At 69.4% G+C, this 57,671-nt stretch carries 43 protein-coding genes, 1 tRNA gene and 6 pseudogenes (2 of these 50 cut by a window edge); 20 read left to right on the top strand and 30 right to left on the bottom strand.

Features of this window, described 5'->3' with window-relative positions:
* The 9 genes from ACFQE0_RS19920 to ACFQE0_RS19880 form a co-directional block, all read right to left on the bottom strand.
* On the bottom strand, window positions 1-859 hold the 5' portion of the coding sequence (locus ACFQE0_RS19920; RefSeq protein ID WP_378972752.1) for a PhnE/PtxC family ABC transporter permease. It extends 26 nt beyond the left edge of the window; only the first 859 of its 885 coding nucleotides appear in the window; it begins with the start codon at window positions 857-859; the stop codon falls past the left edge of the window.
* Window positions 859-1,524 (bottom strand): ATP-binding cassette domain-containing protein, encoded by a 666-nt coding sequence (locus tag ACFQE0_RS19915; protein WP_378972750.1) that lies wholly within the window; start codon window positions 1,522-1,524, stop codon window positions 859-861. The genes ACFQE0_RS19920 and ACFQE0_RS19915 overlap by 1 nt, the downstream gene beginning before the upstream one ends.
* 11 nt (window positions 1,525-1,535) lie before the next feature.
* Window positions 1,536-2,423 carry a putative selenate ABC transporter substrate-binding protein gene (locus tag ACFQE0_RS19910; protein ID WP_378972747.1) on the bottom strand — a complete coding sequence of 296 codons (888 nt, stop codon included), beginning with the start codon at window positions 2,421-2,423 and terminating at the stop codon, window positions 1,536-1,538.
* Between the two features lie 102 nt (window positions 2,424-2,525).
* Window positions 2,526-2,774, bottom strand: coding sequence for a hypothetical protein (locus ACFQE0_RS19905; RefSeq protein ID WP_378972745.1), 249 nt, complete (start codon window positions 2,772-2,774; stop codon window positions 2,526-2,528).
* Between the two features lie 105 nt (window positions 2,775-2,879).
* Window positions 2,880-4,115: an adenylate/guanylate cyclase domain-containing protein gene (locus ACFQE0_RS19900; protein WP_378972743.1), complete on the bottom strand. Its 1,236-nt coding sequence runs from the start codon at window positions 4,113-4,115 to the stop codon at window positions 2,880-2,882.
* A gap of 11 nt (window positions 4,116-4,126) precedes the next feature.
* Window positions 4,127-5,536, bottom strand: a complete 1,410-nt coding sequence (hflX, locus tag ACFQE0_RS19895) for a GTPase HflX (protein ID WP_378972740.1) — start codon at window positions 5,534-5,536, stop codon at window positions 4,127-4,129.
* Between the two features lie 278 nt (window positions 5,537-5,814).
* The gene (hfq, locus tag ACFQE0_RS19890) at window positions 5,815-6,066 is read right to left on the bottom strand and encodes an RNA chaperone Hfq (RefSeq protein WP_238249876.1); all 252 of its coding nucleotides are present in this window, start codon (window positions 6,064-6,066) and stop codon (window positions 5,815-5,817) included.
* Window positions 6,067-6,252: 186 nt separating this feature from the next.
* Window positions 6,253-7,617, bottom strand: a complete 1,365-nt coding sequence (gene ntrX, locus ACFQE0_RS19885; RefSeq protein WP_378972738.1) for a nitrogen assimilation response regulator NtrX — start codon at window positions 7,615-7,617, stop codon at window positions 6,253-6,255.
* Complete coding sequence (locus ACFQE0_RS19880; protein ID WP_378972735.1) at window positions 7,614-10,022, bottom strand: sensor histidine kinase NtrY-like; 2,409 nt, start codon at window positions 10,020-10,022, stop codon at window positions 7,614-7,616. Before ACFQE0_RS19880 ends, ntrX begins: the two co-directional genes overlap by 4 nt.
* A gap of 165 nt (window positions 10,023-10,187) precedes the next feature.
* Here ACFQE0_RS19880 and ACFQE0_RS19875 point away from each other — a divergent pair.
* Window positions 10,188-10,280 (top strand) — tRNA-Sec (locus tag ACFQE0_RS19875).
* Between the two features lie 9 nt (window positions 10,281-10,289).
* On the opposite strand, the gene ACFQE0_RS19870 is transcribed toward ACFQE0_RS19875, so the two are convergent.
* Window positions 10,290-10,688, bottom strand: coding sequence for a hypothetical protein (locus ACFQE0_RS19870; protein WP_378972733.1), 399 nt, complete (start codon window positions 10,686-10,688; stop codon window positions 10,290-10,292).
* 166 nt (window positions 10,689-10,854) lie between these two features.
* Here ACFQE0_RS19870 and ACFQE0_RS19865 point away from each other — a divergent pair, with 166 nt between their 5' ends.
* The 5 genes and pseudogenes from ACFQE0_RS19865 to ACFQE0_RS19845 all read left to right on the top strand — a co-directional run bounded on the left by ACFQE0_RS19865 (window position 10,855) and on the right by ACFQE0_RS19845 (window position 15,502).
* Complete coding sequence (locus ACFQE0_RS19865; protein WP_378972731.1) at window positions 10,855-11,091, top strand: DUF4170 domain-containing protein; 237 nt, start codon at window positions 10,855-10,857, stop codon at window positions 11,089-11,091.
* Window positions 11,092-11,282: 191 nt separating this feature from the next.
* The gene (locus ACFQE0_RS19860) at window positions 11,283-12,227 is read left to right on the top strand and encodes a ribose-phosphate pyrophosphokinase (protein WP_378972729.1); all 945 of its coding nucleotides are present in this window, start codon (window positions 11,283-11,285) and stop codon (window positions 12,225-12,227) included.
* A 298-nt stretch (window positions 12,228-12,525) separates the two neighbouring features.
* Window positions 12,526-13,158, top strand: coding sequence for a hypothetical protein (locus ACFQE0_RS19855; RefSeq protein WP_417568582.1), 633 nt, complete (start codon window positions 12,526-12,528; stop codon window positions 13,156-13,158).
* 206 nt (window positions 13,159-13,364) lie between these two features.
* Window positions 13,365-14,074, top strand: a pseudogene (locus tag ACFQE0_RS19850) (DUF1013 domain-containing protein).
* Window positions 14,075-14,152: 78 nt separating this feature from the next.
* Window positions 14,153-15,502, top strand: coding sequence for a serine protease (locus tag ACFQE0_RS19845; RefSeq protein WP_378972727.1), 1,350 nt, complete (start codon window positions 14,153-14,155; stop codon window positions 15,500-15,502).
* A 34-nt stretch (window positions 15,503-15,536) separates the two neighbouring features.
* On the opposite strand, the gene ACFQE0_RS19840 is transcribed toward ACFQE0_RS19845, so the two are convergent.
* The 7 genes from ACFQE0_RS19840 to ACFQE0_RS19810 all read right to left on the bottom strand — a co-directional run bounded on the left by ACFQE0_RS19840 (window position 15,537) and on the right by ACFQE0_RS19810 (window position 21,253).
* On the bottom strand, window positions 15,537-15,692 hold the full coding sequence (locus ACFQE0_RS19840; protein WP_007563230.1) for a hypothetical protein: 156 nt from the start codon (window positions 15,690-15,692) through the stop codon (window positions 15,537-15,539).
* A gap of 121 nt (window positions 15,693-15,813) precedes the next feature.
* The gene (locus tag ACFQE0_RS19835) at window positions 15,814-16,851 is read right to left on the bottom strand and encodes a cysteine synthase A (protein WP_378972725.1); all 1,038 of its coding nucleotides are present in this window, start codon (window positions 16,849-16,851) and stop codon (window positions 15,814-15,816) included.
* A gap of 30 nt (window positions 16,852-16,881) precedes the next feature.
* Window positions 16,882-17,907 (bottom strand): sulfate/molybdate ABC transporter ATP-binding protein, encoded by a 1,026-nt coding sequence (locus tag ACFQE0_RS19830; RefSeq protein WP_465264093.1) that lies wholly within the window; start codon window positions 17,905-17,907, stop codon window positions 16,882-16,884.
* Window positions 17,908-17,923: 16 nt separating this feature from the next.
* Window positions 17,924-18,805, bottom strand: coding sequence for a sulfate ABC transporter permease subunit CysW (gene cysW / locus ACFQE0_RS19825; RefSeq protein WP_378972720.1), 882 nt, complete (start codon window positions 18,803-18,805; stop codon window positions 17,924-17,926).
* On the bottom strand, window positions 18,798-19,607 hold the full coding sequence (cysT, locus tag ACFQE0_RS19820) for a sulfate ABC transporter permease subunit CysT (RefSeq protein ID WP_378972718.1): 810 nt from the start codon (window positions 19,605-19,607) through the stop codon (window positions 18,798-18,800). Before cysT ends, cysW begins: the two co-directional genes overlap by 8 nt.
* Window positions 19,608-19,700: 93 nt before the next feature.
* Window positions 19,701-20,750 (bottom strand): sulfate ABC transporter substrate-binding protein, encoded by a 1,050-nt coding sequence (locus tag ACFQE0_RS19815; RefSeq protein ID WP_378972716.1) that lies wholly within the window; start codon window positions 20,748-20,750, stop codon window positions 19,701-19,703.
* Window positions 20,751-21,049: 299 nt separating this feature from the next.
* Complete coding sequence (locus ACFQE0_RS19810; protein ID WP_378972714.1) at window positions 21,050-21,253, bottom strand: hypothetical protein; 204 nt, start codon at window positions 21,251-21,253, stop codon at window positions 21,050-21,052.
* Window positions 21,254-21,422: 169 nt separating this feature from the next.
* Between ACFQE0_RS19810 and ACFQE0_RS19805 the strand changes: the two genes are divergently transcribed.
* The 5 genes from ACFQE0_RS19805 to fdhE all read left to right on the top strand — a co-directional run bounded on the left by ACFQE0_RS19805 (window position 21,423) and on the right by fdhE (window position 27,929).
* Window positions 21,423-21,791 carry a hypothetical protein gene (locus ACFQE0_RS19805; protein ID WP_378972712.1) on the top strand — a complete coding sequence of 123 codons (369 nt, stop codon included), beginning with the start codon at window positions 21,423-21,425 and terminating at the stop codon, window positions 21,789-21,791.
* Window positions 21,792-21,919: 128 nt separating this feature from the next.
* Complete coding sequence (gene fdnG, locus ACFQE0_RS19800) at window positions 21,920-25,000, top strand: formate dehydrogenase-N subunit alpha (protein WP_378972709.1); 3,081 nt, start codon at window positions 21,920-21,922, stop codon at window positions 24,998-25,000.
* A gap of 15 nt (window positions 25,001-25,015) precedes the next feature.
* Complete coding sequence (fdxH, locus tag ACFQE0_RS19795; protein WP_378972707.1) at window positions 25,016-25,942, top strand: formate dehydrogenase subunit beta; 927 nt, start codon at window positions 25,016-25,018, stop codon at window positions 25,940-25,942.
* 108 nt (window positions 25,943-26,050) lie between these two features.
* Entirely contained in the window at window positions 26,051-26,773 is a 723-nt protein-coding gene (locus ACFQE0_RS19790; protein ID WP_378972704.1) for a formate dehydrogenase subunit gamma, read from the top strand.
* Between the two features lie 154 nt (window positions 26,774-26,927).
* On the top strand, window positions 26,928-27,929 hold the full coding sequence (gene fdhE, locus ACFQE0_RS19785; protein ID WP_378972701.1) for a formate dehydrogenase accessory protein FdhE: 1,002 nt from the start codon (window positions 26,928-26,930) through the stop codon (window positions 27,927-27,929).
* A 99-nt stretch (window positions 27,930-28,028) separates the two neighbouring features.
* Here fdhE and ACFQE0_RS19780 read toward each other — a convergent pair.
* Both ACFQE0_RS19780 and ACFQE0_RS19775 read right to left on the bottom strand, forming a co-directional pair.
* Window positions 28,029-28,363, bottom strand: a pseudogene (locus tag ACFQE0_RS19780) (hypothetical protein).
* A 145-nt stretch (window positions 28,364-28,508) separates the two neighbouring features.
* On the bottom strand, window positions 28,509-28,991 hold the full coding sequence (locus ACFQE0_RS19775) for an SRPBCC family protein (RefSeq protein WP_378972699.1): 483 nt from the start codon (window positions 28,989-28,991) through the stop codon (window positions 28,509-28,511).
* 195 nt (window positions 28,992-29,186) lie between these two features.
* Here ACFQE0_RS19775 and ACFQE0_RS19770 point away from each other — a divergent pair, with 195 nt between their 5' ends.
* Window positions 29,187-30,890 carry a lysine--tRNA ligase gene (locus ACFQE0_RS19770; RefSeq protein WP_378972697.1) on the top strand — a complete coding sequence of 568 codons (1,704 nt, stop codon included), beginning with the start codon at window positions 29,187-29,189 and terminating at the stop codon, window positions 30,888-30,890.
* A 75-nt stretch (window positions 30,891-30,965) separates the two neighbouring features.
* On the opposite strand, the gene ACFQE0_RS19765 is transcribed toward ACFQE0_RS19770, so the two are convergent.
* The 3 genes and pseudogenes from ACFQE0_RS19765 to ACFQE0_RS19755 form a co-directional block, all read right to left on the bottom strand.
* Entirely contained in the window at window positions 30,966-31,865 is a 900-nt protein-coding gene (locus ACFQE0_RS19765) for a transglutaminase family protein (protein ID WP_378972695.1), read from the bottom strand.
* A 31-nt stretch (window positions 31,866-31,896) separates the two neighbouring features.
* The gene (locus ACFQE0_RS19760; RefSeq protein WP_378972693.1) at window positions 31,897-34,425 is read right to left on the bottom strand and encodes a circularly permuted type 2 ATP-grasp protein; all 2,529 of its coding nucleotides are present in this window, start codon (window positions 34,423-34,425) and stop codon (window positions 31,897-31,899) included.
* Window positions 34,422-37,756 (bottom strand): annotated as a pseudogene (locus tag ACFQE0_RS19755) (transglutaminase family protein). Before ACFQE0_RS19755 ends, ACFQE0_RS19760 begins: the two are co-directional and overlap by 4 nt.
* 173 nt (window positions 37,757-37,929) lie before the next feature.
* Between ACFQE0_RS19755 and ACFQE0_RS19750 the strand changes: the two are divergent.
* The gene (locus ACFQE0_RS19750) at window positions 37,930-39,126 is read left to right on the top strand and encodes a zinc-binding metallopeptidase family protein (protein WP_378972691.1); all 1,197 of its coding nucleotides are present in this window, start codon (window positions 37,930-37,932) and stop codon (window positions 39,124-39,126) included.
* A gap of 47 nt (window positions 39,127-39,173) precedes the next feature.
* Here the strand turns inward: ACFQE0_RS19750 and mntR are convergent, their stop codons facing one another.
* Window positions 39,174-39,632 (bottom strand): manganese-binding transcriptional regulator MntR, encoded by a 459-nt coding sequence (gene mntR / locus ACFQE0_RS19745; protein ID WP_378972689.1) that lies wholly within the window; start codon window positions 39,630-39,632, stop codon window positions 39,174-39,176.
* A gap of 149 nt (window positions 39,633-39,781) precedes the next feature.
* On the opposite strand from mntR, the pseudogene ACFQE0_RS19740 reads away from it, so the two are divergent.
* Window positions 39,782-41,109, top strand: a pseudogene (locus ACFQE0_RS19740) (Nramp family divalent metal transporter).
* A 96-nt stretch (window positions 41,110-41,205) separates the two neighbouring features.
* On the opposite strand, the gene ACFQE0_RS19735 reads toward ACFQE0_RS19740, so the two are convergent.
* The 5 genes and pseudogenes from ACFQE0_RS19735 to ACFQE0_RS19715 form a co-directional block, all read right to left on the bottom strand.
* Entirely contained in the window at window positions 41,206-42,897 is a 1,692-nt protein-coding gene (locus ACFQE0_RS19735; RefSeq protein WP_378972687.1) for a methyl-accepting chemotaxis protein, read from the bottom strand.
* A gap of 484 nt (window positions 42,898-43,381) precedes the next feature.
* Window positions 43,382-45,364, bottom strand: a complete 1,983-nt coding sequence (locus ACFQE0_RS19730) for an acyl CoA:acetate/3-ketoacid CoA transferase (protein ID WP_378972684.1) — start codon at window positions 45,362-45,364, stop codon at window positions 43,382-43,384.
* A gap of 300 nt (window positions 45,365-45,664) precedes the next feature.
* Window positions 45,665-47,353: a thiamine pyrophosphate-binding protein gene (locus ACFQE0_RS19725; protein WP_378972682.1), complete on the bottom strand. Its 1,689-nt coding sequence runs from the start codon at window positions 47,351-47,353 to the stop codon at window positions 45,665-45,667.
* A gap of 146 nt (window positions 47,354-47,499) precedes the next feature.
* Window positions 47,500-48,384 (bottom strand): LysR substrate-binding domain-containing protein, encoded by an 885-nt coding sequence (locus tag ACFQE0_RS19720; protein ID WP_378972679.1) that lies wholly within the window; start codon window positions 48,382-48,384, stop codon window positions 47,500-47,502.
* A 16-nt stretch (window positions 48,385-48,400) separates the two neighbouring features.
* A pseudogene (locus ACFQE0_RS19715) lies at window positions 48,401-49,208 on the bottom strand (transporter substrate-binding domain-containing protein).
* Window positions 49,209-49,373: 165 nt separating this feature from the next.
* On the opposite strand from ACFQE0_RS19715, the gene ACFQE0_RS19710 reads away from it, so the two are divergent.
* The 3 genes and pseudogenes from ACFQE0_RS19710 to mazG all read left to right on the top strand — a co-directional run bounded on the left by ACFQE0_RS19710 (window position 49,374) and on the right by mazG (window position 52,381).
* On the top strand, window positions 49,374-51,233 hold the full coding sequence (locus tag ACFQE0_RS19710) for a glycosyltransferase family 2 protein (protein WP_378972677.1): 1,860 nt from the start codon (window positions 49,374-49,376) through the stop codon (window positions 51,231-51,233).
* 6 nt (window positions 51,234-51,239) lie between these two features.
* Window positions 51,240-51,497: a hypothetical protein gene (locus ACFQE0_RS19705; RefSeq protein WP_378972674.1), complete on the top strand. Its 258-nt coding sequence runs from the start codon at window positions 51,240-51,242 to the stop codon at window positions 51,495-51,497.
* A 102-nt stretch (window positions 51,498-51,599) separates the two neighbouring features.
* Window positions 51,600-52,381, top strand: a pseudogene (gene mazG, locus ACFQE0_RS19700) (nucleoside triphosphate pyrophosphohydrolase).
* Between the two features lie 22 nt (window positions 52,382-52,403).
* Here mazG and ACFQE0_RS19695 read toward each other — a convergent pair.
* Both ACFQE0_RS19695 and rimO read right to left on the bottom strand, forming a co-directional pair.
* On the bottom strand, window positions 52,404-53,333 hold the full coding sequence (locus tag ACFQE0_RS19695) for an AEC family transporter (RefSeq protein ID WP_378972673.1): 930 nt from the start codon (window positions 53,331-53,333) through the stop codon (window positions 52,404-52,406).
* A 13-nt stretch (window positions 53,334-53,346) separates the two neighbouring features.
* The gene (rimO, locus tag ACFQE0_RS19690; protein ID WP_378972670.1) at window positions 53,347-54,696 is read right to left on the bottom strand and encodes a 30S ribosomal protein S12 methylthiotransferase RimO; all 1,350 of its coding nucleotides are present in this window, start codon (window positions 54,694-54,696) and stop codon (window positions 53,347-53,349) included.
* 206 nt (window positions 54,697-54,902) lie between these two features.
* On the opposite strand from rimO, the gene pabB reads away from it, so the two are divergent.
* The 3 genes in view from pabB to ACFQE0_RS19675 are tightly spaced (each overlapping or abutting the next) and all read left to right on the top strand, a layout consistent with a single transcriptional unit that may run on beyond the window.
* Complete coding sequence (pabB, locus tag ACFQE0_RS19685) at window positions 54,903-56,273, top strand: aminodeoxychorismate synthase component I (RefSeq protein ID WP_378975593.1); 1,371 nt, start codon at window positions 54,903-54,905, stop codon at window positions 56,271-56,273.
* Window positions 56,270-56,875, top strand: a complete 606-nt coding sequence (locus ACFQE0_RS19680; RefSeq protein ID WP_378972668.1) for an anthranilate synthase component II — start codon at window positions 56,270-56,272, stop codon at window positions 56,873-56,875. Before pabB ends, ACFQE0_RS19680 begins: the two co-directional genes overlap by 4 nt.
* Window positions 56,862-57,671 carry the 5' portion of an aminotransferase class IV gene (locus tag ACFQE0_RS19675; RefSeq protein WP_378972665.1) on the top strand. It continues 96 nt past the right edge of the window, so the window shows 810 of its 906 coding nt (coding positions 1-810); it begins with the start codon at window positions 56,862-56,864; its stop codon lies off the right edge, out of view. The genes ACFQE0_RS19680 and ACFQE0_RS19675 overlap by 14 nt, the downstream gene beginning before the upstream one ends.

The raw sequence follows: 57,671 nt of genomic DNA, 5'->3' as shown, positions 1-57,671 counted from the left end.
GGCCGCCGAGACTTGCATCCCCCGCCCGCAGGGGGGCCGGGACGATGTCGCGGGTGAGGAAGCGGACGAGGCTCGGGCCGATCTCGGCGCGGCCGATGGCGGGCGGCAGGGCGAAGAGGGCGCCGACGAGGAGGAGCGGTACGCTCCAGCTCCGCACCCAGAGGCGCCGGGAGCCGATCAGCGCGTAGAAGACGAGGAGCAGCGCCCCGGCCTCGGCGTAGCGACCCTGCCGGAAGGCGGATTCCAGGGTGAAGCCCATGGTCGGCAGGCCGATGAAGCCGAGCACGAGGCTGGAGCGCATCCCGCATTCGAGGCGATAGAGGGTGTAATCGGCAAAGCGCCCGGCGAGATCGGGCAGGCGGGCATAGGCGAAGGCCGAGATCGCCCCCGTCCCCGGCGGCAGGACGCGCAGGGCGGACAGGTCCGCCTCCTCGATGATCTCCGAATAGACCTTGGCGCAGATCCCGGCATAGGGCAGCGCGATCGCGAGCACGCCCGTGGTGGCCGACAGGCCGAAGACCTGCATCAGCAGGAGCGCCCAGAACAACTCGTGGACCGAGCGGAGGGCGGCGCAGGCGATCCTCACGGCCCGCGAGCGGGCGAAGGGGATGGCCAGCAGGAGCCCCGCCCCCGCCCCCACCGCGACCCCGAGCACGGCGAAGGCGACCGTGTAGAGGATGCTCGATCCCTCGACGCTCAGGATGTCCGGCCGGATCAGCCCGCCGAGGAGACGCGATAGTTCCGCGAGGGGATGGAGCGTCGTGACATGCAGGTCTGCGACAAGGAGACAGGCGAGCGCGGCGAGCGCGAACCAGCCGCTGACGGCGCGATAGCCCTGTGGCGCCAGGGAGAGGCGCATCAGGCCGCCTCGTAGAACGGCCTGAGCCGAGCGGGATCGACCTCGGCGGCGGGGGCATCGAGGACGATGCGGCCCGCCTCCAGCACGACGATCCGGCCGCAGGTCGCGAGCGCCAGCCCGGCATCGTGCAGGGCGAGGATCAGGGTCTCGTGGGTGGCGGCGAGTTCGGACAGGATCGCGGCCCCCTGGCGCGGATCGAGAGCCGAGACCGGCTCGTCGCCGATCAGCACCGGGCGGCCGTTGTAGAGGGCACGGGCCACCGAGACCCGCTGCTGCTGGCCGCCCGACAATGCCCCCGCCTTGGCCCAGAGCTTGTCGGACAGGCCGACCCCGGCGAGCACAGCCTCGACCGCCGCGACATCCGCGCGGGAAGGGCGCACCAGCGTACGCAGGTTGTGCAGGGTCGAGCGCCTGTCGAGGCGGCCCATATAGACGTTGTGGAACACCGAGAGGGTCCGCACCAGGGCGGCGGCTTGGGGCACCAGGGCGACCTGTTCGGGGATCCGCTCGCGGATCAGCCCGAGCAGGGTCGATTTGCCCGCCCCGGAGCGGCCCATCAGAGCGACGCGCTCGCCCGCGCGGATCGTCAGGTCGATGCCCGACAGAACCGCGTGGTCACCATAAGCGGCGCGCGCGTTCGCGAGGACGACGAGGGGCTCGGACAAAGCTCGGCCCGTCAGTCGAGCAGGCCGGTCGCCTTGCCGACCTCGATCAGCGGCTCGTAGGCGGCGTTGGTGACGGGGATGAACTTCGAGCGGCCGAACGGCTCGAGGATCGCCGGATCGGTGACGCCGGTCAGGGCTGCCCGGAGCTTGTCCGTGAAGCCCTCGCCGTAGGTCTTGTCCACGTCGCCGCGCACCGTCCACTGGTAATCGGGGAAGGGCGGGCTCTCCCAGATCACCGAGACGGCCTTGGCGTCGACCTTGCCGGCCTTGGTGTCGAGGTCCCAGACCGAGAAGTCGACGGCGCCGACCTCGAAGGCCCCGGATTGCACGAGCTGGATCGTGCGCGAATGATCGCCGGAGAAGCCGACGCGGGAGAAGACCTGCTCGGGCGTCTTGCCGGGGAAGGCCTCGCGGATCCGGTATTCCGGCATCAGCCTGCCCGAGGTCGAGGCGCGGGCGCCGAAGGTGAAGGTCTTGCCGGCGATGGCCTTGGGAAATTCGGCCGCCCGGGACAATCCGGTGGCGGCGTTGGCGATCAGGTAGAAGCGGAAGGCGGCGTCCTCGGCGCCCTGCGCGATGGCCTGCGAGCCCGGCACCGCCTTGCGCGCCTGCACGCCGGTGAAGCCGCCGAACCACGCGAGCTGTACCTGTCCGTTGGTGAAGGCCGTGACCGCGGCCGGATAGCTCTTCACCGGCACGTAGCGCACCGGCACGCCGAGCTTGTCCTCAAGGTATTTCGCGACCTTGCCGAACCGCTCGACGAGACGGCTCTCGTCCTGATCGGGGATGCCGGTGAAGACGAGCGGTGGCGTGTCCGCCGCCCGCGCCGGACCGGCGAAGCCGATGCCCGCCGCCAGCAATCCGCAGGCGAGCCGCGCGATTCGTCCGATCCCGACCATGATTCTCCGACCCCGTCCCGGCGCGCGAAGCGGCACACCCGCCGCTGCCACGTAGAGCACGGGGCAACGGAGGGGAATGCGGCGGGCGCGCCGGTCGCGCGGTCAGCGGTGGTGATGGCGGCGATGATGATGGTGCCGGTGGTGGCGCATCCCATGACCACGCATGCCATGACCGCGCATCATCACGGCCCGCGAGCCCATCCGGGCGCCGCTATGCATGTTGCCGAAACGGCCGTTGCCCTGGGCGGCGGCGTCGCGGTCGAGGCCGTCGCCGGGAGAGGCGAGAGACGGGGCGGCGGTGCCGACGGCAAGCCCGAGCACGAGCATCGCGCCGAGTAGGGTCTTCTTCATGGGATGAACTCTCCACGGCCACGCGCCGTGGCTGGCGAACCGATCGCCCACAAGGGAGTTCCTGCCGCACGGGAAGGTGATCGCGTTCGCGCTTCGTGCGACGGATTAGGATGCCGCGTCGAGCGTGTAGAGCGGGCCGTGCTCCGTCTCGGTGCCGGGGACCGGCCGGGGATGGAACGGCGGCGTTTGAGGGCCGCCGAGGAGACGGACGATCTCCTCCGAGGCGGCGATGGCGAGGTTGGCGGCCTTGGCGCGGACTTCGATGCGGGCCAGCATGTTCATGGCCGGCCCAAGCACCGTGTACTCGGCACGCACTCCGTCATCGAACACGCCGACGAGCAGGTTGCCGGCATGGATCGCCGTGGCGGTGTGGATGACGAACCGGTCCTCCGCCCGGCGTCGCGTGTTCACCTCCGCGAGGCGAGCCTGGATGTCGAGGGCGCAGGCTGCGGCGGCCTGTGCCTGCTCCTGCGGCGTGCCGGTGACGAACTGCGCCAACACCGCGTCGCCGATGTACTTGTCGACGATGCCGCCCTTCGCGGCCACCGCCCCTTGGGCCTGCGCCCGCACGGCCATCAGGGCCGACACCATCTCTTCCGGCGCGTGCCTCTGGCTGAGGGCCGAGAAGCCGCGGATGTCGAGGATCAGCAGGCAGGCGTGGCGCCGGTGGATGCCCAGGGCATCCGAGGAAAGATCGCGGGCGATGGCGTTCGGCACGAAGCGGGCGAGCCGCCCGCGCTCGCTCTCCACCTCCAGAGTCCGGTCCACGGCCCGGCGCAGGCGGGTGACCCCGTCGATGACGATCAAGCCCGTCGCGACGAAGGTCGCGAGCCCGATCACCTGCATCGGCACATCCCCGTTGAAGCCGGGGAACAGGTCCGGGAAGGCAAGCCCGACGAGGAAGGCCACCACCCAGCTCGCCGTGACGATGGCGCAGAACAGCAGCGTGTGGGAGACCTGCATGCTCAGGCCGGTCTGCAACAGGAGCAGGTAGGCGGGCAGGCGGCTCACCGCGTCCGCGCCCTCCCCTGTCCCACCCCCGGCCAGCATGTGCTCCACGATAACATAGACCGCGAGCAGGGCGTTGAGGCTGGTCCCCGCCCAGGAATAGGCCGCCGCTTTCCTGCCCCGTCCCCGTTCCCCGAGGCCGAACCACACCGTCCCGAGGCCGTAGAGGCCCAGGATGAACCAATGGCTCAGGGCATGCAGGGAGCCGTCATAGGCCTGCGCGGCCATCAGCAGCACGAGGAGGATGACGATCCGCAGCGCGGTCAGGCGCGGCTGGCCGCCCTCCTGCATCACCCTCAGGGCCGCATCCTGGGCGGTTTTGGCAGCCACCATCGGAGGTGGTGTCATCCGGCACGGCCGAGGCGGCGGGCGCCGCCGAAGCGGTTGAGGAAGCGCGGTTCCTTCTCCGGCGCGACGCGCACGGCAAGGTGGAGCGTCCCATCGGCCTCCGTGCGGCGGTCGAGGATCTCGGCGTTCTCGTACAGCCAGTGCAGGGCCGCGCCATCCTCGGGCGGCAGCGTCACCGCGAAGCTCGTCCGCGAGCGGGCGATCCGCGCCTCGATCCGGCTCGCAAGGGCGGGGAGCCCCTCCCCCGTCACCGCCGAGACGAGGACCGGCGCATCGCTGTCGCGATCGTTGCGCACCTTGCCCTGCCCGGCGAGGTTGCCGAGCCGCGTGCGCTCGCCCTCGTCCAGAAGATCGGCCTTGTTCCAGACCTCGATCAGCCGCCCGTCCGTGGTGTCGATGCCGAGCTCGTTCAGAACCTGTCCGACATCCTCAGCCTGGGCATGAGTGTCCTCGTGGCTCACATCACGGACATGCAGCAGCACGTCGGCCTCGATCGCGTCCTCCAAAGTGGCGCGGAAGGCGGCGATGAGCGGGGTCGGCAGATCAGAGATGAAGCCCACCGTGTCGGACAGGATCACCGTCTCGCCGTGCGGTAGCTTGGTCGCCCGCGCGGTCGGATCGAGGGTGGCGAACAGCATATCCTTCGCCGTGACCTCGGCGCGGGTCAGAGCGTTGAAAAGGCTCGACTTTCCGGCATTGGTGTAGCCGACCAGGGCCACGATCGGGTACGGCACCCGCGCCCGGCTCTGGCGGTGCAGACCCCGCGTGCGCACCACCGCGTCGAGATCGCGCTCGATGCGGGTCATGCGCTCCTGGATCATCCGCCGGTCGGCCTCGATCTGGGTCTCGCCGGGGCCGCCAAGGAAGCCGAAGCCGCCGCGCTGCCGCTCGAGGTGGGTCCAGGATCGGACGAGGCGCGACTTCTGATAGGCGAGATGCGCGTGCTCGACCTGCAGCGTGCCCTCGCGGGTCGACGCCCGGCGGCCGAAGATTTCCAGGATCAGGCCGGTGCGGTCGATGACCTTGGCACCCCAGGCCTTCTCGAGGTTGCGCTGCTGCACCGGCGAGAGGGCGCAATCCATCACCACGAGGCCGATCTCCTCGGCCTTGACCAGTCCGGCGATCTCATCGACCCGGCCCTTGCCGAGATAGGTCGAAGGCCGGATGCGCGGCAGACTGACGGCCAGGCTCTGGGTGACGTCGAGTTCGATGGCGGCGGCGAGGCCGGTCGCCTCGTCGAGCCGCGCCTCCACGGAGCGGGACGGGGCGGCTATCCGGCCCAGGGTCGCGGCCGTGCGGGCGAGATAGGGGCCGATCACCAGCGTGCGGGTCGAGGCGGCGATCTCGCCCTCGGGCGCCGCATGGGCCCTCAGACGGGCCTCACCCGAGGTTTGAGGTTCGCTCATAAAGGTTGGGCACTCGCCGGTTCGCTCTTGTTCGCTCCTGCCCATATGGGCGCGGGCGGGGCGGATGCCAACGGTATCCCCTCTCCCCGTCTGGCGGGGAGAGGCCCGGTTGCACCTCGTCGTGCAACCGGGAAGCGCAGGAGAAGCCGAAGCGGCGGTGGGGGGCTCGCCGGTGGAGACTCTTTCAGCAGCCCCCTCACCCCCGGCTGCCGCCTCGCTTCGGCGACGACAGGGTCGCCGAAGCCCTCTCCCCAAAGGCGGGGAGAGGGGAAATTACGTCACGCCTTTTCGGGCGTCTCGTCCGGCTCGAACAGTTGCACGGGGTGGCCGGGCATGATGGTCGAGATCGCGTGCTTGTAGACGAGCTGAGAATGACCGTCCCGGCGCAGCAGCACGCAGAAGTTGTCAAACCACGTCACGACGCCTTGTAGTTTAACTCCGTTGACGAGGAAGATCGTCAGCGGAATTTTGTTCTTGCGGACGTGGTTGAGGAACGTGTCCTGAAGGTTCTGCGCGCGTTCGCCGGCCATTTTCTTCGCCTGTTTGTTGTCCCGGCGGGAAAACCCGACCGGGATGGATCGCCGCCTGCGGGATCGTCCGATATCCCGCCGATGGCCCTTTGAGAAGCATTAGCAGTCCAAAGCGACAACCGAAGCAAGGCCCGTTCCGGTCTTCGGTGTGACGGATCGGCTGCGCTCGTCTCGTTCCGCGTCGTCCTACGGGCCGATACCCAGGGACTTGAGCTTCCGGTGCAGCGCCGAGCGCTCCATGCCGATGAATTCGGCGGTGCGCGAGATGTTGCCCGAGAACCGGGCGATCTGCGCCACGAGGTATTCGCGCTCGAAGATCTCGCGGGCCTCGCGGAGCGCCAGGCTCATCAGCTTCTCGCCGCCCGCCCCGGCCGGGGTGGTGGGGACCAGGGCGCCGATCTCGGAGGGCAGCATCTCGGAGGTCACCTCCTGATCCGGGTCGGCCTGGGTCAGGATCATCAGCCGCTCGACGTTGTTCTTGAGCTGGCGGATGTTGCCCGGCCAGTTGTGCGACTGGAGCACCGCCATCGCGTCCTCGGCGATCACGCGCTTGGGCAGGCCGGTCTGCGACGAGATGTTGTCCATGAAGAAGCGGATCAGCTCGGGCACGTCCTCGCGCCGCTCCGACAGGGCCGGCACGCGGATCGGCACCACCGAGAGGCGGTGGAACAGATCCTCGCGGAAGCGGCCCGCCGCGATCTCCTCCTGCAGGTCGCGCGAGGAGGAGGAGATGATGCGCACGTCGACATGCACCCGTGTGGTGCCGCCGACGCGCTGGAAGTTCTGGTCCACGAGGACGCGCAGGATCCTGCCTTGCGTCTCGCGGGGCATGTCGGCCACCTCATCGAGGTAGAGGGTGCCGCCATGGGCCTCCTCCAAGGCGCCGACCCGGCGGCCGTTCTCGCCCTCGACGCCGAACAGTTCGGCCTCCATCGTCTCGGGCAGGATGGTGGCGGCGTTGAGCAGCACGAAGGGCCCGTTCGCCCGCGCCGAGGCCCGGTGAAGGGTCCGCGCGGCCAGCTCCTTGCCCGCGCCGAGCGCGCCCGTGATCATCACGCGGGCATTGGTCGGCGCGACCCGCTCCAGGGTCTGGCGCAGCTGGTTCACCGCGAGCGACGTGCCGACGATCTGCTCCGCCGCGCCGGAGCGGGCCTTGAGGTCGCGAACCTCGCGCCGCAGCCGCGAGGCCTCCAGCGCCCGTTCGGCCACGAGGATCAGCCGGTCCGCCTTGAACGGCTTCTCGATGAAGTCGTAGGCGCCCGCCTTGATCGCCGAGACGGCGGTCTCGATGTTGCCGTGGCCCGAGATCATCACCACCGGCAGGTCGGGATGGGCGGCCTTGATCAGGTCGAGCACCTGGAGCCCGTCGAGGCGCGAGCCCTGCAGCCAGATGTCGAGGAAGACGAGGTGCGGGCGGCGCGATTCGATCGCGGCCAGGGCCTCGTCGGAGCCGCCTGCCGTGCGGCAGCGGTGGCCCTCGTCGTCGAGGATGCCGGCGACGAGGTCGCGGATGTCGGCCTCGTCGTCGACGATCAGAATATCGGCGCTCATGCCTGCATCTCCGCGATCCGGGGGGCCGTCGGTGCGGCGCCCTTCTCCTCTACCGTGGCCGGAGGCCGCCCTGCGCCCGGAGCGGCGGCGGCCGTCTCCGGTGCGGCTTCGCGCGGCACCCGCATCCGCACCTGCCCGCCGCGACCGGCGGGGTTGTCGTTGAGGGCGATGCCGCCGCCGTGCTCCTCAAGCACCTTGCTGACGATGGCAAGCCCCAACCCGGTGCCGCCCTCTCGTGTCGTCATGTAGGGCTCCAGCAGGCGCTGGCGCCCCTCGGCGGGGAAACCCTTGCCGTTGTCTGTCACGGTGATCACCGCGAAACCGTCCTCCACGGCGAGGTCGAGGGCAATCTTGCCCTTGCCGAGCACGTCCGGGGGCACCTCGGACACCGCCTCGACGGCGTTCTTGAGGATGTTGGTGATCACCTGGCTCAAGAGCCGGATGTCGAAGGCCGCAACGATCTTCTCCGAGCTTCCTGCCCCGCCCTGGGCCGAGAAGGCGAAGTCGATATCCGGATGCGCGACCCGGATCATGAACAGGTTCTGCTTGGCGATCTCGGTCAGGTCGTTGGGGGCGATCGCAGGCTTGGGCATCCGCGCGAAGGCCGAGAACTCGTCCACCATGCGCTTGATCTCGTCCACCTGGCGCACGATCGTCGCCGTGCACTGGTCGAACACCTCCCGGTCGGTGACGATGACCTTGCCGTATTTGCGCCGGATCCGCTCTGCCGAGAGCTGGATCGGGGTGAGCGGGTTCTTGATCTCGTGGGCAATGCGGCGGGCCACGTCGCCCCAGGCCGAGGTGCGTTGCGCCTGCACCAGATCGGTGATGTCGTCCAGCGTCACCACCGCCCCGCGCGCACCGCCCGGCGCCTGCTCGCCGGTGACGCGCACGGTGACGGTGCGCTCTTCCTTACGCTCGCCGCGGGTGCGCACGAGCTGGATCTGCTGCTGCACCGCCCGCTGGCGCGCCTCGCTCTCGGCGAGCACGGGGGCGAGTTCCGGCACCGCTTGGCCGAGCGGCTGGCCGACGAGCCGCTCGCTGCCGAGGTCGAGCATCCGCTCGGCGGCCGGGTTGGCGATGGTCACGAAGCCCGCCGCGTCCAGGCCGATCACGCCGGGCGAGACGCCCGAGAGAACCGCCTCGGTGAAGCGGCGGCGGGCGTCGATCAGGTCGTTGGCGGCCATCAGCCCGGCATGCTGGCGGCGCAGCTCCTGGGTCATCTTGTTGAAGCTTTCGCCGAGGCTCGCGAGGTCGCCGCTGGTCTTCTTGGTGGGCACCTGGGCGTAGAAATTGCCCGAGGCGACCTGATCGGCCGCGTTGATGAGGCGGCGGATCGGCGCCACGAAGCGATTGGCGAAGTTCAGCCCGAACCACACCGCCGACAGGAGCGCGATCAGCGCGATCAGCACGAAGACCAGGGCGAAGGTGATCTGGATCGAGCGCCGGAGCGAATCGTAGGTCAGGTACTCGGCCGCGGCCGCACGGGACACGCCGGGAAACTCGATCGCCAGCGGGTTCACCTCCCGCTGCACCATCAGCACCGCGTCGTCATAGGCGGGCATGCGCAGGAGGGCGGCGAAGACGCGGCCCTCGGAGGGCAGGAGGCAGATCGGGTCGGCGGACTTGGCCGCATCGTCGAAGGCGGCGGCCGAGGGCAGCCGCACCTGCTTGAGCACGTCGATATTGGCGCGGGCCACCACGTCGGTGGGACCGCGCATGATCTGCGCCACCGGCAGGCCGAGATTGGTCGCCCGCGTGGTCAGGAAGGTCTCGAACCACGAGCGGTTCACGTCGAAGTTCGGCCGCGCCCGGGTGAGGTCGTCGTTGAGGATGCGGATCTCGCGGGCGAGCGACTGGCACTGGTTCTCCTGGTAGGCGTCGGCCACCTCCACGGATTTCAGCACCACGTCGCGGACCCGGTCCGTGAAGCCCAGCGACAGGCCCCGGTCGATGGTGACGGCGGCGACCACCGCGAGCAGGATCGTCGGCAGGATCGCGATCAGCGAGAACAGGCCGACGATGCGCGAATGCAGCCGTGCCACGGCGGCGTTCGCCCGGCGGGCATGCAGGAAGACCCGTGCCTCCCAGGCGATGATCACCACGAGCCCGAGCACCAGGGCGACGTTGATGGCCAGCAGCGTGATCCCGTAGGTCGGCGTCGGCGTGACCCGGATCACCCCCGCCAGGATCAGGAAGGTCGTGAGCGCGCAGACCAGGGCCGTTACGACCACCGCCGCGCCGATCCAGCCGGGTCCGCGCGGCCCGGGGTGCAGGGAGTCGGCGAGCGGAGAATCCGTCTTCGGCGCGTCCTGCGACGGCGCGCCGGCCGGGTCTGGAGCGGAACCGGTCCCGCCCGTATCCGGGCCGGAGGCGGCGCTCCCGGAACGGGAGAGAAGAGGCATGACTGGTGCAGGGCCACAACAGTGTGGCGGAATTAATACGAATTGGGGCGCCCGCGAAAGCGCCCTCGCCGTCCCTCAAGGGGCATTCGGACTGCCTGCGTCCCACTGACGCCTCCGGGCCCCGCATCCTTGACCCTGTCCCGTGCCGCGAATAGGCCGGTCGGCGGAGGCGAACGGGGTCTGGTGGCCCTCCTGGTCTTCAAAACCAGCGGTACGCCAACAGCGTACGGTGGGTTCGATTCCCATCCGCTTCCGCCACTCCTGCTGCTAGCGCCAGCCCTCGGCCCCGCCGCCCGGCAGCGCACCCGCTTCCATCCAATGGCAGACGGTCGTGTCCTTGACCGCCGCGCAATCGTAGGCGCGGCCGGCCAGGGTCACGCGATCGACCACGGAGCCGATCCTGTTGCGCGGCAGGGCGGCGCAGCCGAGATGGTCGGCCTTGGGGTCGTTCAGGGTCGCGACGGCGGCGGACGGACCGCCTTGCATCAGCATCCGGTAATTGGCGACCGAGGGGCAGGCGACGACCGGCGCAGCCGGGGCCTTGGCCGCTTTCTCGGCCTGCGCCTTCTCGGCGGGCTTCAGCTTCGGCACCGGCTGGCCTGAGGCGGGCAGGACCGGGATCAGGCCCGCGACGAGGAGAAGGAAGAGCGGAGACGGACGGCTCATGGGGGCAATCCTATCACGCTCCGGTCCGTCCGCATGCCCCCCGTGCGATGGCGGATGTCCGGCAAGGCTTGACGCTCCCGGCGCCGGATGCGACCGCAAGTCCTGGGACCGGCCCCCGGAACACCCGCGAATCGGCCCCGGGCCGGGGCCCGCGACAGGAGTGACCATGGCCACGACCATCGAGAGCGATCAGCGGCTCCATCTCGTCTTCGGCGGCGAGCTCGAGAATCTCGACGGCGTCCGCTTCCGCGACGTCAAGGGCCTCGACATCGTCGGCATCTACCCGGATTACGCCTCGGCCCAGGCGGCCTGGCGCGCCAAGGCGCAGGCGACGGTCGACAGCGCGCAGACCCGCTATTTCGTGGTGCACCTGCACCGGCTCCTGGAGCCGGTACCGGCTTGAGGCCTAGCCTCGGACGCCTTGCTCCGTCGGAAAGTCTCCGCGTCAAGGCGAGTGTGCGAAGGTGCCAGGCAGGCATTGTGACAGTTGAGCCTCGCTGATATGAGCCTCGGCCGTCATGGATCTGCCCCGGCACCCGCGGGGCGGAAGCCGCGGCCGTGCAGTGTGCACGGGCCGCGTACGGGCGGGACAGCATGAGTTCCTCGATCAAGATCGTCGCCGGCAACGCGAGCCGGCCCTTGGCCGAGGCCATTGCCGCCTATCTCGAATTACCGCTGGCCAAATGCATGGTCCGGCGCTTCGCCGACATGGAGATCTTCGTCGAGCTGCAGGAGAACGTCCGCGGCGAGGACGTGTTCATCGTCCAGTCGACCTCATTCCCGGCGAACGACCACCTGATGGAACTGCTGATCATGATCGACGCCGCGCGCCGGTCGTCGGCGCGGCGCATCACGGCGGTGATCCCTTATTTCGGCTATGCCCGGCAGGACCGGCGCACCTCCGGCCGCACGCCGATCTCGGCCAAGCTCGTGGCCAACCTCATCACCGAGGCGGGCGCCGACCGTGTCCTGACCCTCGACCTGCATGCGGGCCAGATCCAGGGCTTCTTCGATATCCCCACCGACAACCTCTTCGCCGCGCCGGTGATGGTGCGCGATATCAAGGAGCGGATGCCGTCCGAGGACCTGATGGTGGTCTCGCCGGATGTCGGCGGCGTGGTGCGCGCCCGCGTGGTCGCCAAGCGCATCGACGCGCCGCTGGCCATCGTGGACAAGCGCCGCGAGCGGCCGGGCGAATCCGAGGTGATGAACATCATCGGCGACGTGCGCGGCCGGTCCTGCATCCTCGTGGACGACATCGTGGATTCCGGCGGCACCCTGGTGAACGCGGCCGAGGCCCTGCTCAATGCGGGGGCCAAGGACGTCTCGGCCTACATCACCCACGGGGTGCTCTCCGGCGGCGCGGTCTCGCGCATCGCCGCCTCGCGGATGAAGGAACTGGTGATCACCGATTCGATCCAGCCGACCCAGGCGGTGAAGCTCGCCCGCAACATCCGGGTGATGTCGATCGCGCCGCTGCTCGGCGAGGCCATCGGGCGCACCGCGACTGAGGCGAGCGTTTCGACCCTGTTCGACTGACCGTTGGGATTTTTGTCGCAGTTCTGCCTGCGGCAAACTGATCTAGTTTCCTCTGCCGGCGGCCAAGCCGCGGGAGGCGGCAATTCCCAAGCGCATCGTCGGAATTCACGGGCTCGCCAACAAGCCTCCCCGCGAGGAGAAGGCGGGCTGGTGGGCTGACGCGATTCGCGAAGGTCTCGCCCGCAACCTCGGCCGGGACGAGCCGGTCTCCCTCGATTTCGTCTACTGGGCGGACCTGCGCTACTCCGAGCCCCTGCGTGGCGAGGACAATCGCGAGCCCTACCGTCCCGATGACGGGTTGGGGCCGTTCCCCTCTCCGTCCGGCGAGCCGGAGCGGCGCAAGCCGACCCTGACCGACCGTCTTTATCGTGGCCTGTCCCGGCTAGAGGAAGCGTGGGGCCGGACGCCCCTCGACGACGCGATACTCGAATATCGCCTGGACGACCTGTGGGGCTATCACGACGACCCGGCCTTTCGGCTCGCGGCGCGTGACCGCCTGCGGGACGCGCTCCAGCCGCATCGCGGCGCCCCGATCCTGCTCGCAGCCCATTCCATGGGCGGTCTGATCGCCTACGACGTGCTGCGGCTCGCCGAGCGCGACGGCTCCGTGCCGGGGCCGGTCCACCTCGTCACCCTCGGATCGCCCTTCGGTCTCGCGGAGATCCGCATGCGGCTGGAATCCGAGCACGGCGACCTTCGCCTGCCCGACTGCCTCTCCGCCTGGACCAACCTGATGGACCGGAACGACATCGCCACGGTGGGCGAGGATCTGGCCGACACCTTCGCCCCGAATGCGTCCGGGACGACGATCCGCGACGTGCCGGTAATCAACGCCTACCGCGCCCCCGACGGCCACGAGAACACTCATAAGTCCTACGGCTACCTGCGCACGCCGGAATTCTCCCGGATCGTGGCGGAGTTCCTGGGATAGCCCGAACCGCAACGGTGAGATCGTGCGGCCCCCTCGATCGGCCCGCTCAGGCTCCAGAGCCCGATTGCGCCCCTTCGAGGCGCCGCCTATAATACCGCCATCCCCCATTGCCAGCGTGAGACGGGTCTTCTCCGGGATGTCCATCCGGAGCCCGCGGACCGATGCCCGGCCCGACCCGCTTTCGCCTGTTGGAGCCGCGTGAAGAGATGTCCCAGGGTCCGCTGATGCCCAAGGCGACCGCCGTTTGGCTGGTCGAAAACACCTCCTTGTCGTTCGAGCAGATTGCCGAGTTCTGCAAGCTGCACCCGTTGGAGGTGAAGGGCATCGCCGATGGCGAGGTCGCGGCGGGCATCAAGGGCCTCGATCCGATCACCACCAACCAGCTCACCCGCGACGAGATCGAGAAGGCGCAGAAGGCGCCGCATTACCGGCTCAAGGCCGCCGTCTCGAAGGTGAAGCTGCCGGAGGTGAAGCGTACCACCAAGGGGCCGCGCTACACCCCCTCTCCCGCCGCCAGGACCGGCCGAACGCCATCCTCTGGCTACTGCGCAGCCACCCGGAGTTGAAGGACTCGCAGATCATCCGCCTCGTCGGCACGACGAAGTCGACAATCCAGCAGATCCGCGAGCGCACCCACTGGAACTCGGGCTCGCTGCAGCCCCTCGATCCGGTGACGCTCGGCCTCACCACCCAGATCAACCTCGATTTCGAGGTGCAGAAGGCGGCGGCTGATCGTCCGGCGGCCCTGGCCGCCGAAGGCGGCGCCTCGCTCCTGCCCACCGAGGTATCGACCCAGCGCGAGCCGGAGCACGACGAGGACGATCATCGCGGCGGCCGGGATGAAAAGCTCGACGCGGATTCGGTCTTCGCCAAGCTCAAGGGTCGTCACCAGGACGAGGACGACGACGAGGACTAGTCGACGAGAGCCCTGGCGCGGTGGCGGAGGCTCTGCCACCCTGTCCTCCGGATTCGGATCGCCGACCGGGAGAGCAGCGTGCGGGGCATCGGGCGCATCGGAGGGGCGGTGGTCCTGGCCCTGCTGGCACAGGGCGGGGCCGCCTTCTCCCAGGGCAAGCTTGCTCCGCCGAGCCCCGCCGCTCCCAAACCCGCCGACCCGGCCTTCGAGACCGCCCGCGCCGCCTTCGAGCCCCTGCCCGAGGCCGAGCGCAAGGCGCTGCAGGATGCGCTGGTCTGGACGGGAGACTTCAACGGCGTCACCTCCGGCAGCTTCGGCCGCCGCACCTTCGAGGCGATCCAGGCCTTCGCAGCCCGCACCCGCCTCGCCGATCCCGCAAGCCCCGAGGGCAGGGCGGCGATCCGCCAAGCGGGCGAGACGGCCCGCAAAGCCGCGCGCTTCCGCATCGAGGCCGATCCCGTGAGTGGTGTGACGGTCGGCGTGCCCGAGGCGCTGCTGACCCGCCGCACCGCCCTCCCCTCCGGGACCCGCTGGCAGAGCGCGGATGGCAGGGTGACTCTCGAGACCCGCGCCTATCCGCCGGATTCCGAAACCCTGGAGGGTCTGTTCGAGCGGGCCACCGCCCCGGTCAACGGACGCCGGGTGACCTACCGCCTGCAGAAGCCGGATTTCTTCGTCGTCACGGCCGAGACCGCGACCGGCTCATCCTATACCCGCTACGCCACCGGCCCTCAGGGCCTCCGCGGCTTGCTGATCGGCTACGACAAGGCCTTGTCCGGCGAGGTCGGACGCCTCGTGATCGCCATGGCGAATGCCTTCGATCCGTTCCCGGCGGCGCCGTCCGTGGCGGCCATTCCCTCCAGGCCTGCCCCAGCCAAGCCCGTTCCACTTAATCCCGCGCCGCAGGCCGCATCTCCCCTCCCCGTCGCCGCGCCCGTTCCGATCGCGGCCACCGGCCTCGCCGTGGCCCCGGGCAAAGTGCTGGCCGTCGTGCCGGAGGGCTGTGCCGGGGTGATCACGCGCGATCCGTCGGGCCTTGCGCTGCTGGCCGTCGCGGGCACACGACCCACGCCGCTCATCCTCGCGGGCGGGCTCGCGGAGGGGGCCGTGGTCGCCCTGGCGGCGGGGGCGCAGGGCGTGTCCGCCGTGCCGGGGACGGTGATGCGGGAGCGGGTGACGGCGCCGCTTCAGCCGGGCTCCGCCGGGGCGCCCGTCTTCGACGGCCAGGGACATTGGGCCGGGCTCGTCGCGTCCTATCCCAACGCACCGCGCCTCGTGGCGGGGATCGCCCCGCCGATGAGCCTGCCGGTGATCCCGGTGGAGCGGGTCTCGGCCTTCCTGGCGAGCCAGGGCATCGCCCTTGCCGGGGCGGCGACGGCGGGCCTCGCCGAGGCTTGGCCCGCCGTGACGGGCCTCACCTGCCGGTGAGGCCCGGGTTTTACCGGTGAGGACCCGGTTCAGGTCAGAGACGACCGGTCACCAGCAGGACGATCAGCACGATGAGCAGGATGCCGCCGAGGCCGAAGCCCGGTCCGCGATAGGCGCCGCCACCGAGGAAGCCGCCGCCGCCGAAGGCGAGGATGATCAGGATGATGAGGAGAATGGTAACGAGGGACATGATCGCGGTCTCCGAACGGTCGCGGTTGGCGAGCGTGACCGTCCAAACGCCGCGGCAATTCGTTCCGTTCAGGCCATTGCGCAGTTTTTTGTGAGTCGGCTCCCGGATGAGCCGATCGACCTCACGCGTGCCAGTCCGGCAGGGGCGGCGCAGGGGCGTTCAGCCAGCCCGGAACGGGGAGGCCGCGCTCCGTCAGGAAGGCCGGATTGAACAACTTCGAGGCGTAGCGCGCCGCCCCGTCGCAGAGGATCGTCACGATGGTGTGGCCCGGCCCAAGTTCGCGGGCGAGGCGGATCGCACCCGCAACGTTGATGCCCGACGACCCGCCGAGCGATAGGCCCTCCTCGCGCATCAGCCCGAAGACGATCTCCAGCGCCTCGGTGTCGGGGATGCGGAAGGACAGGTCCGGCCGGAATCCGTCGAGGTTGCCGGTGATCCGGCCCTGACCGATCCCCTCGGTGATCGATGAGCCTTCGGCCTTGAAGGCACCGGTGGTGAAGCCCGCATAGAGCGCCGAACCCTCGGGATCCGACAGGGCGATCGTCACGCCGGGTTTGCGGGCGCGCAGGGCCTGCGCGACCCCGGCCAATGTCCCCCCGGTGCCGGCGGCGCAGACGAACCCATCGACGCCGCCGCCGGTCTGCTCCCAGATCTCCGGGCCGGTGCCGTCGAGATGGGCCTTGCGGTTGGCCACGTTGTCGAACTGGTCGGCGAAGAAGGCCCCCGCCTCGTCCCGCGCGGCGAGCGCCTCTGCGAGGCGCCGCGCGACGTGGACGTAGTTGTTCGGGTTGGCGAAGGGCACGGCAGGTACCTCCACGAGGCGGGCGCCCGCCAGCCGCAGGGTCTGCTTCTTCTCCTCGGACTGGGTCTCGGGGATGACGATCACCGTGCGGTAGCCGCGCACCGAGGCGACCAGGGCGAGTCCGATCCCGGTATTGCCCGCCGTGCCCTCCACGATGGTGCCGCCGGGCCGGATCAGCCCACGCGCCTCGGCCTCCCGCACGATGGAGAGTGCCGCCCGGTCCTTCACCGACAGGCCGGGATTCAGGAACTCGGCCTTGCCCAGGATCTCGCAGCCGGTCTCCTCCGAGGCCCGGCGCAGGCGGATCAGCGGCGTGTTCCCGATCGCGGAAAGGATGTCGGGATGGACGTGGGACACGGGTCAGACTCCGGTTGCGGCGGGGGCCGCTCAGCCGAACACGTAACCGCCATTGATCCGCAAGCCCACCGGATGCCCGGCGGCGTAGCGCACCCCGTCGAAATCCTCCACGGCGAGGATCTGGCCCCCGGCCTCCTCGACCTCGATGCGCTGACGGCCCTGGCTGCGATAGGAGGAGCGTACCGTGCCCGAGAGATGGGCGGCCTCCAACTCCACCAGCTGGAGCTGCCACGGGCGCACATAGAGCTTCACCGGGCCGATGACCCCGGGCGGTGCCGTGACCGGGGTCTCCCGGCCACGGACGAGGACGCGTCCGCCCTCGGCAAGGGCGTCGAACTCGACGGAATCGCCGAGGAACTTCAGCACCGTGGCGGAGACCGGGTTCTCCTGCACCTCGTCGGGGGTGCCGACCTGTTCCAGGCGGCCCTTGTCGAGGACGGCGACCCGGTCGGACAGTTCCAGCGCCTCGTCCTGGTCGTGGGTCACGAAGATCGTGGTCTGGCCGGTGCGGTCGTGGATCTCGCGCAGCCAGCGGCGCAGATCCTTGCGGACCTGGGCGTCCAGCGCGCCGAAGGGCTCGTCCAGCAGCAGGACGCGCGGCTCGACGGCCAGGGCGCGGGCGAGCGCCACGCGCTGACGCTGGCCGCCGGAGAGCTGCGACGGGTAACGGTCGCCGAAGCCCGAGAGGCGGATCAGATCGAGCAGATCGCCGACCCGGCGCTTGATCTCGGCCTTCGCCGGGCGGTCCGCCCGGCGGCGGGCGTTCAAGCCGTAGGCGATGTTGTCGGCCACGCTCATGTGCTTGAACAGGGCATAGTGCTGGAACACGAAGCCGACGGCTCGCTCCTGCACGGCGAGCCCGGTCGCGTCGTCGCCCCCGAACAGGATACGCCCGCGATCCGGCGCGTCGAGCCCGGCGATGATGCGCAGCAGCGTCGTCTTACCCGAGCCCGAGGGGCCGAGCAGGCCGATCAGTTCTCCCGCGCGCACGTCGAGGCTAAGGTCGTGCAGCACGGCGGCCGTGTCGAACGTCTTCGAGACGTTCTCGACACGGATCGCCGTGGAGGCGCGCTCAGTGCTTCCGGCCCGCGGCGAGCTCGCCGGCGTAGCGCCATTCCAGGAGGGATTTGACGACGAGTGTGACAAGGGCGAGGGCTGCGAGGAGCGAAGCGACACTGAAAGCGGCGACGAAGTTGTACTCATTGTAGAGGATCTCCACGTGGAGAGGCATGGTGTTCGTCAGCCCCCGGATATGGCCGGAGACGACCGAGACCGCGCCGAACTCACCCATCGCGCGGGCATTGCAGAGAAGGACGCTGTAGAGCAGGCCCCAGCGGATATTGGGTAGCGTCACCGTGCGGAACGCGTGCCAGCCCGAGGCACCGAGCGTCAGGGCCGCCTCTTCCTCGGACGAGCCCTGCTCCTGCATCAGCGGGATCAACTCGCGGGCGACGAAGGGGAAGGTGACGAAGATCGTCGCCAGCACGATGCCCGGCAGGGCGAACAGGATCTGGATTCCGTGGTCCTGTAGCCAGCCGCCGAACAGGCCCCGGCTGCCGAAGAGCAGCACGTATATCAGCCCCGAGACGACCGGCGAGACCGAGAAGGGCAGATCGATCAGGGTGATCAGGAACGCCTTGCCGGAGAACTCGAACTTGGCGATCGCCCAGGAGGCGGCCACGCCGAAGACGAGGTTGAACGGCACGGCGATGGCCGCGACCGTCAGGGTCAGGCGGATGGCCGAGAGGGCGTCCGGCTCGCGGAAGGCGTCGAGATAGGCCGAGACGCCGTGACTGAGCGCTTGCACGAACACCGCTGCCAGGGGCAGCACGAGGAACAGGGCGAGGAAGGTGATCGCGATCCCGATGAGGAGCGCGCGCACCCCCGCCCCCTCCCCCGCAACGGGAGCGGGCCGGTGGGACGGCGTGCGGACGGGGGAGAAGATCTCAGACATAGCCGAAACGCTTCCGCGACCAGGACTGGATCAGGTTGATGGCCAGCAGCGTCAGGAACGAGATCCCGAGCATGATCGTCGCGATCGCCGCCGCGCCGCCGTAATCGAACTCCGAGAGCTTGATGACGATGAGCAGCGGAGCGATCTCGGACACGTAAGGAAGGTTGCCGGCGATGAAGATCACCGAGCCGTATTCCCCGACGCCCCGGGCGAAGGCCAGGGCGAAGCCGGTGAGCACGGCGGGGATCAACGGCGGCAGGACCACCTTGAACAGGGTCGAGCGGCGGGTGGCGCCGAGCGTCGCGGAGGCCTCCTCGACCTCCTTGTCGATCTCGGCGATCAGCGGCTGCACCGTCCGCACCGCGAAGGGCAGGCCGACGAAGGTCATGGCCACGAACACGCCGAGCGGCGTGTAGGCGACCTGGACGCCGAGGCGGTCCAGCGGCGCGCCGATCAGCCCGTCAGGGGCGTAGAGCGAGGCCAGGGCGATGCCCGCCACGGCGGTCGGCAGGGCGAAGGGCAGATCGACGGCGGCATCGACGATCTTGCGGCCGGGGAATTCGTAGCGGGTGAGCACCCAGGCGACGATGAAGCCGAAGAGCGAGGCCACGAAGGCCGAAAGCAGCGACACGCCGAAGCTGAGCTTTAGGGCGCTCGCCACGCGCGGATCGCTCGCCACGTCCCAGATGCCAACGATGCCGAGCCCGGAGGCGCGCGCCACCAGGGCCGCGAGCGGCAGGAGCACCACCAGCCCGAGGCAGGTGAGCGTGTAGCCGAAGCTCAGGCCGAAGCCGGGAAGCACGCTCGGGCGGCGGAAGCGCCAGCCCGGACGGGGGGAGCCCCCGCCTCGGCGGGGGCGAGGGTCGAAGCCATCGCGGTGGACTCTTTGGATGTTTTAGCGGCCGGCGCGGCTCAGGCGGTCGAACAGGCCGCCGGAGTCGAAGTTCTTGGCCTGGATATCGTCCCAGGAGCCCTGAAGATCCTCGATCTTGAACAGCTTCACCTCCGGCAGTTTGGCGCCTGCGGCGGCCCCTGCCTTGAACGGGCGGTAATGGTGCTTGGCGAAGATGGCCTGCGCCTCGTCCGTGTAGAGGTAGTCCAGATAGGCCTGCGCGACCTTGGTCGTACCCTTGCGGTCGGCATTGCCGGGCACCAGCGCCACGGGGGGCTCGGCGTAGATCGAGGTCGGCGGCACCACGATGTCGAAATTCTCGGCGCCGAATTCCTGTAGCACGAGGTAAGCCTCGTTCTCCCAGGTCGGCAGCACGTCGCCGAGCTTGCGCTGGGCGAAGGTCACGGTGGAGCCGCGCGCGCCCGTGTCGAGAACGGGCACGTTCTTGTAGAGCTTGCCGACGAACTCCTCGGCCTTGGCCGCGTCCTTGTCCTGGCCATAGGCGTAGCCCCAGGCGGCGAGGAAGTTCCAGCGCCCGCCGGCCGAGGTCTTGGGGTTCGGGGTAATCACCTTCACGTCGGGCTTGGCGAGGTCCGGCCAGTCCTTCACGCCCTTCGGGTTGCCCTTACGCACGAGGAACACCACCGTCGAGGTGTAGGGCAGCGACTCGTTCGGCAGCTTGGTGCGCCAGTCGGCGGGGATCTTCTTCGTCAGCTTGGCGATGGCGTCGATGTCGGAGGGAATGCCCAGCGTCACCACGTCGGCATCGACCCCGTCGATCACCGTCCGGGCCTGGGCCCCCGAGCCGCCATGGGAGGCGCGCACGGTGAGGTCCTCACCGGTCTTGGCCTTCCAGCTCTTGGCGAAGGCATCGTTGATCTCGCGGTACAGCTCGCGCGTCGGATCGTAGGAGACGTTGAGGATCGCCGTCTGCGCCCGCGCCGAGGGGGCCGCGACGCCGAGCGCGAGGGCGCCGAGCAAAGCGAGGCAGCCGGCCCGGCGGAATCCGGCGAAAGTGCCCGTCCGCGTCGTCGAAAGCCACACCATCCGCATCCGTTCCTCCGGCCCAAGCCCGGACCACAATCCGGGAAACGGCGGAGAGTTCGTTCTTTCTATCGAACGAAGTCAAGGGAACGAGAGGCGCGCTCCGAGCCACCGAGTGGCCCGAGGCCGCCCATACAGGAGGAAACAGGCCCCATTCTGCTGGGCGGGAAACACCGTCTTCTCCGGCTTCGGCTGAAGCCAGATGAAAAGTCTCGTGCGGGGCAGGTTGAAAGAAAGAACGATCTTATGTGCGCTGGCGCACGGAAAAACGGGGAAGACAGGTGGGTTCCGGGCGCTGCGAAGCGGCCTCAGCCGGTCGGTTTGTCGAGCTTGGCCAGCAAGGCTTCGAGGTGCTCGTCCACCGGCGCCGACAGGGTATCGGCGTAATGGCCACGCAGGGTCTGCCCGAGATGGCGGCGCACGGTGGCGTTGAGCGGCGGTGCGGCGGACGGGTCCAGGCCCTGGCCGGACTCGGCTTTTCCGTTGGGCCGGTCGGCGTGCGTCTCTGACATGGCGGCGGGTCTCGCGCGGGGACTCAGGACGGGCTCAAGGTCCGACGATGGCACTCCTTGGTTAACGGGGTCTCACCGCCCCACGCTTCCCGCCTGTGGCGAACCGGACCGGAACTGGCCGGACTCGGCAACGTTGGCCGGGACGTTTCGAGATCCTCCGGAGATGATTGTGCCGCGCCTTCCCCTCGCCCTCGCCTGCCTCCTGCTCGCGGCCTCTCCCGCCCTCTCCCCCGCCCTTGCCCAGACCAAGCCCGGCGAGATCAAGGGCGTCGACGCGATGGGCGACAAGTCCCGCAGCGCCCAGGACGGCTGGAGTCAGGCTCCGGTGCCGCGTGAGGAATCCGCCGCGAAGGATGCGCCCAATCCCGGCGGTCGCTCCATCGAGGAAAACAAGGACCGGCCGGTCCCGGCCGCCAACCCCACGGGCACGCCCGCCACGGAGCCGCAAGCCCCCTCGAGCACCGGGTCCCGAGCCCGTCCGGCAGCAATCCTGCGGTTCCCGCAAAGCCGTAAAAGTCGCGCCGCGGCAAGGGATTAAGGGATCATGAAAATCGTGGGTCGCGGCACCGACAGAATCGCGATCCGTGTCAGCGGACCGCACTTGCCTTGCGCGCCATTCTCTGGGACAGGTTCGAATTATACCAGTGTGGGAGAAGGGGGGCGGACATGACAGTCCAGGTCTCCCGGCGCGGCCTGTTGAAGGGTGTCGGCGCCGGACTTGCAGGAGGGTCCCTCGGGGCCCTCGGATTCGGCGGGTTGCAACCCGCCATGGCCGCCGCCGTGCGGCCCTTCAAGCTCGCGCAGATGCGCGAAACCCGCAACACCTGCCCCTATTGCTCGGTGGCTTGCGGCGTCATCCTCTACAGCCTCGGCGACCGGTCGAAGAACGCCCGCTCGTCGGTGATGCACATCGAAGGTGATCCGGACCATCCGGTGAACCGGGGCACCCTGTGCCCGAAGGGTTCGGCCCTGCTGGACTTCGTCCATGCCGAGACCCGCACCAAGTATCCGCTCCACCGCGCGCCGGGCTCCTCCGAGTTCAAGCGCGTCTCCTGGGACTTCGCCCTGGACCGGATCTCGACCCTCCTGAAGGAGGACCGCGACCGGAACTTCGTGGCCAAGAACGGCGACCTCACGGTCAACCGCTGGACCACGACGGGCTTCCTCGGGGCCTCGGCCACCACCAACGAAACGGCTTGGCTCACCTATAAGGTGGTCCGAAGCATGGGTGCCCTGGTCTTCGACAACCAGGCTAGAGTTTGACACGGTCCGTCGGTCGCCAGTTTGGCGCCCTCCTTCGGACGCGGTGCGATGACCAACCTTTGGATGGACATCAAGCACGCGGACGTCATCACCGTGATGGGCGGCAATGCCGCCGAAGCTCACCCCTGCGGCTTCAAGTGGGTCGTCGAGGCGAAGGCGCATAACAACGCCAAGCTCATCGTCGTGGACCCGCGCTTCACCCGCACGGCGTCGGTGGCCGATCTCTACTGCCCGATCCGGCAGGGGACGGACATCGCGTTCCTGTCGGGCGTGGCGAAGTACCTGCTCGACAACGACAAGCTCCAGCACCGCTACGTGAAGGCGTTCACCAACGCCGGCTACGTCGTGCGCGAGGGCTACGACTTCCAGGAAGGCCTGTTCGCCGGCTACGACGCGGACAAGCGCGACTACGACAAGACCACCTGGGACTACGAGATCGGCCCCGACGGCTACGCCGTGGTCGACGAGACGATGCAACACCCGCGCTGCGTCATGCAGCTCCTGAAGAAGCACGTCTCGCTCTACACACCGGAGATGGTCGAGAAGATCTGCGGCTCGCCCAAGGAGACCTTCCTCAAGGTCTGCGAGCTGATCGCGTCGACCTCGACGCCGGATCGGGTGATGACCTCGCTCTACGCCCTCGGGTGGACGCACCACTCGAAGGGGTCGCAGAACATCCGCTCGATGTGCATCGTGCAGACCCTGCTCGGGAACATCGGCATGCTCGGCGGCGGCATGAATGCCCTGCGCGGCCACTCCAACATCCAGGGGCTGACCGATATCGGGCTGATGAGCAACCTCATCCCCGGCTATCTCAACATCCCCGTGGAGAAGGAGCCCGACTACGCGAGCTACATCGCTAAGCGGCAGTTCAAGCCGCTGCGTCCGGGACAGACGAGCTACTGGCAGAACTACAACAAGTTCTTCGTCTCGTTCCAGAAGGCGATGTGGGGCGACAAGGCGGCCAAGGAGAACGACTGGGCCTACGACTACCTGCCCAAGCTCGACGTGCCGACCTACGACGTGCTGCGCGGGTTCGAGCTCGCCAAGCAGGGCAAGATCACGGGCTACGTCATCCAGGGCTTCAACCCCCTGCTGTCGTTCCCGAATCGCGCGAAGATGACGGAAGCCTTCTCCAAGATGAAGTTCATCGTGGTGATGGATCCGCTCAAGACCGAGACGGCCCGGTTCTGGGAAAACCACGGCGAGTACAATCCCGTGGATCCGACCAAGATCCAGACCGAGGTGTTCGAACTGCCGACCACCCTGTTCGTCGAGGAAGAGGGCTCCCTCTCCAACTCGTCGCGCTGGCTGCAATGGCACTGGCAGGCCCAGGACGCGCCGGGCGAATGCCGCTCGGACATCGAGATTATGTCGGAGATCCATCTCCGCATGAAGGAGAAGTACGAGAAGGACGGGGGCGCGTTCCCCGATCCGATCGTCAATCTGACCTGGAACTACGCGATCCCGGATTCGCCGACGCCGACCGAACTCGCCCGCGAGCTCAACGGCTACACGGTGGCCCCGACCACCGACCTGAACGGGGCGCAGATCCCCGCCGGGCGTCAGGTGGATGGCTTCGCGCAGCTCAAGGACGACGGCTCGACGGCCTGTGGCTGCTGGATCTATTCCGGCTGCTACACGGAGAAGGGCAACATGATGGCCCGCCGGGACAACACCGATCCCGGCGACAAGGGCATCGCCCCGAACTGGGCCTTCGCGTGGCCGGCCAACCGCCGCGTGCTTTACAACCGCGCCTCCTGCGACGCGGACGGCAAGCCGTGGTCGGAGAAGAAGAAGCTCATCGAGTGGAACGGCAAGCAGTGGGTCGGCTTCGACGTGCCGGACTACGGCGTGACCGTGGCGCCCGATAAGGGCGTCGGCCCCTTCATCCTGAACCAGGAGGGCGTCGCCCGCCTGTGGACCCGCGGTCTCATGCGCGACGGGCCGTTCCCGACGCACTACGAGCCCTTCGAGTCCCCGGTGCAGAACGTCGCCTTCCCGAAGATCAAGGGCGCGCCTGCGGCCCGCATCTTCAAGGACGACCTGGCCGATCTCGGCGATGCGAAGGAATTTCCCTACGCGGCGACGAGCTACCGCCTGACCGAGCACTTCCACGGGTGGACCAAGCACGCCCGGATCAACGCGATTCTCCAGCCGGAGGCCTTCGTGGAGATCTCGGAAGAGCTCGCCAAGGAGAAGGGCATCGAGAAGGGCGGCTGGGTCCGCGTCTGGTCGAAGCGCGGCTCCCTGAAGGCCAAGGCCGTGGTCACCAAGCGCATCAAGCCGCTGATCTGCGACGGGAAGCCGGTCCACGTGGTCGGCATCCCGCAGCACTGGGGCTTCATGGGCCACACCAAGAAGGGATGGCACCCGAACTCGCTGACGCCCGTCGTCGGCGATGCCAACACCGAGACGCCGGAGTTCAAGGCCTGGCTCGTGAATATCGAGCCGACCACTCCGCCCTCGGATGCGGTCGCGTAAGGGGGAGCATGCATCATGGCTGACTACAGCTCCCTCGACATCCGCCAGCGCTCCGCCTCCACGGAGACGCCGCCGGAGATCCGCCGCCAGGTGGAGGTCGCCAAGCTCATCGACGTGTCGAAGTGCATCGGCTGCAAAGCCTGCCAATCGGCCTGCGAGGAGTGGAACGACCTGCGCGATGACGTAGGCGTCAACACGGGCACGTATCAGAATCCCCACGACCTCACGCCGAAGTCGTGGACCCTGATGCGGTTCACCGAGTACGAGAACCCCGAGACACAGAACCTCGAATGGCTGATCCGCAAGGACGGCTGCATGCACTGCACGGAGCCGGGCTGCCTCAAGGCGTGCCCGTCCCCGGGCGCGATCGTGCAGTACTCCAACGGCATCGTCGACTTCATCGAAGAGAACTGCATCGGCTGCGGCTATTGCGTGAAGGGTTGCCCCTTCAACATCCCGCGCATCAGCCAGACCGACCACAAGGCGTACAAGTGCACCCTGTGTTCGGACCGGGTGGCGGTGGGACAGGCTCCGGCCTGCGCCAAGGCCTGCCCGACCGGCTCGATCATGTTCGGCACGAAGCAGGCGATGATCGACCAGGCGCATTCGCGCGTGGAGGATCTGAAGTCCCGCGGGTTCCAGCATGCGGGTCTCTACGACCCGGCCGGCGTTGGCGGCACGCACGTCATGTACGTGCTGCACCACAACGACAAGCCGAGCCTCTACGCGGGCCTGCCGAACGATCCGAAGATCTCCCCCCTCGTCGCCTTCTGGAAGGGCGGGGCCAAGGTGTTCGGTCTGGCGGCCATGGGCTTCGCGGCGGTCGCGGGCTTCTTCCACTACGTCACGGCCGGTCCGAACGAAGTGGCGCCCGAGGAAGAGGAAGAGGCGGCCGAGATGGCCAAGTCCCGTCGCGGCGGCGGTGAGGCGCGGCCGCACTGATGAAACCGGGTGGGATGCCGGGGCTCGCTCCGGCATCCCGCAGGGTTCGACCCTGCGCCCGCAAAAGGGACGTTCCCTTTTGAAACCCATGATTTCCGGGTGAAACCGATGACCACTCCCAGCGACATCCGTGATGGCGAGACCCGCCCGCTCCACCTCGACAAGGGCGGCGCGCCGGAGGTCATCTACGTTCCGCGCTATACCGGCCTGCAGCGGGTGAACCACTGGATCACCGCGATCCTGTTCACCCTCCTCGCCCTGTCGGGGCTGGCGATGTTCTCGCCCTACCTGTTCTCGCTCACCGGCCTGTTCGGCGGCGGACAGGCGACGCGGGCCATCCACCCCTGGTTCGGCGTCTTCCTGGCGGTGAGCTTCGTGTTCCTGTTCGTGCGCTTCTGGAAGCTCAACATCCCCAACAAGGACGATGTCGAGTGGACGAAGCATATCGGCGACGTCGTGACCAATCGCGAGGATCGCCTGCCGGAACTCGGCAAGTACAATGCCGGGCAGAAGATGGTGTTCTGGGGCCAGACCGCCCTGATCGCCGTGATGCTCGTCTCTGGCCTGATGATCTGGAACACCTATTTCGGCGGCCTAACCACCATCGAGACTCAGCGCTGGGCGCTTCTCGCCCACTCGCTCGCGGCGGTCATCGCCATCGCGATCATCGTGGTGCACATCTATGCCGGCATCTGGGTGCGCGGCACCGGCCGGGCCATGGTCCGCGGCACCGTCACCGGCGGCTGGGCCTATCGCCACCACCGCAAGTGGTTCCGCCAGCTCGCAGGCGGCAACGTCCGCAAGGGCCCGGTCGACAAGCGGGGGTCGTAGGGACTTCCCTCCCCTCGCCGTCATAGCGAGCGCAGCGAAGCAATCCAGGGAAGCGCCACGTCCTTCGATGTCGCGCCGCCCTGGATTGCTTCGTTGAGGCTCGCAATGACGGACGAACTGTCTTGCGCGGACACGAGACGAGAAGGTTTCACCCGTGGTTCGGTTCTTCAAGCGCGGCGCCAAGGCGTCTGAGACGGCGTCGAAAGATGACGTCGTGCCCGCGCCCCAGAAAAAGTCCTTCGACGAGATCAAGCCCGATCCCGACAAGATCGGCATTTCCGGCTCGGTGCCCTTCGTGCGCCTGCCGGAGCCGGGATCGCTGTTCCAGGCACGGGCCGAGCGGTTGCTCGCCCTGGCGCCGGGCCACCCGCTGGAAGCCTATCTGCGCCTCGTGGCCGAGGTCGCCCGTGCGCAAGGCGTGGTCGAGGCCGAGCGCGCCACAGCTGGCTGGGACGTGACCGATCCGGACGAGGCGGGACGGGCGGTGCGTGTCGAGCACGGCATGCCGCCGCTTTCGCGACACGTGATCGAGGCCGATCCGAGCTTTCAGGACGCCCTCGACGGTCTGCTCCACGCCCTCGACCTCGCGGCGGCGCCGGAAGAGGCGCGGGCTGCTCAGGCCGCCCTGCGTGCGGCGTCGAGGGAGGATCGCCTCGACCTCGCGGTGCAGGTCTTCGAGGGGGCGATCCCCGTGGAGCGTGTGGCGGAGTGCCTGTTCGTCTCGGCGGCTTTGCAGGTCTGCCTCGCCCGCCGGGCGGCGCGGCTCGACGCCAAGGCCCTGAAGCCGGTGGCGGACGGCGTTTGCCCCTGCTGCGGCGGTGCGCCGACGGCGAGCGTGATCGTCTCGTGGACCCCGGCGGACAAGGCCCGCTACCTCAGCTGCTCGCTCTGCGGCACGCTCTGGAATCACGTCCGTATCCGCTGCACCGCCTGCGGCGACGGCGAGGGCGTCAGCTATTACGGGATCGACGAAGTGTCGAAGGACGTGCAGGTCGAGACCTGCTCGACCTGCCACAGCTACCTGAAACACCTGCACCAGCACCGCGCCCCGGCCCTCGACCCGTTGGCCGACGACATCGCCTCCTACGGACTCGATCTCAAGATCACCGAGGAGGGGTTCAGGCGTGCAGGGTTGAACCTGCTGTTCGTGGTGTAACGAACACGTCCGGCGATCATCCCACTCTCGCCCTCATCCGAGGCTGCTTCGCAGCACCTCCGGATGAGGACGAGGATGGGGTATTCGCCTGTCCAATACCTACCGGTAGCCGTAACGCGATTTGGCGGCGGCGAGCGGCCGCGGGCTTCGCCCTCGCGGCCTGCGGCGCAGGTCTCGGCGGCGCGCGCGAGATCCGCGTCGAACCGGTCGCCAACAGCCTTGTTGAGGTTCTCCGTGGCCACGTCGCTGGCGACGATCGCGCGGGTGCGGGCGATCTCGGGGCCGCAGCCGGTGCCCGTGGGGAGCACGGGCGGCGCGGGCGGGCCGCCGACGGGGACGATGGGCTCGCGCACCTTCGCCGAGGACTGGCAGCCCGCGAGGGCGACGGCGGCGATCAGGACGAGGCAGAAACGGGACGCGGCCACGGCTGTCATTCCTTCGCGCCGGGATGCGCCGACGCAGCGAACGGGTTGTGAGCCGAGCGTGGCCTTGGGTCAATCGAGGCGTGGCCTGGGTCGATCGAGGCGCGGCCCGCCCTCCCCGCCGAAGCGGAGCGGCGGGCCGCGACCGGCCGCAGGCTTACTTCGACTTGTCGGCGATCGCCTTCAGGCCGGAATCGTAGATGCCCTGGATCGCGTCCTTGGCGACGGTGTCCGGGGCGCCCTTGGCGTTGAAGTTGCCGGTCCAGGTCACCTTGGAGCCCTGCCCGTCCGGGGCCACCGAGAGCGTGGACTTGTAGTCGGAGACCGGGAGCGGGCTCTCGAGGATGGTGTAGGTGTAGCTCATCACCTTGTCGTCGCGGGAGAGCTGCTCTTCCTTGATCGCGCCGCCGCCCTTCAGGCTCAGCAGGCGGACCTTCTTGCCGTCCATCTCGGAGGGCGTGCACTTCTCGACGGCCGGATGCCAGTTTCCGATGCCGCAGAAATCGCCGATCGTCTGCCAGACCTTGGCCGGGGGCGCCGCGACGGTGGTCGACCGCTCGAGGTCGATCGCATGGGCCGGGGCGGCGGCGGTGAGGGCGAGAGCCGCGATGGCGAGGGTGCGGCGGTTGAGGATGAACATGCAGGCAGTCTCCGTCCGTTTGAATGCGCGGCGCAGGCCGCGGGGCTTTCTCTGGCCGGGGCTGACGTAGGTGAATTCTCTGCTCCGGCAATGGGGTTCGGGCTGATCCGCGACCGAAGGCGTTCCGCCGCGTCACGTTTCCCGGTATGGGAGCGTCTTCCCCCACCCTGCCGAATCCTCTCGAACCCGGACATCATGGCCGCCGCCCCGCCCGCCCTCACCCTCGACCCCGGCCTGATCGAGGCCGCCGCCAGCGCCGCCGCATGGCCCTTCGAGGAGGCGCGCAAGCTCGTCGCCCGGCTTGAGAAACTCGGCAAGAACGAGGTGCTGTTCGAGACCGGCTATGGTCCCTCGGGCCTGCCGCATATCGGCACCTTCGGCGAGGTGGCCCGCACCTCCATGGTGCGCCACGCCTTCCGGGTGCTGACGCGGGACAGCGTGCCCACCCGGCTGATCGCCTTCTCGGACGACATGGATGGCCTGCGCAAGGTGCCGGACAACGTGCCGAACCGGGAGTTGCTGGCCGCTCATCTCAACCAGCCGCTGACCAAGGTGCCCGATCCGTTCGGCACCCATGACAGCTTCGGGGCGCACAACAACGCGGAACTGCGCCGCTTCCTCGACGCGTTCGGGTTCGCTTACGAATTCCGCTCGGCCACCGAGTGCTACCGCGCAGGCCTGTTCGACGCGACGCTGATGCGCGTGATGGAACGCTACGACGCGGTGATGGAGATCATGCTTCCGTCGCTGCGCGCCGAGCGCTCGGCGAGCTACTCGCCCTTCCTGCCGCTCCACCCCATCACCGGCCACGTGATGCAGGTGCCGATCGATGAGGTGCGGGCCGACAAGGGCACCATCGTCTGGCGCGACCCCGCGACGGGCGAGGCCTACGAGACCCCCGTGACGGGCGGCCATGCCAAGCTGCAATGGAAGCCTGATTGGGCGATGCGCTGGGTGGCGCTCGGCGTCGATTACGAGATGGCCGGCAAGGACCTGATCGACTCGGTGAAGCTCTCGGGCAAGATCGCCCGCGCGCTCGGCGGCGAGCCGCCGGAGGGCTTCAACTACGAGCTGTTCCTCGACGAGAAGGGCCAGAAGATTTCGAAGTCGAAGGGCAATGGCCTGACGATCGATGAATGGCTGAAGTACGGAACGCCGGATTCGCTGGCGCTGTTCATGTATAACAAGCCGCGCGAGGCCAAGCGACTGTTCTTCGACGTGATCCCGCGCCATGTCGACGAGTATATCGGCTTCCTCGACCGTTATGCGGGGCAGGATCCGAAGAACCGCCTCGGCAACCCGGTCTGGCATCTCCACGCGGGCAACCCGCCGGAGCCGGAAAAGGTCGAGGGCGCGAGCCTGACCTTCGCCATGCTCCTCAACCTCGCGGCCGTGGCCAACACCGAGGATCCGGCGGTGCTGTGGGGCTTCATCCGCCGCTATGCGCCCAGCGTCGGGCCGGAGAGCCATCCGGGTCTCGACCGGCTGGTCGGCCATGCCCTCAAGTACTTCTCGGATTTCGTCCGCCCGGCCAAGACCTACCGGGAGCCGACGCCGGAGGAGCGGGCGGCGCTGGAGGACCTTCACACCGTGCTCGGTGAGCATCTCGGCTCGACCGACCCGGAAGCCCTGCAGGCGGCGGTCTACGAGGTCGGGCGCCGGCATTTCCCGGACCTGTCTGGCAAGGCCAAGAGCCCGGATGGGCGGCCCGGCGTGTCGCAGGCGTGGTTCACGAGCCTGTACAATGTGCTGTTCGGCGAGGCGCGCGGACCGCGCTTCGGCTCCTTCGTCGCCCTTTACGGCGTCGAGGAGACCCGCGCGCTCATCGCCAAGGCGCTCTCGGGCGATCTGATCGCCGAGCACCAAGCCTTCGTGGGGACTTCACACCCGTCGACCTGACTCACCCGCGACGCCGTCTTCCTCGTCCCTGCTTCGCTGCGCTCGCGATGACGGGGGTCGGGGGCGGCTCGCCCCTCACCCGACCAGTGCCAGATCCTGCATCTCGGTTTCGGGGATGACGTCCACCTCGACCTTGAGGCGTTGGCGGCCTGAGCCGGTGACGATGCCGTCGATGGGGGCCACGTCGCCGTAATCGCGGCCCTGGGCCACGGTGATGTGGTCGTCCTGCACGGCGCAGGAATTGGTCGGATCAAGCCCGTGCCACGCGTTCCCGCACCAGACGGCGACCCAGGCATGGCTCGCGTCGGCGCCGCGCAGGCGCGGCTGGCCGGGCGGCGGCACGGTGCGCAGGTAGCCGCTGACATAGGCCGCTGGAAGGCCCATGCCGCGCAAGGCGGCGATCATCACATGGGCGAAGTCCTGGCAGACGCCGGCCCGGCCGGCGAAGGCCTCGGCCAGCGGCGTGTGCACGTTCGTCGCCTTGGAATCGAAGCGGAAATCCGCCCGGATGCGCCGCATCAGGTCATGGGCCGCGCCGTAGGCGCTGCGCCCGGCGGCGAAGCTCGGGCGGGCGTAATCGGTCACCTCGCGCAGCAGGGGCACGCGGTCGCTCGGAAACAGGAAATGCACCGGCGCCCGCCCTGACAGGTCGCGCGAGACGAGGGCGCTATCGCGCACCGCCTCCCACGGGGTGCCACCCTCCGGTGGCGGCGGGGGACGGCGTTCGACCCGCACCGTCGACAGGGCCTCGACGCCGAACGTCGTGTGCGGCGCCTCGATCGTAATCGCCAAGGCCTCGATCCCGAAATAGTCGCGCCGGGTCACCGCCGTTGCCGGGCTCGGATCGATGGTGACCGTGCTCGACAGCAGGGCCTGCCCGTCCCCGTCCATCGGTTTGAGACGCAGGGAGCAGCGGGCGAAGCTCACCGCCCGGCCATACCGGTAGGTCGTGCGGTGCCGCAGGGTGTAGATCATGCCACGCATCCGGCCGGGGGGCGGATGGCCATCAGCCCAACCCCGTCAGCTTCTCCGACCGCGGTGCATGCGGCCCGGTCGGGAAATAGCGGGCCACGATGCCGTCGGCGAGGCGTTCGAGGTCGGTATTGAGCGCGCTGAGGCGGACCGCATCGAAATCCGCCGCCTCTCCGTGGCGCAGCTCCCCCTGGATACGGCCCGCGAGGCGGCAATGCGGCTCGAGCAGGCCATCCGCCGCGAGGGCGGGCAACTCGTTGAGATGGCGCTTGACCGCCTCGACCTGGAAGGCGATCGAGCGCGGGTTGTAGGGGTCGAGCAGCACCATGTCCCGCACGGGATCGAGGGCGGCGCCCTGCATGTAGCGGCGGCCGTAGCTGATCTGCGAATCCGCCAGCGCCAGCATCGTCCCGAGGCAACCCGGCGTCGCCTCGTCGTTGGCGAAGGCCAGGGCGAAGGTGCAGGTGTTGATCGCCCGCTCAACCCTTCGGCCCAGTTCCGCGAAATGCCAGCCCTCGGCCCGGCTGGTGTTCTCGTGGGCGAGCCCTGACAAAGCCGCGAGGTGGCTCAGGGTCCGCTCGGCCCGCGTGGCGAGCTGCGATTCGGTGAAGGCGCGCTCGGTATCGAGGGAGAGCAGGTCCGACAGGTCGGCCAGCACCCGCCACGTCTCGCCGGAGAGGCGGGCGCGGAGCGCTGCGGCGTTGCGGCGGGCGGCCGTGACATGCGCCCGCGCCGAGCCTGGCTGGTCGCGACCGCACAGGGCCTGCTGCGCCAGCAGGGCGGTCGGCAGGTCGGCGGCGGCGACGCTGGCCCATTCCCCCAGGAGCGCGCGGATCGCCAGGGCGGCGGGCGCATCGGGCGAGCCGGAAATATCGGTGCCCACGGCATCGCCGAAGCTGCGCAGATGGGCGAGAGTCAGGCGGGTCACCGCCTCGGCGCGCTCGGCGTAGCGGCCGAACCAGAACAGCCCGTCCGCCGCCCGCGCGGGCAGATGGCCGCCGAGCCGCCGCACCCGGGGTGCCGCCTGCGATCCAATGAGCGGCGCCTCGATCGGCTCGTCCGACAGCACCCAGACATCGGCCGAGCGGATGCCGAGCCGCAGTTCCAGCGGATCGACATTGTCCCGCTCGGACATCCGGCAGAAGCCCCCTCGCATCACCGTCCAGCCGGTGGCGGTGCGGGCGGCGAAGACACGCACCACGAACGGGCGGGGCACGAGGTACAGCCCCTCCTCGCCCCGCTCCCAGCCCGGCATGGTCGAGAGCGGCGCGGGCTCCTGCGCCACATAGTCGAACGGCCGGTCGCGCAGGGCGTCGACCACGGCGGCGCGTTCGGCGGCCAACGCCGAGGGGGCAAGCAGCGCGTCCCGCCCGGCCCCGCGCGAGGGCGTCGCGGCCGGGCGCAGGACCAGCCGGTCGAGATTGGCCTGGACATGGGCCAGCCCCTCCAGATCGCCGCACCACCATGTCCGCGGATGCGACAGGCGCAGGGGCTCCCCGAGGAGGCGTCGGCACAAGCCGTCGAGATAGGGAGCGAGCGCCGCCGATTCGACGAGGCCCGAGCCGGGCATGTTGGCCATCACGAGGGTGCCGTTGCGCAGGGCGTCCAGCACCCCCGGCACGCCGAGCCGTGAGGCCGGATTCAGTTCGAGCGGGTCGAGGTAGTCGGCATCGATCCGCCGCCACAGGGCATCGGCCCGCTTCAGGCCCGAGACGGTGCGCACGTGCAGCCGCCCGTCGCGCATCACGAGGTCGTCGCCCTCGACGAGCATCAACCCGAGGTAGCGGGCGAGCGCCGCCTGCTCGACATAGGTCGAGCTGTAGGGGCCGGAGGTCAGCAGGCAGATGCGCGGATCGGCCCGCTCGGCCCCCAGCGCCAGCCCGTTGCGAAACGCCTGGAAGAAGGTGGGCAGGCGCTCGACCTGCAGGTCCTGGAAGAAGTCCGGGAAGGTCCGCGCCAGGACCATGCGGTTCTCCAGCGCCCAGCCGAGGCCGGAGGGGGCCTGGGTCCGGTCCGCCAGCACCTGCCACCGTCCGTCCGGGCCGCGGGCGAGGTCGGCCGCGTAGAGCCGCAGATGGTGGCCGCCGGGGGGCGCCACGCCGTGGAGCGGGTGAAGGAATTCGGGGTTTCCGGCGACGATCGCTGCCGGAAGCTGGCCCGTCGCGACGAGATCCCCCGGCCCGTAGACGTCGGCGAGGATCGCCTCCATCAATTCGGCCCGCTGGATCAGCCCGGCGGAGAGGTCGCGCCACTCCTCCGCCTCGATCACCAGGGGCATCGCCCCCAGCGGCCAGGGATGCTCCCGCTGGTCGCCCGCGATGCGGAAGGAGATGCCCGCATCCCGGATGTGCCGCTCCGCCGAGACGAAGCGGGCCATGATCTCCGCTTCGGTCAGGCCGCCCAGCCGCTCCAGCAGGCGGCGCCAGACCTCGCGCGGGTGCCCGTCCGGCCCGAGATACTCGTCGGGCAGGCCGGGGCTCGTGCGGTATTGCGCGGTCCAGCGCGCGATGCGCTGACCGATGGCCTCGCCCGGATCGATGCCGATCGCGAGCGCCGCACTCATCGGGGTGCGGGTGTCCGTAGATCGAGGGTCAAGGGGAACTCGGCGCTCACCTCGGTGGCGGGCATCGCGACACGGCCCGGCGTATGGCCGTGCGTCTGGAAGCGGGCAAGGCGCCGCCCCTCGGCCTCGTAGGCGTTGACCGGATGGGTCTCGTAGTTGCGCCCGCCCGGATGGGCGACGTGATAGCGGCAGCCGCCGAGCGAACGCCCGCTCCATGCATCGAGGATGTCGAAGGTGAGCGGCGAGTGGGCGGGAATGGTCGGGTGCAGGCTCGAGGCCGGCTGCCACGCCTTGAAGCGCAGGCCCGCCACCGCCTCACCGGCCCGGCCGGTGCCCGTCATGGGCAGGCGGCGGCCGTTGCACGCGACGACGTGGCGGCCGGGGACGAAGCCCTCGACCTTGACCTGTAGCCGCTCGACCGAACTGTCGACGAAGCGCACCGTGCCCCCGCTCGTCCCTTCCTCACCCATCACGTGCCAAGGCTCCAGCGCTTGGCGCAGTTCGAGCTTGACCCCGCCCTGCTCCACCGTGCCGAAGACCGGGAACCGGAACAGGGCCTGCGCCTCGAACGCCGTGGGATCGAAAGCGTAGCCCGCTTGGCGGAGGTCTTCCAGCACGTCGAGGAAGTCCGCCCAGAGGAAATGGGGGAGCATGAAGCGATCATGCAGGCTCGTGCCCCAGCGGACACAGCCGCCCTCCTGCGGTTCCCGCCACAGCCACGCGACGAGCGACCGCAACAACAACTGCTGCGCGAGGCTCATCCGCGCATCCGGCGGCATCTCGAAGGCGCGGAACTCCAAGAGACCGAGGCGGCCGGTCGGCCCGTCCGGGGAATAGAGCTTGTCGATGCAGATCTCGGCCCGGTGGGTGTTGCCGGTCACGTCGATCAGGACGTTGCGGAACAGCCGGTCCACCAGCCAGCGGGGAATGTTCGGCGTGTCGGGCGCGGGCACCTGCGCCAGCGCGATCTCCAACTCGTAGAGCCCGTCGTGGCGGCCCTCGTCGATGCGCGGCGCCTGACTCGTCGGGCCGATATAGAGGCCCGAGAACAGGTACGAGAGCGAGGGTGCCGCTGCCAGTAGAGCACGATGCTCTTGAGCAGATCCGGCCGCCGCAGGAACGGCGAATCGTCTGGCGTGACACCGCCCAGCACCACGTGGTTGCCGCCGCCCGTGCCGGTATGGCGGCCGTCGGTCATGAACTTCTCGGCACCGAGGCGGGTCTGGCGCGCCTCCTCGTAGAGCCGGGACGTGATGTCCACCGCCTCGCGCCAGGACGCGGCGGGATGGACGTTGACCTCGATCACACCGGGATCGGGCGTGACCTTGATGAGGGACAGGCGCGGATCGAAGGGCGGCTCGTAGCCCTCGACATGGATCGGCTGCTTCAGTTCGGCCGCGACCGCCTCGAGGTGGCCGACGAGTTCGAGATACTCGTCCACCCGCTGCACCGGGGGCATGAACACCCGGATCACCCCGTCGCGGGGCTCGATGGCCAAGGCCGTGCGCACGGCGACGCCGCTGACGCCCGCCCCGTTGGCGGGTGGGGTGGTCTTGGCGGGATTGCCGGGGTTGGCCGGGGTGACGGTCCTGGATCCCCCCGTTCCCGTCGCCTCCTTGGCCTTGGACTCGGGCAGGGCGCCGCGCGCCTCCAACGGATCCTGCGGCTGGTAATAGGGGTAGTGCTCCGGCGGCACGTAGGGCAGCGAGGAGAGCGGCAGGCGGTAGCCCACGGGGGAATCCCCCGGCACCAGATAGGCGTAGCCGCGCCCGAACTCCCATTTCTCCGAGATCCAGACGCGGCCCGAATCGCCGTCCTTGCCGGTGGGCAGGCTCGCCAGCGGCAGCACATAGCCGGCCGCCTCCCCGAGGCCGCGTTCGTAGACCCGCTTGATCCGGGCATCGAACTCCACCGAGCCCGATTTTGCGGCTGCGGTCGTGACGTTGACCGGCAGGTCCGTGCGCTTCTTCTCCCAGACGTCGCCGTCCTCGAAGGCGGGGAAGACATAGTCTTTGAGGCCGAGCCGTGCGGCGAGTGCGTCCGCGAAGGTTTTGGCCTGGGTGATCGTCGCCTCGCCGGTCCCGCCCTCGGGGGCGATCAGGGCGGGGTCGTGCCAGACCGGCTTGCCGTCCTTGCGCCAGTAGAGGGCGAAGGCCCAGCGCGGCAGGCTCTCGCCGGGATACCACTTGCCCTGGCCGTAATGGAGTAGGCCCCCCGGCCCGAACGTCTCGCGAAGGCGGCGGATCAACTGGTCCGCCAAGCCGCGCTTGGTCGGCCCCACGGCGGCGATGTTCCATTCCGCCGCCTCGAAATCGTCGATCGAGACGAAGGTCGGCTCACCGCCCATGGTCAGGCGCACGTCCTGCGCGACGAGATCGGCATCGACCTTCTCGCCGAGCCGGTCCATCGCCGTCCAGACATCCTCGGAATAGGGCTTGGTCACGCGGGGCGTCTCGGCCACGCGGGAGATGCTCATCCGGAAGTCGAACTTGGTCTCGGCGGGCTCCGCGAGGCCCGAGATCGGCGCCGCTGAGCGGTAATGCGGCGTGGCGGCCAGCGGGATGTGCCCCTCCCCAGTCAGAAGGCCAGAGGTGGCGTCCATGCCGACCCAGCCCGCCCCCGGCAGGTAGACCTCGGCCCAGGCATGCAGGTCGGTGAAGTCGTTCGAGGCCCCGGTCGGGCCATCGACGGCGGTGGTGTCCGGCACGAGCTGGAGCAGGTAGCCGGAGACGAAGCGTGCCGCGAGGCCGATCCGGCGCAGCACCTGCACCAGCAGCCATGCCGAATCGCGGCAGGAGCCGCTCTTGAGGGTCAGGGTCTCCTTGGGCGTCTGCACTCCCGGCTCCATCCGGACGCCGTAGGCGATCTCCTTCGCGATCATCCCGTTGAGGGCCACGAGGAACAGGACGGTGTTGGTCTCCTCCGGCAGGCGGGCGAGCACCGCCTCCATCTCCGGTCCGTCCGCATCGACGGGCACGAGGTAGGGAGCGAGTTCCTCCCGCAGTTCCGGGTCGTAGGCGAAGCCCTTCGTCTGCGCGTAGTCCTCGACGAAGAAGTCGAACGGGTTGATCACCGCCATGTCGGCGGTGAGATCGACCTCGACCTTCAACTCGTCGGTCTTCTCCGGGAAGACGAGGCGTGCGAGCCAGTTGCCGCTCGGATCCTGCTGCCAGTTGATGAAGTGGTTCTGGGGCGTCACCTTCAGCGCATAGGCCGGCACCTGCGTGCGGGCATGCGGCGCGGGCCGCAGGCGCACCACTTGCGGTCCGAGGCTGATCGGCCGGTCGTAGCGGTAATGCGTGACGTGGTGCAGGGCGACTTTGATCGACACGTCGGCTCCGTCTCAGGATCGCGCAGGTTCGGACCCGCCCCGGTTATGAGGCAAGGCTCGCCCGCAAAGCAATTTCCGTGCGGGGTCGAAGCGGAACTGTTCGGCAGGAACTTTGCCTCCCGGCCCCGCTTGACCGAAGGGGACCGGCGCGCCGATCCTCAGGACTGCCGCCCATGAAGATCTTCCAGTGCCAAGCCTGTGACCAGCCGGTCACGTTCGAAGCGACCGCGTGCGAAAGCTGCGAGCGCCGACTCGGCTATGTCTGCGCGCGGCACGAGGTGTCGGCCCTCGAGCCGTCCGGCTTCTCCACCCATCCGAACATGGGCGGGGCACAGATCTTCCACGCCTATGCCGATCCGGGCCCGCGCTACCGCGCCTGCCAGAACGCGGTATGGAACGCCTGCAACTGGCTCGTGCCGGAGGAGAGTCCGGACATCTTCTGCACCTGCTGTCGGCACAACCGCGTCGTGCCCGACCTCACCGTGCCCTGGAACCACACCCGCTGGCGGCAGGTCGAGACGGCCAAGCACCGGCTGTTCTACTCGCTGCTGCGGCTCGAACTGCCGCTCGCCACCCGCGTCCAGTACACGGACGGCCTCGCCTTCGACTTCCTGGCCGATCCGTCCGAGGCCAATGCCAGCGGGGCGCCGGTGATGACCGGGCACATCAACGGCCTCATCACCATGAACATCGCGGAGGCCGACGACGTCGAGCGCGAGCGCCGCCGCATCCTGTTCGGCGAGCATTACCGCACCTTGCTCGGGCACTTCCGCCACGAGATCGGGCACTATTTCTGGTACTTGCTGGTGATGAACGGGCCCTTCCAGGAGCCGTTCCGGGCGCTGTTCGGCGACGAGCGCCGCAACTACGTCCAGGCGTTGCATGACCATTATGCCGGGGGCGCTCCGGCCGATTGGGAGGGGAGCTTCGTCTCGGCCTACGCCACCGCCCATCCCTGGGAGGATTTCGCCGAGACCTTCGCCCATTACCTGCACATCGTCGATACGATCGAGACCGCCTCGACCTTCGAACTGCACGTGCGCCCTCGCCTGCGCGAGCGCGGCAGCGTGCGGCGCCCGCCGCCCACGGTGATCGATTTCGACCCCTACGACACGGCCGACCTCGACCGCCTCATCGAGGCGTGGCTGCCGCTGACCTACGCGGTGAACTCCCTGTCGAGCAGCATGGGCCAGCCCGCCCTCTACCCGTTCACGCTGACCCCGGCGGTGATCGCCAAGCTCGCCTTCATCCACGAGCGTATCTACGCCACCCGCGTCGGCGTGATGCCCATTCCGGGCGATGCCGAGGCGGACATCCTCCGCGCCGTCATCACCGGCCTCCGCCAGAAGATCGCAGCGCCGCTGGTGTGAAGGGGCTCGTCGGCGCCGGTATCCGGCGCGCGCCTGACGGTCCGGAGCTACCCTCCCCGCCCCTCGGCAAACGCCCGGAACGCCTCCAACGTCTCGGCGCTGACATGGTGCTCGATGCCCTCGGCGTCCCGGCGCGCGGTTTCGGGGCTGACGCCCAGCGCGCAGAGGAACCGTTCCACGATGCGATGGCGCTCGCGCGCCTCGCCCGCCAGCCGCTTGCCCGCCTCGGTGAGGAAGACGCCGCGATAGGGCCGCTGCTGCACCAGCCCCTCGTCGCACAAGCGCTTCAGCATCTTGGCGACGGTCGGCTGCGCCACGCCGAGGCGCGCCGCGATGTCGACCTGCCGCGCCTCGCCGCCATCGCCGATCAGGTCATCGATCAGCTCGACGTAATCCTCGACCAGTTCGAGCCGACGGGCCTCGCGGGCCTGCCGGAAGCTCTCGACGTGACGCTCGGGATCGACGAGCGCGGTCTCGCTCCGACCGGACGCCTCCGGTTCCTGCATCTGGCTGTCTCCCTCGGAGCCTGGTCACGTCCTTAGAGCGAGGGAAGCCGGGCATGCAATCCGCCCCTCGTCCGACCCCGTCATGGCCCTCTTGTCGACAGCCTCGGCTTTTCTATATAGCTTATGCTATACGAAGGGAGCCGGACGGAATGGCGGCAGGCGATCTCGCCGTGACGGAACGGCGCGCCGAGGGCGGGCTCAGCCAAGCCACGGAGGACGGCATCCGCGCGGTGCTCGACGGGCGGCCCGGCGGTCGCGGCCGGTTCCTGTTGTTCGTGGGTCCGGCGGTGACGGCGTCCATCGCCTACATGGACCCCGGCAACTTCGCGACGAACATCCAGGCCGGTGCCCGCTACGGCTACAGCCTGCTTTGGGTGGTGCTGGCGGCGAACCTGACGGCGATGCTGTTCCAGGCCCTCTCGGCCCGGCTCGGCATCGTCACGGGCAAGAACCTCGCGGAGCATTTTCGCGATGCCGCGCCGCGGCCGGGCCGGTTCGCCGCCTGGGCGGTGAGCGAGATCGCCGCCATGGCCACCGACCTCGCGGAGTTCCTGGGCGGGGCGATCGGCCTGTCGCTCCTCGTCGGCATGCCGCTCATGGCGGGCATGGCGGTCACGGCCGTCGTCACCTACGCGTTCCTGCTGTTGGAGAACCGGGGCTTCCGGCCCCTCGAGATCGCCATCGGCGCGATGGTCGGCACGATCGGGCTTTGTTACGCGGTGGAGCTTCTGATCGCCCCCGTCGCCTGGGGCGCGGTGGCCAAGGGGCTCGTGACCCCGCACATCCCCGATGCCGAGGCGCTGACCATCGCGGTCGGCATCATCGGCGCCACGGTGATGCCGCACGCCCTATTTCTGCATTCCGGTCTGACCCAGGGGCGCGGCGCCCCCGGAACGAGGCCGACCGGCGGCTCCTCGTCCGCTTCTCCGACCGGGAGGTGATCGTCGCCCTGGCGCTGGCGGGCCTCGTCAACATGGCCATGGTGATCATGGCGGCGTCGGCCTTCCATCTCGGACACAGCGAGATCGCGGAGATCGGCGAGGCCTACCGGACGCTGACGCCCCTCCTCGGCCCGGCGGCGGGCGCGGCCTTCCTCGTGTCGCTCATCGCCTCCGGCCTGTCCTCGTCGGTGGTGGGGACGCTCGCGGGGCAGATGGTGATGCAGGGCTTCACCGGCTGGCGGATCCCGCTCCTTGTGCGCCGCCTCGTCACCATGGCCCCGGCCTTCGCCGTGGTCGCGGCGGGGGTGGACCCGACCCGGGCGCTCATCCTCTCGCAGGTCGTGCTGTCCCTGGCCCTGCCCGTGCCGATGATCGCCCTCGTGGTGTTCACGAGCCGCCGCAGCGTGATGGGGCCCTTCGCCAACGGTCCGTGGACCAAGGCCGCCGCCACCGCCGGGGCGGCGGTGGTGCTGGCGCTCAACGTGGTGCTGCTGGCGCTCGCCTTCGGCGTGCCGGTGCCGGGATTGGCCGATTAGCCGTTTGATCCCGGCCTTTGATGGACCGGGCCCTCGAGCTCGTCCGCGTCCGCTTCCACGGTTGGCGGAGGCGGACGTCGAGGGCGTCGTGACGGATCAGGCCGCGCGGATGGTGCTGAGGAACCGGGCGACCTCGGCCGAGAGGTGCTCGGACTGGCGCGACAGCTCGCTCGAGGCTGAAAGCACCTGGCTCGCCGCCGCGCCGGTATCCTCCGAGGCGCGGGCCACGCCCACGATGTTGGTCGTCACCTCGCTGGTGCCCGTCGAGGCCTGCGAGACGTTGCGCATGATCTCCTGCGTCGCCGCGCCCTGCTGCTCCACCGCCGCCGCGATCGAGGTCGCCACGTTGTTGATCTCGCGGATGCGACCGGTAATGCCGCCGATCGCCGTCACCGTCTGATCCGTCACGCCCTGGATGTCGCCGATCTGTACCGCGATCTCCTCCGTGGCCTTGGCGGTCTGGTTGGCGAGTTCCTTCACCTCGGCCGCGACGACCGCGAAGCCCCTGCCCGCTTCACCGGCGCGGGCGGCCTCGATCGTGGCGTTCAGGGCGAGCAGGTTGGTCTGGCTGGCGATGTTCGAGATCATCCCGACCATGTCGCCGATCCGCGCCGAGGTCTGGCGCAGGGCCTGAACCAGCGAGGCGCTCTGGTCGGCCTCGCCGACGGCGGCCTGGGCGAGGGTGGCCGAGCCCTGCACTTGGCGGCCGATCTCCTGGACGGAGCTGCCAAGTTCCTCGGCCGCCGCCGCGACGGTGCCGACATTCGAGGAGGCTTCCTCGGCGGCGGCGGCGACGGTGGTCGATTGGGAGGCGGCTTCGGCGGCGGAGGAACTCAGCTGCTGGGCGGTGGCCTGCAACTCGGTAGCCGAGGACGAGACCATGCCGACGATGCCGCCGACCGCCCGCTCGAAGCCGTCGGCGAGTTCGATCATGGTGCGCTTACGCTCCTGGGCGGCGGCCTCGTCGGCGAGGTGCCTCATCTCGGCCTGCTCGAGGGCCTTCTGAGCGACCATGGTCTTGATGCCTTCCACCGCCTTGCCGACGGCGCCGATCTCGTCGCCGCGCGTGGCCTCGGGAATGGCGGCGTCGATCTCTCCCTGCGCCATGCGCCGCAGCACGCCGACAAGGCTGGCCAGCGGCCGCGTGATGCCGACGACGACGATCAGCATCGAGAGCGCGATCGCTCCGAGCAACCCGGCCACGGAGGCGCCGATCAGAAGCTGTTCGGTCCGCGTCACGGCCTGCCCGGCCGCGTCGCGCTGGTGCTGCAATTCGCCTTTCAGGCGTTGGACGTTTGCGGCCAGCGCTTCACGGATCCGGGTCCGCACATCGTCGGAGTCGGTCAGCAGGATCTTCGCGGCCGCTTCCTTGTCGTTCTTGAGGCCCAGGGCGTTTGCCCGATCCTGCGTTGCGGAATACTCCTGCAGAAGGCTCTTGAGCGCGAGGTTGTAGGCATTACGCTCGGGAGAATCGGCCATCGCGGTCAATGCGTCGAGCCCTTCGATCGAGCCCTGCAACGCGGTGTCCCAGCGCGCCTTGGCGGTGGCCCTCTTCTGCTCGTCATTCTGAAGGATGATGGTGCGCGACTGGATGGCCATTTCATTGAGGTGGGAGCGGATGCGCAGCATCTGCTCAAGGCGGACCGCGTCCACGTCGACGATCCTGCGCGTATCCTGGGCAAGCCTGTCGAGGCCCGCCGTCGCATAGAACATCAGCCCCGAGGCGATGATCGCCATCAGGCCGAGCGGCACGATGGCCTTGACGATGATTTTCGAACTGCGCAGCATGCCGGGCCCCCTGACCAACGAATTCAGTTCTATATCGTTGGTGCTTGTGCAGTATAAAAACTATTAAACCGGCAAAAAATCGAATGTTTTAGCGCGTTTAACAATCTAAAGTTACATCGCTGATCAGAAACAACGTGGAGGGCTGATGGGTGACGCCGCTCACCCGGCCGCACGTGCCTCATGCCGGATGGCGCCGGCACGCCGCGTTGCGCATCGACTCGGGGACGCCGCTTTCATGAACGGAAGACAGGCAGTTCAGAGGCGCGTACGGCCTCGTCTTCGCCGACAGGAAGGCGGCAAAGGCCGTGCACGCGGATCGATTCAGGGCTGCGAGGCCGCCCTCGTGCATCGATCCAGACGGAGCGACTGCGTTACGGTCCTAGTGCAGTGACGCACGTACTCCGTTCATGCGCCTCTGCCCTGGGTTATTGTTCTTGCATCAATTTTTCCAGACACGGCTGACGCCTCCGTCTGGATCGATACTCTAGGCCGCCGAGGCGACGGCGGGTGAGATCCGCTTGCGGGCCTTGCTGTCCTCGGTGCTGCTGAGGAAGGCCTGGGCTTCCTCCTTGCGCTCGAAGACGTGCGGGGCGACCCCGCGCTTGGTCAGGGCCTCCTCCATCTTCAGGCGGAGGAAGGCGCTCGTCGCGTAGCGAGTGGTGGTCGCGTAGTAGTTCGCCTGGAGATACTGGATCATCCCGGCATAATCATCGACGAGGTTGTCGTTCAGCCGGAACCCGTCATGGTTGATGACGGCGTTGACCCGCTGGCCCGCCTTGCGACACGCCTCCACGATGGTCAGGCGCAACTCGTCCATGTCGCCCTTCACCCGGCAGTACCAGCCTTCCAGGTTGACGAAGAGGATGTTGCGCTCGCCGTCGTAGCTGACCCGCGATTTCAAATCGAGGTTGAGCAGGTCCGCGATCAGCTCCATCGGCTCGTCGCGGAAGATGCGCAGATCCATCGGCACCGGGTTCCGGACCACGGGGGCGAAATCCATATGGGCAAGGATGTCGCGCTCGATGTCGATGCCGGGCGCCACCTCGATCAACTCCAGACCCTCGGGGGTCAGCTGGAAGACGCAGCGCTCCGTCACGTAGAGCACCGGCTGCGAGCGCTGCACCGCGTAGGGGCCGGAGAAGGTGTTCTGCTGCACCTGCTTGACGAACTTGCGCGCCTTGCCCTCGGTGACGATGCGCAATTGCCCGTCCTGCACGGCGATCTCTAGGCCGCCCGCCGTGAAGGTGCCCGCGAAGACCACGGTGCGCGCGTTCTGCGAGATGTTGATGAAGCCGCCGCAGCCATTGAGCTTGCCGCCGAACTTCGACGTGTTGACGTTGCCTGCCTCGTCGCATTCGGCCATGCCGAGGCAGGTCATGTCGAGGCCGCCCCCGTCGTAGAAATCGAACATCTGGTTCTGGTCGATGATGCAATCGGCATTCGTCGCCGCACCGAAGCTCGATCCCGAGGCGAGCACGCCGCCCACCGCCCCGGCCTCCGTCGTCAGGGTGATATAGGGGGTGACCTTCTCCTCGTTGGCGACCGATGAGATGCCCTCCGGCGCGCCGACGCCGAGGTTCACGACACCGTTCGGGGGCAGTTCGAAGGCCGCGCGCCGGGCGATGATCTTGCGTTCGTTCAACGCCATCCGCTTGATGCCGGTGACCGGCACGCGGATCTCTCCGGCCAAAGCAGCGTCGTGCATGACGCCGTAATTCATGCGGTGCATCTCGGGCTCGGCGACCACGACGCAATCCACGAGGATGCCCGGTACGCGAACGTCCTTGGGCAGGAGATAGCCGTCATCGACGATGCGCTCCACCTGCGCGATGACGATGCCGCCGTTGTTGCGCGCCGCCATGGCCTGGGCGAGGCAGTCCAGCGTCAGGGCCTCCTTCTCGTAGGAGAGGTTGCCCGACGGATCCGCGGAGGTGGCGCGGATGAAGGCCACGTCGATCTTGGTGGCGGTGTAGAACAGCCACTCCTCGCCATCGACCTCCACGAGCTTGACGATGTCCTCGGTGGTCAGGTCGTTGACCTTGGCGCCCCCGTGGCGGGGATCGACATAGGTCTGGAGCCCCACCTTCGAGAACAGGCCCGGCTGCCCGGCCGCGCAGGCGCGGTAGAGCTGCGAGATCACGCCCTGGGGCAGGTTGTAGCCGCGGATCAGGTTGTTCTGCGCGGCCTGCGCGACTTTCGGCATCCGCCCGAAATTCGCGGCGATGACCCGGGAGAGCAGGCCCGGATGGTGAAGGCGCCCGGTGCCGAGGCCTTTGCTGTCGCCCGCGCCCGCGGTCATGATCAGGGTCAGGCCACGCGGCGAGCCGGTCTCGACGAAGCGCTTCTCCAGGGCGGCATGCAGCGCCTCGGGGATGCAGCTCTGCACGAAGCCCGTGGTGGTCAACACGTCGTTGACGCGGACCAGGGCGATCGCCTCGTCAGCGGAGATGACCTTGTTCTTCCTCATGGGCCTGCCGATCCTCCCTGACGTCCGGATGCCCGGGACTCGCGCCCCGTCTCCGGACTTGTCGTCGTATGGCCGCGCGGCACCTTGAAGAATCCACCGGAAGGATCGACTGCATTCGAAATGCAGCTTTCGTTGCGGCGCATCGATGTTTTTCGCGTTGCACGAAACCGGGGCCTATTAGACCCATCTTACACCGAAGATGATCCGGTGCGCCGCTCAAAAACTCTTCGACGCACCGTCATAAAAATTACGGGCTCGCGCGTGATCCGCCGTGGAACGGTCCGTCTTCGGGCATGGGCCTCAGCCCGCCCGGACGACGACTTCTATGAGGTTCGGTTGCCCCGAGGCGATGCCCGCCTCGATGGCGGGGGCGATGTCGGCGGCGCGCGTCACACGCCGGGCGGGGACGCCCATGGAGGCCGCGAGGGAGGGGAAGTCGATCCGCGGGTCGGTGAGATCCATGGCGATGAATCGGTTGGCCCGCGCCGAGGCGTAGTGCGACTGGCCCTTCATGTAGTTCTTGAGGATGTTGTACTCGGCGTTGTTGATCACCACGAAGGTGACCGGCAGCTTCTCGTGCGCGGCAGTCCAGAGCGCCTGGGGCGAGTACATGGCGGCGCCGTCGCCCACCACGCAGACCACGGGGGCGCGGTCGATCCCGAGGGAGAACCCGACCGCCGCCGGCATGCCCCAGCCGAGGACGCCGCCGCGCATGGCCGCGTATTGATGCACCGAGGGGCTGTCGAGGAAAGTCCGCAGATGGACCAGGGTAGCGGGCGCCTCATCGATGATGGTGATCTGCGCACCGACCGCACGGGCGACCTCGCGGGCCGCCACCAGGGGGGCGATCACCGGATCCTCGAAGGCCGCGTCGGCGGCGGCGTGGAGCGTCCTGCGGCGCCCGGCCTGGGTGATCGCCGCCTCCTGGCGAAGGCGGGCGAAGGCGTCGGCCCGGTCGGCGAGGCGGGGCGCCAGGAGAGGCAGAAGCGCGTCGAGGGAGGCGCGGATGTCGCCCACCGTCGAGAGGGCGGTGGCGTAGGTGCGGCCGAGGTCCCGCACGTCGGCCGAAAGCTGGAACACCAGCGTCCCCGGGGGCACCGCCGAGCCTTCCGAATAGAGCACGGTGATCAGCGACTTGCCGCCCAGCGCGAACACCGCGTCGTAGCGGCCGAGGATCTCGGCAATGCCGTCGGCGCGGGTCGGCAGGTTGCCCGCCCAGAGGGGGTGGCTGGTGGGGAACGGGATATGGGCGGGCCAGGACGAGCCGTAGACCGGCGCGGCGAGGAGGTCGGCCAGCGCCACGGTCTGCGCCGAGGCGTCCGAGGAATCGATCTCGTCACCGGCGATGAGGGCGAGGCGGCCGGGCGCCACGGCGGCGAGCTTTTCGGCCAGCCGGTCGAGGGAGCCCGCCACGGCCCGCTGGTCGATGGTCGAGGTCTCGCCCGCCGGCACGTCGGTCAGCGCGTCCATCACGTCCATCGGCAGGGACAGGAAGACGGGGCCTGAGGGCGCGGCGGCGCAATCGTGGAAGGCCCGGCGCAGGAGGATGGGGATCTGGTCCGGGCTCGTCACCTCGCGGGCCCATTTCATCACAGGGTCGGCGATGGCGACGAGATCGCCCATCAGGAGCGGGTCGGTCAGAGCGTGGCGCAGGTCCTGCTGCCCAGCGGTGACGACCAGCGGTGTGCCCGAGACCTGGGAGTTCACGAGGCTGCCCATGCCGTGGCCGAGGCCGCCCGCCGTGTGCAGGTTCAGAAAGGCCGGGCGCCGCGCTCCTTGCGCGTAGCCATCGGCCATGGCGACGGCGGTGGCCTCCTGCAGGGCGAGGACGTAGGCGACGTCCGGCGCCTCGGTGAGGGCGTCGATGAGGGGCAACTCGGTGGTGCCGGGATTGCCGAAGATGTAGCGCACGCCCTCCGAGCGCAGCACTTCCACGAGCAGCTCCGCGCCCCTGCGCCGCCCGGCGGCCTCGACGGTGGTGATGGTCATCGTGGATTCCCCGTGGCCTTGGGCGTGAGGCTAGTCAGGGGTTTCCGAAGGGCAAGCCCTTCGGTGGGGTCCAGGGGCAAAGCCCCTGGGGATCGCAGGGCGCTGCCCTGCACCCGCCAGAGGGCTTACCCTCTGGACACCCGGTTCTAGCCCCGGAGGACTTCGATGAAGTCCCGCACGAAGGGTGGAAGCGCGTCGAGGTCGCGCAGGCAGAGGGTCAGGTCGCGCCTCGCCCAGGGATCGGAGAGGGGCACCACGGTGATGGCCAGCGTGCGCGCCGCCCGGAGCGCCGTGCTTTCGGGCAGGATCGCAAGGCCCACCTTCGCCTCCACGAGGCGGCATACGGCGTCGAAGCCGCGCAGCTGTGCCCGGAGCCGCATCGGCCGTCCGGCGCGGACGGCCTTCTCCACGAGGAAGCGGCTGATCGCGCTGTGGCGGTCGAGGCCCACGAGGTCGCGCTCCAGCACGTCGGCCAGGGCAACCTCTCTGCGCGCCGCGAGGGGGTCGCCCCGCGCCACGACGAGGACGAAGCGGTCCTCCCGGAACGGATAGGTCGCCAGGCCCCCCGTATCGACCGTGCCGGAGAGGAGCCCGAAATCCGCCGCGCCCTCGGCCACCAGCCCGACGATCTCGTCAGAGGTGCGCTCCTCGATCTCGACGGCGATGCCCGGATGCGAGGCGAGGAAGTCCGACAGCGGGTCCGGCAGGAATTCGATCAGCGCGTGGGTGTTGGCCACTACCCGGATCTGTCCGGCGGCGCCGCCGGAGAACACGGCCATCTCCTCCCGCAGGCGCTCCGTGCCCGCGAGGATCGACCGGGCATGGGCGAGGAGCGCGCGCCCCGCAGGCGTCGGGCTCACCCCCTGCCGGGTCCGGGTGAGGAGGGCCGTGCCCAGGCTTTCCTCCATCGCCTTGATCCGCGCCGAGGCGGCGGCCAGCGCGAGGTTCGCCCGCGCGGCCCCGTGGGTGATCGAGCCGGCCTCCACCACCTGACGGAACAGGCCGAGATCCACGAGGTCGAAGCGGAACATCGCGGGGCGCCGCCCGTCAGAACGGACTGACCGGAAAGAACCGCAGATACAGCTCGGTGTATTTTCCGTCGTCCCAGACCCGCTGAAGCGCGTCGTCCAGGGCGCGCGACAGGGCGGCGTCCTCCTGCCGGGTGATCAGCCCGATCCCTTCGCCGAAGAACCGGTTCTCCAGGTAATCGCCGCCTATCAGAGCGCAGCAACTCTCCGCCTCCTGGCCGCCGACATAGAGGGCGAGGTTCAGGCCGTCCGCGAAGAGGTAGTCGATCTCGCCGCGCTTCAGCGCGCTCTCGGCGGCGGCGAGGTCGGTGAAGTCCCGCGCCTTGGCCTTCGGGAAGAAGGCGCCGAGATAGGCCGCGTGGGCACTTCCCGCGATCACGCCGACGCTCCGTCCGTCGAGATGCGCGGCCGAGGGCACCGGCAGGCCCCTGTCCGTCCGCACGGCGAAGCGCGCCGGCCAGCGGAAATACGGCCGTGTCGCCAGGAACTTGCTGCGGAGCCCGGCGGTGAGGGGAATGGCGGCGGCGACCACGTCGCCCTGCTTGGATTCGAGGGAATCGAGCAGGGTGTCGAACCGGCGCGACTGCACCGTGCAGGTGATGGCGAGCTTCTCGCAGACCGCGCGGGCCAGTTCCACGACGAAGCCCGTCGGGTTGCCGTCCGGCCCGGCGAAGTGGAGAGGCGGGAACTCGTCGTCGGTCAGGAAGCGTACGGCGCGGCCGGTCTGCGGTGCCTCGACCCGCTCGCCCCGGCTGCGCGGATTCCAGAAATCCGGCACCGCCACGGACGGCACGGGCGCCCTCGCCTCCCTGAGGCGCCGCCTGCACCGGAGGGGCGGCTAGGGCGAGCCACAGGGCGGCGCCCACAGCCCAGGTCCGGCTGGCGCTTGACCGTGGCAGACGGGGGATGCTCCACACGGAGCGGGGACGGGACGGAGGGCTCACCGCCCTCCCCTAGCACGGCTCGAGCCCGCTGCGGGAGCGGAACCTGCGGTGACGATCCTCGTCTCTGCCCGGGACACATCCCTCGGTCTCCCGCCGGACATCGCCTTCCTTCTGTCCGAGGGGGTGGACGGGCGCACGCTCGCCCGCGCAGCGGCGCAGGCGAGGGCCGCCGGGACCGATGCCGCCACGGCGCTGCTCCAGGCCGGGCTGTTCGACGAGGAGGGTTACTACCGCGCGCTCGCCCGGACCCTCGGCCTCCCGTATCTCGACGGGCCGATCCCGCTCGCCCGGGTCCTTCCCTATCCCGGTTGCCTCCTCGCGGGCCGGGCGCCGTTGGCACCGGGGGCGGGCGCCGCCACCGTCATCGCCCCGCGCGGGCAGGCCATCGCGGTCCTGCTGGCCCGGAGGGGCCGTCTGGCGGAGATCGCACTGACGTCTCCGACGCGGCTGCGCGAAGCCGTGTTCGCGCGGATGCCCGGCTCCATCGCCGCGCGGGCGAGCCAGGACCCGCAAGGCGCCGCCGCGAGTGCCGCCGCGCCGCTCGCCCAGCCTCTCCTGATCCTCGGCGGCGGGCTCGCGGCCCTCGCGCTGACCCTCGTCCTGGCGCCGCCCCTGCCCGCTCAGGCGCTGGTGATCGTCCTGCAGGCTCTTGTCCTGGCGCTGATGGCCTTCCGCCTCGCGGCGCTGGCGATCCGGCCGCCCACCATCGAGGCGCCGCCGCTCCCGGATGCGGACCTGCCGGTCTATACGATCCTCGTGCCGCTCTACCGGGAGCGGCGGTCGGCATACCCCCTCGCCAAGGCGTTGGCGGCCCTCGATTATCCGGCGGCCAAGCTCGACATCAAGATCCTGATCGAGGCCGACGATCGCGAGACCGAAGCCGTCCTCGCAAGGATCCCCTTCCCGGCCCGGTTCGAGGTCGTCACCGTGCCGCCGGGCTGGCCGCGCACCAAGCCGCGCGCCCTCAATGTCGGCCTCGCCCTTGCCCGGGGTCGCCTGCTCACCGTCTACGATGCCGAGGACGTGCCGGAGGCGGACCAGCTCCGCAAGGCGGCGGCGCTCTTCGCCGTCGAGCCCCCCACGACGGCCTGCCTTCAGGGCCGCCTCGTCATCGACGACCATGCCGATGGGCTCCTGCCGAAGCTGTTCGCCACCGAATACGCCGCGCTGTTCGACGTGCTGAACCCCGCCCTCTGCGCCCTCGACCTGCCGGTGCCGCTCGGCGGAACCACCATGCATCTGCGGACGGATGTCCTGCGCAAATTGGGCGGATGGGATGCCTACAATGTCACGGAGGATGCCGATCTCGGCATCCGCCTCGCCTTGGCGGGCTACCGGACGGGGGACCTGCCGAGCGCGACCTACGAGGAGACGGCGCGGGGATGGCGGCGCTGGACCGGCCAGCGCACCCGCTGGCTGAAGGGCTACCTCCAGACGAGCCTCGTCCACGGGCGGCGGCCCCTCGCCCTCCTGTCCCGTCTCGGCCTTCTCGGGACGTTGAGCTTCCTTGCCCTCGTCCCCGGCACCGTCGCCTCAGCGCTCGCCTATCCGGTCTGCCTTTTCCTGGTCGCCCGCGATCTCCTGACCGGACGGCTCGGCCCCGCTCCGACCCTCCTCGACAACATCGCCACCGGTCTGGCGCTGACCTTGCTGGTGGCGGGGTTCGCCGCCATGGTCGCCCCGGCCTTCCTCGGGTGCCGCCGACGCGGTTGGCGCGACCTGTACAAGGTCGTGCTCCTGCTGCCCGCCTACTTCCTGCTCGTCAGCGTCGCGGCCTATCGCGCCGTGGCCGAACTGGTCCGAGCGCCCCATGACTGGACCAAGACCGATCACGGATTGTCGCGCTCCTCGCGCAGCGGCAGGCGCGACATCGGCGGAGCGCAACGGAACGCTGTGTCGAGTCGTTGACAGGCCATGAGCGAGTCCTCCGCCACCATCGCCATCCTGATCGGCACCCCGGCCGGTGCCCGGCTCCTCGCCTCGGGAACCGAGCGAGACGCGGCCCGCGCCGCCGAACTCTTCCTCCTGCGCCTGCCCTCCCGTGCCCTCCCCACGCCGCTCTGGGTCCAGTGCGGCGATCGGGTCGCGGGCGATCGCCTCACCGCCTACCTTGCGGATTTCCAGGCCGAGCGGGTGCGCGAGCGAGACGGAATGACCGCGCCGGGCTTCTGATGCACCGCCGCGGAAGGTGCTAGACCGGGCCGCCACGAACAACGGACGGCCTCACCCGTGACGAAGTCCCCGGACAGCCCGATCCAGGTTCTGCTGCGCCTCATGGCGGATCTGCGCGACCCCGAGCGCGGCTGCGCCTGGGACGTGGCGCAGAGCTTCGAGACCATCGCGCCCTACACGATCGAGGAAGCCTACGAGGTCGCCGACGCCGTGGCGCGGGGCGATCGGGACGAGCTGCGCGACGAATTGGGCGATCTGCTGCTGCAGGTGGTGTTCCATGCCCGCATGGCGGAGGAGGAGGGCACCTTCGCCTTCGACGACGTGGCCCGCGCCATTGCCGCCAAGCTGATCCGCCGCCATCCCCATGTCTTCGAGGAGGACGGCACGCTTCTGCCCCCGGCTCGCCCCGGCGCGACCCGGCCGAGGTCGAGGCGCAATGGGCAGCGATCAAGGCGCAGGAGCGGGCCGCCAAGCCTGCTAAGGCGCCGGATCCACTCGGTGACGTCGCCCTTGCCCTGCCCGCCCTCGCGCGCGCCGAGAAGGTCTCCCGCCGGGCGGCCGCCTACGGCTTCGACTGGGACGAGGCCGCCCAGGTCATCGACAAGGTGCGCGAGGAGACCGACGAGGTCGCCGAGGCCCTGGCGCTCGGCGACAAGGGACCGCTCGCGGAGGAGATCGGCGATCTCCTGTTCTCGGTGGCCAACCTCGCCCGCCATGCGGGCATCGACCCCGAGGCGGCCCTGCGTGACGGCACCGCCAAGTTCGAGCGCCGCTTTCGCGCCATGGCCGAGGCCTTGCGCGCGGAAGGCGGCGAACTCGGCCGCTCCGACCTCGCCGCGATGGAGGCCGCGTGGCAGACGGTGAAGCGCGGGGAGAAGGGATAAGCCCCCTCTCCAGCCGCTTGCCTCACACGGCGACCCCTTCGAGCAGCAACAGCACCAGCGGCAGGGCCGCCCCGGCGAGCACCGTCTGGAGGGCAATGATACCCGCCATCAGCGGGGCGTCGCCGCCGAGTTGGCGGGCCATGATGTAGGAGGAGGAGGCGGTCGGCAGCGCCTGGAACAGCAGGGCCGTGGCCGCCGCCGGGCCCCGCAGGCCGAGCGCGAGGCAGGCGAGCACCGTCGCCAGCGGCATCAGCCCGAACTTCACCACCGAGGTGACGGCGAGCGGCCGGATCCAGGTCCGGGCCGTGCCGAAATCCAGCGCGGCGCCGACGCAGAGAAGCCCGAGGGGCAGGGAGGCCTGCCCGAGGGCCTTCAGCACCGGCTCGATTCCGGGAGGTAGGGTCAGCCCCGTGGCCTGGAGGGCGATGCCGAGGGCGCTGGCGACGACGAGGGGGTTGAGGGCGAGTTGCCGGAGGATGGCGGCGGGAGCCAGCCGCCCCCCGGACCCGAACCACGCGAAGACCAGCACGCACAGGATGTTCACGGTCGGCACGATGGCCGCGTTGGCCACCGCCGCGAGGGCGATGCCCTGCGCGCCGAACAGGCCCGCCGCCGCCGAGACCCCGACATAGTTGTTGAAGCGGATCCCACCCTGAAACACCGAGGTGAACGCCGCCCCGTCGAGCGCGAGGCGAGGCCGCAGGGCGAGCAGGACGAGGGCGACCGCGACCGTCGAGCCGACGAGCACGGCCGCGAGGGTGAGGACCGGCACCCCGTCGAGCCTGGCAGTGCCGAGCCCGTGTACGAACAGGCTCGGCAGCAGCACGTAATAGCCGAGCCGCTCCGCCTGCGGCCAGAAGCTCTCGGCCAGGAACCGCGCCCGGCGCAGGGCTGCGCCGAGCGCGATCAGCAGGGCGATCGGCAGCAGGGCGAGGAGGAGCGCGCCGGTCACGGGGCGCGGCTTCTTAGGTCACGCTGCCATAGAGGTCGTAGGCCTCGGCCCGGTCGATCTTGACGGAGACGATGTCGCCCACGCGCACCGGGCGGCGGAAGCTCGCATGGACGGTGCCGTCGATCTCCGGCGCGTCGGCCTTGGACCGGCCGCGCGCGACCCCACCCTCGACCGCGTCCACGATCATCGGCATCCGCTTGCCGATCTTGGCCCTCTGCAGGCGCAGAGCGATGGCATTCTGCGTCTCCATGAAGCGGCGCTTGCGCTCGGCCTTCACCTCCGGCGGCACCGGCTCGGCGATGGCGTTGGCGGTGGCGCCCGCCACGGGCTCGAACTCGAAGCAGCCGACCCGGTCGAGCTTGGCCTCCTTCAGCCATTCGAGCAGTTCCTCGAACTCGGCCTCGGTCTCGCCGGGGAAGCCCACGATGAAGGTCGAGCGGATCGCAAGGTCCGGGCAGGCGGCGCGCCACGCCCGGATCCGGTCGAGCTGCTTCTCCTGGTTGCCGGGTCGGCGCATCCGCTTGAGGACGGACGGGCTCGCATGCTGGAGCGGCATGTCGAGGTAGGGGAGCACCTTCCCCTCCGCCATGAGCGGGATCACCTCGTCGACATGCGGGTACGGGTAGACGTAGTGCAGCCGCACCCAGGCCCCGAGCTCACCGAGTTCCTTGGCGAGATCGTAGAAGCGGGCGCGGACCGGACGGTCGCGCCAGGGGCTCTCGGCGTAGCGGATGTCGAGGCCGTAGGCGCTCGTATCCTGCGAGACGACCAGCAGCTCCTTCACGCCGGCCTTCACCAGCTTCTCGGCCTCCCGCAGCACGTCGGCCGCCGGGCGGCTGACGAGGTCGCCGCGGAGCGACGGGATGATGCAGAAGCTGCAGCGGTTGTTGCAGCCCTCCGAAATCTTCAGATACGCGTAGTGACGCGGCGTCAGCTTGATGCCCTGCGGCGGCACGAGGTCCAGGAACGGATCGTGGGCCGGGGGCGCCGCCTCATGCACCGCCGCCACCACCGATTCGTAGGCCTGGGGGCCGGTGACGGCGAGGAGGTCTGGATATTTCTCGCGAATCTCCTCCGGCTGCGCGCCCATGCAGCCGGTGACGATGACCCGGCCGTTCTCGGCCATGGCCTCGCCGATGGCGGCGAGCGATTCCGCCTTCGCCGAATCGAGGAAGCCGCAGGTGTTCACGATGACGAGGTCCGCCCCGTCATGCTTGCGGGCGAGTTCGTAGCCTTCGGCACGCAGGTGCGTCAGGATCCGCTCGGAATCCACCAGCGCCTTCGGGCAGCCGAGGGAGACGAACGAGATTTTCGGGGCGCCCGGGGAGGCAGGCTTGCTGTCGGGCGAGAGCGTGCTGGTCATTGTCGGCTTCGGATGCGGCGCGGCCCGCGCGGCTGAGGCGCTGCGGGGACGCTGGCAGACTTCGGGATTGGCCCCGATATAGCGGTTTCCGCCCGGCTGTGCGAGGCCGGGTCACGGAAGCCCCCGCTTCCCCCGGGGCATCGCTTGTGCGAGGGCGTCCGGACGGCGCGGAGGGATGCCGTATGACGAAGGCGCGAACCCGGTTCATGTGGACCCGAGACCTGCCCCCGATTGATGCGATCGCCGCCGCCGCGCGGCTGCGCTCCCTGCCGGGGCTCGCCCTGCTCGACAGCGCCATGCGCCACGACGCGCTGGGCCGCCTTTCCGTAGTCGCGGCCGATCCCTTCGCCCGGTTCCGCTTCCGCGACGGTCAGGCGACCCTGGACGGGCGCCCCGTTCCCGGCGGGCCGTTCGAGGCCCTGCGCACCTGCCTCGCCCCCTATCGGCTGCCGGCCGACCCGGCCCAGCCCTTTCCCGGCGGAGCGATCGGCTATTTCGCCTACGATCTCGGTGCCAGCCTGGAGAAGGTCGCAGCCCCCGCGCGCCGGGCCGGGGTGACCGACGACATCGCCCTCGACCTCTACGACACGGTGCTCGTCGTCGATCATGCCGCCGGGACCGCCCGGCTCCTGGCCACGGGCTTCCCCGAGACGACGCCGGAGGCGCGCGAGGCAAAGGCGCAGGCCCGGCTCGCGCAATTCGCCGAACGCCTGAAGGACGCTGCCGCCCCCCGGCGGGACGAAGCCTGCGGCACGCTCGCGTGGCGCTCGAACTTCGATCGCCAAGACTATGAAAAAGCGGTGGAAACCGTGCGGGATTATATCCGCGCGGGCGACATCTACCAAGCCAACATCGCCCAGCGCTTCACGGCGGATCTGCCCGACGGCTTCGACCCCTTCGCCCTCTACCGGCGGCTGCGCGAGACGAACCCGGCGACCTTCGGCGCCTACCAGGAATTCGACGGGCTGACGGTCGCTTCCTCTTCGCCGGAGCGGTTCGTGCGGCTCGACGGGCGCCATGTCGAGACCCGGCCGATCAAGGGCACGGCCAAGCGCCAGTCCGACCCGGAGGAAGACCGTGCCGCCGCCGAGGGGCTCGCCGCCTCGGCCAAGGACCGGGCCGAGAACGTGATGATCGTCGATCTCCTGCGCAACGACCTGTCGCGGGTCTGCGAGCCGGGAAGCGTCGCCGTGCCCGTCCTCTGCGGGCTGGAGACCTATGCGGGCGTGCATCACCTCGTCTCGGTGGTCACGGGGACCTTGCGCGACGGCCTCGACGGGCTCGACCTTCTGGAACGGACCTTCCCCGGCGGCTCGATCACCGGAGCGCCGAAGATCCGCGCCATGGACATCATCGCGGAAATCGAGGGCGATGCCCGCGAGATCTATTGCGGAGCCATCGGCCGGATCGGCTTCGACGGGGATCTCGACACCTCCATCGCCATCCGCACCGTGTTCATGGACGAGAGCACGGCCGTGCTCCAGGCGGGCGGCGGCGTGACGCTGCTGTCCGAGCCGGGGCCGGAATACGACGAGACCCTGGCCAAGGCCGAGCGCGTCTTCAGGGCCTTCGCATGATCCTCGTCCTCGACAATTACGATTCCTTCGTCTTCAACGTGGTCCGCTACTTCGAGGAGTTGGGGCAGACGGTGCGCGTGGTGCGCAACGATGCTCTCGACGTCGCGGGCATCCGCGCGCTGGCGCCGGAGGCCCTGGTGGTGTCGCCCGGCCCGTGCAGCCCGGCCGAGGCCGGGGTGTCCCTGCCCGCGATCCGCGACCTGTCCGGGAGCCTGCCGATCCTCGGCGTGTGCCTCGGCCACCAAGCCATCGGCGCGGCCTTCGGCGGCAAGGTCGAGCGGGCGCGGCGCCCCCTGCACGGGCAGGCGACGCCGATCGCCCATGACGGCCAGCGCCTGTTCGCGGGCCTGCCCGCGCCGATGCCCGTGGCGCGCTACCACTCCCTCGTGGTGACGCCGCAGCCCGGCATGGAAGATCACCTCGCGGTCGATGCCGTCTCGGACGAGGGTGAGGTGATGGCCCTCTCCCACCGCCACCACCCGACCTACGGTGTGCAGTTCCATCCGGAATCGGTTCTCACCGAGAACGGCCACGCCCTCTTCGCCAACTTCCTCGACCTCGCCCGCGCGTGGCGGGAGGACAAGCGCGATGCTGTGGCGTGACGGGCATGTGATCGAGGGCGCCAGCGCTCCCCTCGACCATGCCGACCGGGGCCTGACCCTTGGCGACGGGCTGTTCGACACCGCGCTCGCCCTGAACGGCCGGATCGCCTTCGAGGAGGAGCATGTCGCCCGCCTCGTCGCCGGGGCAGCGACGCTCGGCATCCCCGCCGGGGCAGAGGCGATCCGCGCGGCGATGCGTGCCCTCGCGATCCGGGGCGACCGGCTCGCCATCCGCACGACCCTGACCCGGGGGGCCGGGCCGCGCGGCCTCAAGCCGCCGGACGTGGCCCACCCCACCCTCTTCGCCACGGCCGCCCCGAGCGGCCGGGCCATCGCCTTCGCCCCCCTGCGGCTGCTGCCGACCGGCATCGCCCGCAATGACACCTCCCCGGCCGCCCGGGTGAAGACGCTGGGCTATCTCGACGCCGTTCTCGCGGCGGGCGAGGCGGCACTGCAGGGCTTCGACGAGGCGTTGTTCCGCAACACGAAGGGGTTCGCCGCCTGCGCGGGAACGGGCAATGTGTTCTGCCTTCTGCCCTCGTCATTGCTTCGCTCCACTCGCAATGACGGGGGGAGTTTGGACGCGGAGGGGCTGACCCTCGTCACTCCGCCCCTGTCCGACGGCGTGCTTGCGGGTATCGTCCGCGCGCAACTCCTGGCCTTCGCCCCTTCCTGCGGCCTCGCGGTGGAGGAGCGCTCGCTGACCCTCGACGAGCTGCGTACGGCGCAGGCCGTGTTCGTCACGAACTCCCTGCGCCTCCTCGCCCCGGTGACGGCTTTGGGCGAGACCGCCTAT

Origin of the sequence: Methylobacterium komagatae (assembly GCF_042661665.1) — a bacterium.
GTDB classification, from domain to species: Bacteria; Pseudomonadota; Alphaproteobacteria; order Rhizobiales; family Beijerinckiaceae; genus Methylobacterium; species Methylobacterium komagatae.
Note: the sequence above shows the minus strand (reverse complement) of the source record. Positions and strands in the feature narration are given on the sequence as shown.

Coding starts and splice junctions, on each gene's coding strand:
- ACFQE0_RS19910 (WP_378972747.1), bottom strand. CDS start 2,423: ATGGTCGGGATCGGACGAATCGCGCGGCTCGCCTGCGGATTGCTGGCG.
- ACFQE0_RS19905 (WP_378972745.1), bottom strand. CDS start 2,774: ATGAAGAAGACCCTACTCGGCGCGATGCTCGTGCTCGGGCTTGCCGTC.
- ACFQE0_RS19900 (WP_378972743.1), bottom strand. CDS start 4,115: ATGGTGGCTGCCAAAACCGCCCAGGATGCGGCCCTGAGGGTGATGCAG.
- hflX (WP_378972740.1), bottom strand. CDS start 5,536: ATGAGCGAACCTCAAACCTCGGGTGAGGCCCGTCTGAGGGCCCATGCG.
- hfq (WP_238249876.1), bottom strand. CDS start 6,066: ATGGCCGGCGAACGCGCGCAGAACCTTCAGGACACGTTCCTCAACCAC.
- ntrX (WP_378972738.1), bottom strand. CDS start 7,617: ATGAGCGCCGATATTCTGATCGTCGACGACGAGGCCGACATCCGCGAC.
- ACFQE0_RS19880 (WP_378972735.1), bottom strand. CDS start 10,022: ATGCCTCTTCTCTCCCGTTCCGGGAGCGCCGCCTCCGGCCCGGATACG.
- ACFQE0_RS19870 (WP_378972733.1), bottom strand. CDS start 10,688: ATGAGCCGTCCGTCTCCGCTCTTCCTTCTCCTCGTCGCGGGCCTGATC.
- ACFQE0_RS19865 (WP_378972731.1), top strand. CDS start 10,855: ATGGCCACGACCATCGAGAGCGATCAGCGGCTCCATCTCGTCTTCGGC.
- ACFQE0_RS19860 (WP_378972729.1), top strand. CDS start 11,283: ATGAGTTCCTCGATCAAGATCGTCGCCGGCAACGCGAGCCGGCCCTTG.
- ACFQE0_RS19840 (WP_007563230.1), bottom strand. CDS start 15,692: ATGTCCCTCGTTACCATTCTCCTCATCATCCTGATCATCCTCGCCTTC.
- cysW (WP_378972720.1), bottom strand. CDS start 18,805: ATGTCTGAGATCTTCTCCCCCGTCCGCACGCCGTCCCACCGGCCCGCT.
- ACFQE0_RS19815 (WP_378972716.1), bottom strand. CDS start 20,750: ATGCGGATGGTGTGGCTTTCGACGACGCGGACGGGCACTTTCGCCGGA.
- ACFQE0_RS19810 (WP_378972714.1), bottom strand. CDS start 21,253: ATGTCAGAGACGCACGCCGACCGGCCCAACGGAAAAGCCGAGTCCGGC.
- fdxH (WP_378972707.1), top strand. CDS start 25,016: ATGGCTGACTACAGCTCCCTCGACATCCGCCAGCGCTCCGCCTCCACG.
- ACFQE0_RS19790 (WP_378972704.1), top strand. CDS start 26,051: ATGACCACTCCCAGCGACATCCGTGATGGCGAGACCCGCCCGCTCCAC.
- ACFQE0_RS19775 (WP_378972699.1), bottom strand. CDS start 28,991: ATGTTCATCCTCAACCGCCGCACCCTCGCCATCGCGGCTCTCGCCCTC.
- ACFQE0_RS19770 (WP_378972697.1), top strand. CDS start 29,187: ATGGCCGCCGCCCCGCCCGCCCTCACCCTCGACCCCGGCCTGATCGAG.
- ACFQE0_RS19765 (WP_378972695.1), bottom strand. CDS start 31,865: ATGATCTACACCCTGCGGCACCGCACGACCTACCGGTATGGCCGGGCG.
- ACFQE0_RS19760 (WP_378972693.1), bottom strand. CDS start 34,425: ATGAGTGCGGCGCTCGCGATCGGCATCGATCCGGGCGAGGCCATCGGT.
- ACFQE0_RS19750 (WP_378972691.1), top strand. CDS start 37,930: ATGAAGATCTTCCAGTGCCAAGCCTGTGACCAGCCGGTCACGTTCGAA.
- mntR (WP_378972689.1), bottom strand. CDS start 39,632: ATGCAGGAACCGGAGGCGTCCGGTCGGAGCGAGACCGCGCTCGTCGAT.
- ACFQE0_RS19735 (WP_378972687.1), bottom strand. CDS start 42,897: ATGCTGCGCAGTTCGAAAATCATCGTCAAGGCCATCGTGCCGCTCGGC.
- ACFQE0_RS19730 (WP_378972684.1), bottom strand. CDS start 45,364: ATGAGGAAGAACAAGGTCATCTCCGCTGACGAGGCGATCGCCCTGGTC.
- ACFQE0_RS19725 (WP_378972682.1), bottom strand. CDS start 47,353: ATGACCATCACCACCGTCGAGGCCGCCGGGCGGCGCAGGGGCGCGGAG.
- ACFQE0_RS19720 (WP_378972679.1), bottom strand. CDS start 48,384: ATGTTCCGCTTCGACCTCGTGGATCTCGGCCTGTTCCGTCAGGTGGTG.
- ACFQE0_RS19705 (WP_378972674.1), top strand. CDS start 51,240: ATGAGCGAGTCCTCCGCCACCATCGCCATCCTGATCGGCACCCCGGCC.
- rimO (WP_378972670.1), bottom strand. CDS start 54,696: ATGACCAGCACGCTCTCGCCCGACAGCAAGCCTGCCTCCCCGGGCGCC.
- pabB (WP_378975593.1), top strand. CDS start 54,903: ATGTGGACCCGAGACCTGCCCCCGATTGATGCGATCGCCGCCGCCGCG.
- ACFQE0_RS19680 (WP_378972668.1), top strand. CDS start 56,270: ATGATCCTCGTCCTCGACAATTACGATTCCTTCGTCTTCAACGTGGTC.